This is a genomic window from Anabaenopsis sp. FSS-46 (genome assembly GCF_029891665.1).
Taxonomy (GTDB): Bacteria; Cyanobacteriota; Cyanobacteriia; order Cyanobacteriales; family Nostocaceae; genus Anabaenopsis; species Anabaenopsis arnoldii.
On the sequence record NZ_JANQDG010000136.1, the window covers coordinates 1 to 57671 of the forward strand.

A 57671-nucleotide genomic window follows, 5' to 3' on the forward strand; every position below is an offset into this window, starting at 1 on the left:
AAATATAATTAGCAATTGGTATGAAGTACAGAGGAATCTATTTACTTCTGTTGTCCGTGAGCATATTTTTGCTAATCTTAATAGCGATCGCATGATCTAGCCATCATAGATCATGTTTTTTGTCAATGCGTAAGTCCTAAATTAGATAAATATTTATCAAGATTGAATCTAGATACAGGATGGTTAATCATATTTGACCGTCGCCCCAACTTACCCCCCATCAGCGATCGCACCACCACCGAAATAGCCCAGAGTCCCCAAGGGAGAAATATCACAGTAATTAGGGGATAGCTGGGTAATCTATCCCAGTCAACCGTCAACAGTCAACAGTCAACCTAAACTTTTATGACTAAATGGTTTAACACCGCAGGCCCTTGTAAGCCAGATATCCACTATACCCTACCCACCACCGAACGATTACCCCAATTAAAACGCCTGATTGACCAACAGAATTACTTTGTCATCCATGCACCCAGACAAACCGGTAAAACCACTGCCATGCTCACCCTAGCACAGGAATTAACAGCCAGTGGTAAATATACTGCTGTCATGGTATCTGTAGAGGTAGGCTCTGCCTTTCCCAATCAGCCGGAACTGGCAGAAACAAGAATTTTAGATGCTTGGCAAGATGCTATTGACTGTTGGCTACCAACAGAATTACAACCACCTTTCTTAACTAATGGTAATCCACCTCAACGTATTGGCTCTTTCCTCAAATCCTGGGCAGAAACTTCTAAGCGCCCCCTAGTGGTGTTTATTGATGAAATTGACTCCCTGCAAAATCAAACTTTAATTAATGTATTAAGACAGTTAAGGGATGGTTTTCCCCGTCGCCCCCAGAGCTTCCCTCAATGTGTGGCGTTAATCGGGATGCGGGATGTACGTGATTATAAGGTAGCTTCTGGTGGTACTGATAGGTTAAATACCTCTAGCCCCTTTAATATTAAGGTGCGCTCACTGACTTTAAGTAATTTCACATTAGAAGATGTTAAAAGCTTATACGCACAACACACCGCAGACACGGGGCAAATCTTTACACCCGAAGCTATTAACCAAGCCTACTATTTAACCCAGGGTCAACCTTGGTTAGTCAATGCTTTAGCTAAGGAAGTTACAGAATACTTAGCAGAAGACGTAAATATCTCCATCACAGTAGACTTAATCAATCAAGCCAAAGATATCTTAATTCAAAGGCAAGACACCCATCTAGATAGTTTAGCAGAGCGACTGCGCGAAGATAGAGTTAAGGCAATTATTCAACCCATGTTAGCCGGTGACGAACTAGGCAATGTTCCTGATGATGATTTACGCTATGTCCTAGATTTAGGTTTATGTAAACGGGATAGGGGTGGTGGTCTGGAAATTGCTAATCCTATTTACAGAGAAGTTTTTCCTAAAACTTTAGCCAATGTCACAATTGCTTCCTTAACATCTGTTCAACCCACCTGGTTAACACCCACTGGCAAACTCGATGCCATAGCATTGTTAGAATCGTTTCTAGACTTTTGGCGACAACACGGAGAACCATTATTTAAAAGCACTCCCTACCCAGAAATAGCTCCCCACTTAGTATTAATGGCATTTTTACACCGTGTCGTTAATGGTGGCGGTAGCTTAGAGCGGGAATACGCCATAGGCTCCGGGAGAATGGATATATGTTTAAGGTATGGGGATGTGGTCTTAGGGATGGAATTAAAAGTATGGAAACAGGGTAAAGCAGACCCCTTACCCAAAGGCTTGATACAATTAGATAAATATTTATCAGGATTGAATCTAGATACAGGATGGTTAATCATATTTGACCGTCGCCCCAACTTACCCCCCATCAGCGATCGCACCACCACCGAAATAGCCCTGAGTCCTCAAGGCAGAAATATTACAGTTATTCGCGGATAGGTTTGGATTTGTTGACTGTTGACTGGGGGTAAGCTCCCCGACTTCTTAAATAATTGGCATAATCTCATATAACTTGTCCAGAAGTCGGGGATCTGTGTGACAGGGGTTTCTCACCCCTGGTTGGCTGCTGTGGGTGTTGACTGCGGGTGTTGACTGTGCTGGGCAATATCCCCGACTTCTACCAAAATTTATCACTACCGGACAAGATTATAGTCAGAAGTCGGGGATATAAGTAACGGTCAACAGTCATCTATATTACGGTGCTGAACTGAGTTAAATGTGCTTGTATCTGGGTTAAATCCCTGGTAGCATCAGGCGATATCGCACCTTCAATTAATTTCTCACCGGGGAAAGCATTAGAACCAAACAGATGGCGCACTATCATAATCCCATCGGAAAGTGCATTGATTCGACCATCCCCATCAATATCTAGGTGTTTGTCGTCTACTCCTTTTTGTAAGTAGGCTTGAATCTCTGCCAGGTTGCGGGTAGCATTAGGCGATATCGCACCTTCAATTAATTTCTCACCGGGGAAAGCATTAGAACCAAACAGATAACGCACTATCATAATCCCATCGGAAAGTGCATTGATTCGACCATCCCCATCAATATCTAGATTCCATGCTTGCTTCCCGACAAAAATGGAATCGCTTTCTAGGCTATAACCAGGGGCTAAATTATCGGAAGTCACATTAAGTTGAGTTCCTTCAAAATCCCTACTGGTGGTAAAGTTAAAGTCTCCTAATTTTAAGGGTAGGGGTTGGTTAGGCCAGTTACCGAAGAAGTCAGCATACCCAAATTCGATAAATTTGTCAGTATTGGGGTCGTTATCAAAGTCACTACTATCAGCTTGGTCTCCTGGGGGTACGAATAGATTGTTATTGAACAGGTTGTCTGCATTTTGGAAGTTGAGTTCATTAGAGTTATAATGCAGCCGTAGACTAATACCAGTCAGAGTATTATCACCTGTGGAGGTATTATAGAACAGGGGAATAGATACGTTACCGCCAGCAGCAGCAGTTAAATTGTCTAATGATGTGATTTGTTGGCGATCGCTCCCCGCTGGTGGTGAATCATTATTGTTGATGTCGGTAACATTAACGATAACTGTCTGGGTAGCCATTAAGCCAGCGGTGTCTGTGGCAGTTATCGTCACGCCATAGGTGTTGGCGACTGCTTCACTACCTGGAGTTTCAAAGTCGGGGGCTGTTTTGAAGTTCAAAACACGAGTTATGGGATTAAAGTCGAATTTATCAGCATCTACCCCCGACAGGCTGTAGGTGAGTATGTCTTCGGGATCATGGTCTATGGCTGCTTCGATTGTTCCCACTGTGGTCGTGTTTTTAGCAGTAGAGAAGATTGCTGTAGGGTTGACAAAAACTGGACGAAAGAGGTTCGCAATTTGAGCTGTGGCAATTTGGGCTTCCAAGTTGACTCCAGTATGTTGAGTTAACACAGCGTCAATGGTTGTAGGGTTTTGTCCTACTCCTTGTAGAGCGATCGCCACTTCCCCTTGAGAGATCCGCTGAATGCGGACAGTCTCTTGCAAAAAGGTTACAGGGTCAAGACTGTTCAGAGCTGCAATCTGCTGTTGACCAGCAGCAATAATAGTGGCTACTTGATCAAGCACCTGGATTTGCTCAGGAGACAATTCTATCTCAGCCAAGCTAGCTGTTGCGGTGATCAGGTGAGCGAGGGAATTGGCTTGGGTCAGGGAGAAATCTGCGTTTGTTAGTTGCTGGGCGATCGCATCAAATGCAAACAGGCTCAACTGGGCTAAAGACTGCCCCGAAGCACCCTTGAGAAAATTGACAATTTGGGTAACCGCATTTTGTACACTGGCATCCCCTGCATAAACTCTCATAGCTAGGGTATCCCCTTGACCTGCCCTCTGTATTGAATCGTAGCTAAGTAGGTCAATATTGGCATCAATTCTAAAGAAGGTTTTGACCCCAGTTTCAGCTTCCTCTATTGAACTCCCGGCTTTTTGAAGCTTGGCGACTATCGTTGTAAGAGGAGTGACAACCGTCGCGTTACTGGGCGCAGTTAATAAAGTCTGAAAATTTAAGCCCGTTGCAAGGTCAATAGTATTTTGATTACTCAACAGCACTAATGTCGGTAGCGCAGTTGCATTCACTAAAGCTGCAAGTTGAGTCTCATCAAACAATAATGGGGGAAACTCAGCAGAAATTGATGAGGATGAAGCTTCATTATCATCCAATTGACGATTTCCATTGACGTCTAAGAAAAGAATTGCATTATCAATATAGCCATCAATGGCTATTTTCCTCCTGACCCGCTGAAAATAACCCTCTTCTGGCCTAATGATAATTGTACCTGGTAGTCCATAAAATGATTGAAATTCTAATTTATATGATGTTCTTCCATTATCTCGAACATAAAGAATTCCCTCGTCACTGTCATTGTAGGCATTTTCTTCGAGAAATAAGGGAATACCACCGATAGCTACAGTTTCAATTCGTTGGCTATCATCTAGTGAAAATTTTTGATCGATTTTATTGTTAGTTGAACTAATCAGTTCAGTATATACTCTTGTTATATTACTATGATTTTGTACAGCCCCCATCTGATCAAATCTAACTTGAAAACTTTCATGAGCAGTGGCTGCTCTGTTTTGATTTCCTGTTCCGTCTCCTCTAGTTATACTTATGCCTCCCCAAAAAGCTCTAGAAAAATTCGCAACCTCACGAAAATCATAAGGTTTAGTGCTTGCTGCACCATCATTATTAGAAATGTCATAACTAAAGTTAAAGTTGACTGAGGCTGCTGGATCTAGGGCAATCAGACGGTTGATGCGAGTCGTCCCATCCTTTTGAACAGGTCTATCATCCCCTTCCCTCCCACCGGATGTAATACCAGCAAAAATTCCACCAATCTCAGCGGATAGGTAGGAGCCTAAACTATGACCAATCAAATTAAGGTCAGATGCTGTGATGTCCCACACAATTCCAAGAGCATCGGCAGCAAATGTAGCAACATCTTGAATCCAAACCGCGGCTTGTCCGGGAAGAATAGCACTACTAGGAAATGCCGCTGGAACACTCCAATCTATCAGTAAAGCTTGATAGCCCTGTCTATTAACTTCTTTTGCTAATTCGGTAAAGTTTGGGTCATCTGGCTTTCCATTCCAGCCATGGGAAATAAGCCAAATCCCATTCTCAAAATTTAAGGGATTATTCTCGAAACTTCTGATGGCTATGGGTTTTGTTACCGGAATATGCCTACGATCATCGATTACAAGCGCACCAATACCTGTTAATGCAGTATTCCACCGATAAGTTATGGGTTTCTGTGAATTTTCAGGAGCGGTAATTTGGTAGTAATACGTCCCAGGCTGAAAGGGGCTAACAACGTTTTGGTCGTTAAACCCAGATACTGATATTGGATTTCGATTAGCATCTAAAAGACTAAAACCAATATCAAAGTCTGAATCATCGTCCCAGTAGTTAATATTCAGCTCGAAAGGATGAAAGTTTCCATCAGAAGTGGTTAAAGGTTGATATTTCCCTGGTTGTCCTGGCAAAGTAGGGAGGTCAAATCGATAGTAACGAACTTCTCCTGGGTTTAGAGTCCCTGTTCTTTCTATCCAGCGGACTAAAGTGCCAACGTCTCTAACAGTCTCACTATGTGAAAGTTTGGTAATAAAAGTATTAGATACCTGGGTATTAGATACCTGGGTATACACAGGAACATAAGTACTCAACAACGATAATAGTGGAAAACCTAAAAAAGGAACATACGAACTCTCATAATTCGTTTGCAAACTTATAGTCCAACCGCCAACATATACAGAGCCATCAATCCCTGTGGTCAGGGCATTAGCAAAGTCATTACGACTATTTCCCAAAAGCTTTGTCCATTCTTTAGTACCATCAGGCTTGTATTTAGTAACAAAGGCATCATTTGACCCACTATTAATTTGCCCATCTAGGTTGCCATTGGTCGTACCAGCAACATAGACAGAGCCATCCAACCCTGTGGTCAGGGCAGAGGCTGAGTCCCAACCACCAGTTCCCAACAGTTTTGTCCATACCTTAGTGCCATCGGGGTTATACTTAGTGATGAAGGCATCAGTTCCTCCATTATTAGTTTGCCCATCTAGGTTACCTTGGGTCTCACCAGCAACATAGACAGAGCCATCCAACCCTATGGTCAGGGCACGGGCAGAGTCATCACTACTAGTTCCTAACAGTCTTGTCCATACCTTAGTGCCATCGGGGTTGTACTTGGTGATAAAGGCATCATTTGACCCACTATTAGTTTCCCCATCTAGGTTGCCATCAGTATGACCAGCAACATAGACAGAGCCATCCAACCCCGTGGTCAGGGCACGGGCTTCGTCCCTACTACTAGTTCCTAACAGTCGTGTCCATGCCTTAGTGGCATCGGGGTTATACTTAGTGATGAAGGCATCATTTGACCCACTATTAGTTTCCCCATCTAGGTTGCCATCAGTATGACCAGCAACATAGACAGAGCCATCCAACCCTGTCGTCAGGGCAGAGGCTGAGTCCCAACCACCAGTTCCCAACAGTTTTGTCCATGCCCTAGTGCCATCGGGGTTGTACTTGGTGATAAAGGCATCACGATCCCCACTATTAGTTTGCCCATCTAGGTTGCCATCGGTTCTACCAGCAACGTAGACAGACCCATCCAACCCTGTCGTCAGGGCACTGGCATAGTCCCAACCACTAGTTCCTAAAAGCCTTGTCCATGCCTTAGTGCCATCGGGGTTGTACTTGGTAATAAAGATATCATCCCGCCCACGATTAATTTGCCCATCTAGGTTGCCACCAGTATAACCAGCAACGTAGATAGAGCCATCCACCCCCGTGGTTAAGGCATGGGCAGAGTCCCAATCACTGCTTCCTAACAATCTTATCCATTCTATCCGCGCCATAATTCCCCCTCACCTTATACTGTTAATCCCAAAAGCTTTAAATATTCTCTGAACAATTACCCGTATGCTGTGAATAAATCTGGTATTCCATAATCCTTTAACAACGCTTCCCAAATCTTTTGGGAACACCAGACTAGTTTAAGTTACTTATAATCAACATTGCGCCATAGATAACTAAAAAACTCGGCTTGTAACTGAGGCTGACTAGAGAAACACTGCTAAAGTTTGCACTCAGCTTGGAAGTGCAAGCTAAAAAGTCCCCCAACTGGATATATAAATTTTTAATATTGGTGAATACTCGTGACTGGCACAATATACTCACGGGTTGTTTGATAACTTTTCAACGGGTAAGTGTAGGGAACACGAAAGCTAAGAGGTTGTTTCAAAAGTTTTTTATTGTCATCAATGACACTGATTTATCCCCCCAACCCCCCTTAAAAAGGGGGGCTAAATTCTTTAAAGTCCTCCTTGAAAAGGTTGATTTAGGGGGATCTGAAAATATTTGATACATCATGAGAGACTTTTAAAACATCCTCTAAAAAATAAAGTTCCCTCTCCTTCCTATAGGATAGTTGGCTTGAGGTAAACCCCTATTGGATACAGCGTTTATAAATTTTAAAACATCCTTCCCCCTGGCTTTAAATATTGATTCAATCACAATCTAAAAATACCACAATTAACTTACCTTTACTTTAAAAGTGCATTTTTTTATCTTGTTGTACCAATGATACTATTTAGGTAATTTTGTCATCTATCTAAAGATAGATTTTTTAGGAAGCCAGGGAATAAATTAAGAGTCTCATAGTTAAAGCCCACTTCGGTGGACTAGTGGGTTACCTAGAATATTCTAGTTAATGATTAAACTATATTATGTGAGAATTAACACTTAGTCGGATTTATCCGACTATGGCTAACGCCACGCTATCGCTATCAGACAGGGGTTTTTAACCCCTATGGTAGGCGTTGGCTCTGGGCGATCGCTGTTCACCCCATTTGTGGTCAGAAGTCGGGGAGATTATCCAGGTGCTCACAGGTGATCAGAGGCGATCGCAATATCCCCGACTGCTATAAAAATTGATGGTGAGAAGTCGGGGACATTGGTCACGAATAAAAGCGATCGCTTTAAGCAGTGCGTAGCGATCGCACTGGCGTTTTGTCAGTCAACAGTCAACAGTCATCACAGTTATAATCAAATCAACCTATACCTAAACTTTTATGACTAAATGGTTTAACACCGCAGGGCCTTGTAAGCCAAATATCCACTATACCCTACCCACCAGTGAACGGTTACCCCAATTAAAACGCCTGATTGAGCAAGAGAATTACTTTGTCATCCATGCACCCAGACAAACAGGTAAAACTACTGCCATGTTGACCTTAGCACAGGAATTAACAGCCAGTGGTAAATATACCGCCGTCTTACTATCCTTAGAAGTGGGTGCAGTATTCCCCCATGAGCCGGGTACTGCTGAAAGAGCAATTTTAGATGAGTGGAAACAGTCGGTTAAATTTCGCCTACCAGCTAACCTACAGCCCACTACATGGCCAGAAGTGGGTACTGGCTCCCTTGGTACATTTTTAAGTACTTGGGCGGCTGAATCTCCCCTCCCCCTGGTAGTATTCTTAGATGAAATTGATGCCTTAAGTGATAAAACCTTAATTTCTGTATTGCGCCAATTACGCTCCGGTTATCCCAATCGCCCCCAAGGTTTCCCCCAATGTGTAGCCTTAATTGGGATGCGGGATGTACGTGATTATAAAGTAGCTTCTGGCGGTAGTGATAGGTTAAATACTTCTAGCCCTTTTAATATCAAGGTGCGATCTCTGACTTTAAGTAATTTCACCTTAAAAGAGGTAAAAAGTCTGTATGAACAACACACCCAAGCCACAGGACAAATATTTACCCCCGAAGCCATTAATCACGCCTACTATTTAACCCAGGGTCAACCTTGGTTAGTTAATGCTTTAGCTAAGGAAGTTACAGAGTATTTAGCAGAAGATGTGAATATCCCCATCACAGTAGACTTAATCAATCAAGCCAAAGATATCTTAATTCAAAGACAAGACACCCACTTAGATAGTTTAGCAGAGCGACTGCGCGAAGATAGAGTTAAGGCAATTATTCAACCCATGTTAGCTGGGGAAGAGTTAGGCAATGTTCCTGATGATGATTTACGCTATGTCCTAGATTTAGGTTTATGTAAACGGGATAGGGGTGGTGGTCTGGAAATTGCTAATCCTATCTATAGAGAGGTATTCCCCAAAACTTTAGCCAATGTCACAATTGCTTCCTTAACATCTGTTCAACCCACCTGGTTAACACCTACTGGCAAACTCGATGCAATAGCATTGTTAGAATCGTTTCTAGACTTTTGGCGACAACACGGAGAACCATTATTTAAAAGCACCCCCTACCCAGAAATAGCTCCCCACTTAGTATTAATGGCATTTTTACACCGTGTCGTTAATGGTGGTGGTAGTTTAGAGCGGGAATACGCCATCGGCTCCGGGAGGATGGATATATGTCTGCGTTATGGGGATGTAGTCTTAGGGATGGAATTAAAGGTATGGAAACAGGGTAAAGCCGACCCCTTACCCAAAGGATTAATACAATTAGATAAATATTTATCAGGTTTAAATTTAGATACAGGATGGTTAATCATATTTGACCGTCGCCCCAACTTACCCCCCATCAGCGATCGCACCACCACGGAAATAGCCCAGAGTCCCCAAGGGAGAAATATCACAGTAATTAGGGGATAGCTGGGTAATCTATCCCAGTCAACCGTCAACAGTCAACCGTCAACAGCCATTAGCCGGGGAATAAATTACCCGTCTGATAATGATTGTTAACCCTATTGATAAAGTTATATTTAACACCCAGTCGGATTTATCCGACTTTAGCTATCAGACAGGGGTTTCTAACCCCAGGCTCCCGGTTGTCGTAGCTCTTAAAAAGCCTGACCCGTCAACCCTCAACAAAATCTTGAATATAGAGGAAATACCTTTTCTAGCTGGAGAAATTCAAAACCCGCCGGTGTGCTGATAATTTTTCCCAGATTTTTTGATACTCCTGTTTAACCTCATCAGCTAAATTCTGGGGGGTTAAAATCTCAGCATTTACCCCATATTTCAAAATACGCTGACGAAACCAAAACCAATAATCTATAGTGGCTTCAATGTCAGAGTATTTCCCATCAGGGTCACGGTAAACAATTTCTTCATCTTTGCGTCGGGGTTGATAATTAGATAATTGTCCGCTGGTACGATAGCGAATTTTTAACGTGGGAAAGTCGCAGGATAGCCAATGAGTAGTAGATGCAGGACCAATATTCATAATCTTATCTAACCGAAAAATCAGATTTTGGTCAATATTCGGCCAATAGTCAAATCGGTAAGAACGCCAATCAGGTATAAACGCAAATAGGTAGAGAATACCATCATTTCGCGGGATTGAAACCGTCACTATCTATTTTTTGCATTTCTTTTTCAGCCAACTTTCAAATTAATGAATCCCGTTCGCGGGATTGAAACGCAAATCTTTCGCACGCGATCGCAAATCTGCATTACTTTCAAATTAATGAATCCCGTTCGCGGGATTGAAACACGCAGAGACGGGGGAAACTGAACGCAACGCAGACTTTCAAATTAATGAATCCTGTTCGCGGGATTGAAACCTTAAAAGAGAACGAGCAGAACGCTAGGCCATCGCCCTACTTTTAAATTAATCATTCCCTTCCCAGGATTCAAACTTAACAAATCTTAATATTAATTTTTGTAAATATAGCTGTCAAATTAATCAATATATCAATTTTTGTAAACATAATTTTTAAATTAATCAATCCCCTTCGCGAGATTCAAACTTAACAAATCTTAACATTAATTTTTGTAAATATAGCTGTCAAATTAATCAACCCCCTTCAGAGAATTAAAATGAGTTAAAATTCTTCATTTTCACCTTCATTCTGATATATTTTCACTTTATTTTCACACTAATTTCCGCGATTAAAACCTGTTCAAACCGGCGTTATTTTCAGTAAATATTTATACATCCAAATTAATCATCCCCTTCGCAAAATTGAAACAAAAACAGTGCAAGTATGCGCTCACTTATCATTCTGCTTTCAAATTAATCATCCCCTTCGCAAAATTAAAATTACCCATTTTCACCTTCACTCTGATATATTTTCCCCTCATTTTCACACCAATTCCCACCATTAAAACCTGTTCAAACCGACACTATTAGCAGTAAATATTTATACCTTCAAACCAATCATCCCCTTCCCCAGATTAAAACCAATTGTATAAATATTAACAATAGTCTCAAACAATACTTTCAAATTAATCAATCCCCTTCACCGGATTAAAACCTTTAACTTTACCCTCAACCCTCAACAGTCAACCCTCAACCCTCAACCGTCAACCGTCAACCGTCAACCCTCAACCGTCAACCGTCAACAGTCAACAGTCAACAGTCAACAGTCAACAGTCAACAGTCAACAGTCAACCATCAACCGTCAACAGTCAACCCTCAACCGTCAACCGTCAACCCTCAACCAATAATCATCACTCAAATACCACCGTCCTATTAGAATAGACCAACACCCGATTTTGCAGATGTAACCGTACCGCTCTAGCTAAAACCACCCTTTCTAAATCTTTACCCTTCCTAATTAAATCCTCAACCTCATCCCGGTGACTAACTCGCACCACATCCTGCTCAATAATCGGACCCGCATCCAAATCAGGTGTAGCATAGTGAGCAGTAGCACCAATAATTTTTACCCCACGTTCAAAAGCTCGGTGATAGGGATTTGCACCCACAAAAGCCGGTAAAAATGAATGATGAATATTGATAATTTGGGGAAACCCAGCCACAAAATCAGCACTAACAATCTGCATATATTTAGCTAAAACTACCAAATCAATCTTATATTTCTGTAGTAGTTCTAGCTGTTGGGCTTCCTGTTCCGCCTTATTATCTTTAGTAATAGGAATGTGATAAAAATCAATACCAAATTGCTCTGCTACTTCCTTAAGTTGACCATGGTTACTAATAATTAAGGGAACCTCAGCAGCGAACTCCTTAGCTCTTTGTCGCCAAATTAAATCAAATAAACAATGGTCTTGCCGACTCACCCATATAGCAATACGTGGTATAGTATCAGAAAAATGTAATTGCCATTTAGCATTTAAAGGTTGAGCGATCGCATTAAATGCAGGGCCAATCAGGTCTCGTGGTAAATTAAATCCCTCCAACTGCCATTCTATCCGGGTCAGAAATAATCCAGCCGAAAAGTCTGTATGTTGGTCTGCATGGATAATATTACCACCATTAGCATAGATAAAGTTGGCAAATTTCGCAACTAGTCCTCTTTGGTCAGGACAGGAAATAAGTAAAGTGGCCGTGGGTTGGGTCATGTACTAGGTTGATGTTTAATTTTTCTGTCGCTGCTTTTTTAATGTGGCGATCGCCTAATTTTTAATAAGTTCATCTTCTGAGTTTGTTTGAGCCTCACTATTATATTTTGGTTCTTGCCATTCTGAAAGTTCCCGATTTACAGCATTTTGAAAATCTGTGGACACAAGTATGACATTTATCTTACCATTTTCTTCTTGATTATCCTCAGTTTGAGCATATAAAAAACGACTCTTAAAGTCAGGGTCACCTAAAATTAGTTGGTGTGTCTTCTGGTTTTTCAACTTAATATTAATCCTGGCCAAGGGTTGACTAAAACCAAATTCCTCTAATTCATTAGGTGTAACTTCTAATGTGCGATCGCTTTCACCATTAACTAATAAATTCGTTAAGTAAGCAACGATCGCATCATTAGCTGGTTCGATGGAAGGAGATGTTAACAACCATTGCGGTTGTGTTGATGGGGTGTGGCGTTCTAAACTGACGGTGACATCTTGTTTCTGAATGGTCAAAGATTCTATATCATCTCGTGTAAAGGTAAAAATTTGCTGCTTTTGCGCCTGTAATTGTTCTCCCTGCGTTGTACCTTTAATTTCATAGAAATAGACAAAACCACCCAAACCCAGAGCCAGAAACATTAAAACTAAAGTTGTGCGTGGTAATTTCATATGTCTTGATTATCTCCGCTTCCACCAAATAATAGCCGCCGTTACCAACCCCAATAATGGTAATAGTAACAAAGATGAGAGTGCTAACAGATTAGCTTGGAAAACGCTCAAGTTAATCCGGCGGTTTCTGGGTTCCTTCGGACGAATAGAAAGGGGTTGTTGGTCCTGTTGACTTAACCAAGTCACCGAGTTAAGAAACACATCCCCATTTAGTTGCTGTTCAAATAAGCCATCAGTAGCAAATTCCGAATCTCCAATCACTACTAACCGGGATTCCATCCTCCGTGCTGGGGGTTTTTCTTCCCCTTCAGTGGGTGTGGTTGGTATTGTTTTAGTCAAAGCCACACCTAAAGTCAGAGGTCCGGGGATATCTGTTTCGGGGTTAAACTCTAATTTTTCGCTTTCCTGGTCGCTTTCAGCCCAACTGTCAGGATAGGGTTTAGTTTGTAGTAAAATAGTTGATTTAATTCCAGCTACAGGGTTAATTTCTAAAGGTCTTGCTAATCGATAAAAGGAAATACCATTACCAAACTCTTGTGTAATAGGATGTTGTCCATAATCAGTGACAATCGGAACAGCTGGGCCTAGTCCTACCGCAGATCCGGAAACATCCACAGCTAAACGGTTGTCTAAAATAACACCCCATTCTTTAAGTAAACCCTCAAGATTAGTCTTAGTATTGGGGTCAATCATTAATAGGACATTTCCACCGCCATTCAGATAATCTTGTAGGGCCTTGACTTCCCTATCAAATAATTCTCGTTTAGCACCAGCTACGACTACAACAGATACATCTTTTGGAACTTGAGATTTTTCTCCTAAATTCAGTGGTGAACCACTATAATTTATATTGCTTAATCCCTGAATAGCTTGTGAAATTCCCCCTTGACCTGATGTTAAGGAATGTTCGCCATGACCTTGCACAAAGTAAACTGGAGTTGTGCTTATACTGTTAACTTGTTGCAGACGATTTGTTAATCTAATTTCTGACAACCGTTCATTGATATTTAGTTTTTGGACTAATTGGCGGTTATCTCCCGATTCTAGGTACACTTCCCCATAATCTTGAACACCAAATTTATTTGCTAGAGTTGGTCTAGCTTGGGGGTCTAAATACTCAAATTCAAACTTGGAACTTTCTCGCCGATAGTTTTCTAGTAGTTCCTTGTCTAGGGGATTTCTGTTAACATCAAATATCCATACTTTAACTGGTTTTTCTAACCTCCTGACTAATTCTTGAGATTGAGGTGCTAGGCTAAATAATTGGGTTTCTGTTAAGTCTTGACGCAGGTAATAACGAGTGCCCAAAAAGTTAAGTAACCCCACAATTGCGAATACAGCTACAATGACAATCAGAGCATTAGCACCTGCTTGAGTGGAACGACTATTCCACCATTGATATTGCTGAGTTTGCAATACTATCCACAAACTAAGGGTAATAGTTCCTGCAATCAGGAATATCAGGGGGATGATTCCCCAGGTTTCCCCTACTATTCCAGATGTTAACCCGACAGCAAGTAAAAATAATCCTAAAAAAAATAAGTATTTTACCGGTTGGTTTTTTTTGATAATTTTCATTTGTAATTACTGATTAGTCATTGTTTCCCTAATTACCGCCGCCCAAAGCGCAGTGCATCAATTGACTGGGCCGTGAGAAAAATACCCAAGAATATATAACTACTGAATAAAATCACGGCGCTGCTATCGAAAATACCTTGAATCAGGGTATTGTAATGTTTTAATAATGAGAAATGACCTAGTATTTCTCCCATAGTTCCACCGATCCCCTTAGCAATCACATCAACAAACAATAATAATAAAATTACCGCGAAGGTGAGGACAGCAGATAAAATAGTGCTGTCGGTCAGGGAGGAAATAAACATTCCTAATGATAATATTGCCGCAGCTAGTAAGATTAAGCCCAAATTCCCTAGTAAGGTAATTGTGGGCGACATAGGTGGGTTAGATGCACTGATGGCGATCGCCTGCAAGATAAATAAGGGTACAATCAGGGTGGTAAAGAATGTGAGTACACCTAATAATTTACCTACTGCTACCGCCCAGTTAGTCACTGGTGAGGTGGCTAACAGTTCCAAAGTACCCAGCTTGCGTTCTGACCCATACAATCCCATAGAAAGTGTAGGTAAAATAAATAACAGCAACCACCCCAATCTATCCAGGAATGCACGGATAAATTCATAGGGGACATCTATAGGTGGGATTGGTATATTTAGCTGTTGTCCTTGGAGGTCTACTTGGGCAACAGTTGGTAAAATCCCATCAGGCCCTACTAAAATTGTTACAAAGAATAACCCCGCTATCAACCAAAATACACTGGCGATCGCATAGGCAAAGGGAGAGATAAAATAACTCTGTAACTCTCGGCGATAAATAGCAATAATATTACTCAGCACTATACCCATTAAAGCTCCTTAGTTTGGTGAATCTGAATCTAGATTTTTTTCTGCTGTAGTCAATTGCAAAAATACATCTTCTAGGGTAGCGCTAACACGTCGCATTTCATGTAATCCCCAACCCGCAGTGACCAATGTTGCAGCAATATCTTTTCCCGCTTCCATTCCAGGTTGGGAAATTACCCGCAAGTGAGCGCGGTTGTCATCACATGGATGATTACTAGAAACAGATTCTACCAGACTTACACCGGGGATATTTTGCAAAGTTTGTGTTGCTAAATCACCATCTCCCTCAATTTCTATTTCATATGCTGACCCACCTGATAACTGGGTCATCAGGTTTTCTGGTGTATTCGTGGCCACAATTTTACCCCCGTTGATAATAGCGACACGGCTACAAGTCATACTCACCTCCGGCAAAATGTGGGTAGACAGAATAATGGTGTGAGTACCAGCGAGACTTTTAATTAAATTGCGGACTTCAATAATTTGTCGGGGGTCAAGTCCCACAGTGGGTTCATCTAAAATAATTGCTGGTGGGTCGTGGACGATCGCCTGAGCAATACCGACTCTTTGGCGGTATCCTTTAGATAGTTTGCGGATAATTACTTGGCGCTTATCTTCTAAGTTACAGCGTTTAATCGCTGCTGTTACCTTCTGGGGGCGATCGCCCGGGGGAACACCTTTAATTCTGGCGACAAAATCTAAGAATCCCTCCACGGTCATTTCTGGATATAACGGCGGTGTTTCCGGTAAATAACCAATGCGTTGGCGAACTGCGAGGGAATTTTCATGAACATCAAAGCCAGCAATTGCGGCTTTACCCTTGGTAGCTGGTAAATAACCCGCTAAAATCCGCATGGTTGTAGTTTTACCCGCACCATTGGGGCCGAGAAATCCTAAAATTTCCCCAGGTTCAACCCTAAAGGTAACATCATCAATAGCTGGGGTAGAACCGTAAGTTTTACACAGATGTTCGACTTCAATCATCGTTCTGCTCGCAAGAAAATAAAATAGAGAATACCCAACAATCTTAGATCACTTGGGGAATTGTCCTCATCTCAGGTACTGGGACTGGAAATTAAGTAACATACAACAAAAGGTTTCTCACCTCACCTCGCTTCTGACCTATATCAAATTCTCCCTTCTCCTTGCTCAGGAGAGGGGTTGGGGGTAAGGTTGTATACTTTATCAAATCCGCACTATGTCCAACCAACGCAAAATTCAAACTATATACACCGATGGCGCTTGCACTGGTAACCCTGGTCCTGGGGGTTGGGGTGTAGTAGCTTATTTCACTGATGGCGCAGTTCATGAAATGGGTGATGTTGCCAATTATACGACTAATAATAAGATGGAGATGACAGCGGCGATCTCAGCTTTAAAATTCTTCCATGAATATCGACAAAGTGAACCCATTATCCTGTATACCGATAGTGAATATCTGATTAACTGTATCACCAAGTGGTTACCAGGATGGAAAAAAAAAGGCTGGAAAAAGGCTGATGGTAAACCCGTCCAAAACCAAGACCTATTAGAAATTCTCGATCAACTGAATACTCCACAAATAAATTGGCAGCACGTGCGCGGGCATTCTGGTAACATAGGTAACGAGCGCTGTGATGTGATTGCTCGCTCATTTGCCAGCGGTCAAATCCCATCTCTACAAGAACTATCTCCTACTGATTCCTATAAATCTTTACATTCTTTAGGTGAAGGCGACTGGGAAAAGGTAGCCTGTTATGAATCTAAATCTACAATAGTTCACAAAAGTACACAAGAACACAGTACTTTTATGTCAGATATAAATGCCATGGAACCATCCACTGTAACAGATGCGGCCACAAATGAAGAACAACTATCGACAACAAGGGTCAAACAACTGAGAAACTTGGTGGAGACTCTGCGTATAGCTGACGAGATTGCCGAAAAAGGCTATTTAATTACCAGTTCCGAACTAGCAGACTTGATGGATGTCCACGCCAGCGCCGTCACCAGTCGGGGAGACGAGTGGCGCTGGCGCAACTGGATTGTGTCACGGGTCAGACGAGAAGGAAATCAAATTCTCTGGGAGTTAGAACGAGGCGATCGCCTAGAAACGGAAAATGAAATATAACTAAGCAATCAGTTATACTTCCTCCCCCGCCATTCCCTGGGGGTGCGCAATGCTGAGAGGAAGATTCGCAATACAGCTAGAGGGTCAGCTAAGGGAGAAAGCCAAAATAACCAACCACCTTGAGCAGTTTTGCGGTCGTAAGAAGGTGCGATCGCAAAAACCAGAGCAAAACGGATGACCAACAGAAATATATTTAACCCCAATAAGAGGGGTGGGGAGGAAACTAACAAGCAAGTAGAGACAAGCAACAGAGGTAAACCTTGCACTGCAAAGAGTAACCATAAATCACCCCACACTTGACCAGGTAGAGATGCGTCTTTTAAATCCAGACTGCGACCCCATTCCTTCCAAGTTTCCCTTGCTCCCTCATACATCCGCACTTTCAGCACCCGGGAGCCATCCAGGAAGCCCACTTTAAACCCTTGCTGTGCAATATGTCGCGCCAAGGTAACATCATCACAAAAAGAACTACTAGCACTAGTATAACCACTGACGGCAGCCAAAACAGCACGGCGACACAAAAAGCATTGACCATTAGCCATCACCCTTTCCGGCTGGGTCGTGGTAATTCCCGCCGGGTCGAAGCGATAAAGCAAAGTCATTAATAATGCCGGTTGCAGCCAGCATTCACCGGGATACTTGAGAATGAACTGGGGTGAGAGGGAAATTAAATCATATCCCTGGGCTTCTGCAGTTTTCACCAAACTAGCAACTAGTCCCGGATGTGGTTGGGTATCAGCATCCATCCCCAGAAACCACTCACTTGCTTCGGAACTATACAAAAATCCGTTATGTAAAGCCCAGGGACGACCCACCCAATTAGGCGGTAAGGGGTCATCTGTGATTAACCGAAAGCGCGGATCTTGCTGCTGTGCAGTTTTCACTAAATCCGGGGTTCCATCTTGGGAATTACTATCTACGACAATAATTTCCCGCACTTCGTAACTTTGGCGGCTTAAGCCAGATAACAGCGGACTAATACGCAGGGCTTCGTTAAGGGTGGGAACTACAACGCTCACACTACCGAGAAGTTCCGGTGTTGGCTGTTGGGGTGTAATGGGGGGATACCTTCTTGGCCCCTTCAACAGACGGGAAAGTAAAATCGCCGTTGCTGGTATTTGAATAAGTAGCAATAGAAAAGTTATGACGCTTTCTACTGTTAAAGCGTTTTCCACAATAAAAATATCTAGCAATGAAAATGGTGATTACACAAAAAATTGGGCAGGAGACATGAGTTTTTCCTTGTCTTCGGTAGTCTTCCTGTCCCCTAATTTTATTTCAAGGCAACTTCGATGTTTGCCACTGAAATTTGGTTGGTGGTTGATTGGGTATCAGTTTGGTTAGATACTGCTGACCCTTTTAACCACAGTGCTAGCGCTGGACCTACTCCTAGGAAACAGCCCAATACTACCGGGATGGAGAATCCCGCCGCTAAACTCATGACTGTAGCAAAGCCAAAGTTGGCTAAATATACTACTAAGGGTAAATTCAGCTGCGATCGCTCAAATTTGATGGGGTTGTTTTTCCATAGTAAGGCGGAGACGGTCATAAACACCGCACCAGTACCCCACCAACCCGCAAAGTTTTGATAAGGCATTCCAAAGAAAGCCCCCGGTTGATGCCAATACCAGAAGGGTAGAGAAGTTTGGCTCATGGCAGGATCAAGCACAAAATCCCAGGAAGTCAACAGCAAGGAACCTAAAGCAATAGCAACAATATGTCGCCACCAACTGGGTTTTGTGTCCACTTCTAACCCAGCACGGGCTAGTAGGTAAGAAACGCATCCCAAATAAAACCATGATAGGGGAATTGTGAAGGGCACTAAACCAGAAATTTTATAGCCCAAGCCGCTCAAATAGCTATAGTGACCGAAAGGAAATCCTGTACTGGTTCCCAGTAGTTCACTGGTCAGGGAAATCAATATTGCTGGCAGCATAAATGCCAAAATTCTCCCTAACCCTAAGGTGCGCAAACCATACAAAAATACAGCTGCGGTTCCCAAGATCATATAGACTACACCACCTCCAGCCATACTCCACTGCATGGCAGTTTGTCCAATTTCAGAGAAATGGAAAATTACTTCGGCATTCGGCACTACTATTAGTATGCCTACCAATCCAAAGACCATTGACACGATGTGGCCAATTAGGCCTACGCGCTCCGCGATTACAAGTTGTTTCATGATCAGTCCTTAACAAGATGTGACGTGTGGCTGCTGGGCTGTTAATAGTTTACAAATATTTACGCAAATATTTAACTAGTTTGTACCATTATTCCCCTGGAAGTTGTTAATTTTTCTGAGTAAGTGCATCATAACCTATTGAACTTATACTGTTAGCAGCCAATTACGGCAATCATGGCGGGTGAGAGGATGATTGTTTTGCTCACTGGTGACGACCAACACGCGATTCACGAACAGATCAAGCAATACAAAGCAAAGATTGATTTTCAATCTCAAACCCCTTAGTTGTTTAAGTCAGTCAAGGAAAGTTGGTTAATTCCTCAATTAGATGAATCAATTTTTACTTTGAGTTTGTATGCTTGCATGATCTTCTGAATAAAAATCTGTTTTTATCTTATAGCCTTTGTCAGTCTAGTGAGGTACAGTAACAACAATGGGTAAACCAATTATAAATATCCCATCGTTGTAATGTCTTGACTGACACCCCAATTTTCTTTGCCAACTCATGAGGTTTAAACATAAATACACTTATAGGTTTGTAGATAAGTGTATAGGTTTGTCAATTTAATTTTCAACTAGGCTACTACTCTTTGGGTCTCTTTTTCTGAGGCGTGCAATGTTTTTTTTTAGGCTAATTTCCATCTTCTGTAACATCCGGTCTACTGTAGATATACCAATTGTTATTCCTGTTCTTTCTTGAAGAATTAAGCGAATTTCTCCCAAGGTGGCATCATTCTTGGCTTCAACTATTTCTTGGAGAATATTAAGTTGTTGAGAATTTAGCTTTGTAGGAGTTTGTTTTATCCTCCGTTTAGGAGCAATACTTTGTGTTTCTCTATATTGCTTTAGTAATTTCTCCACAAAACTTAAACTTACACAGAATCTTTTTGCTAATTGACGTTGTGATATTCCACTTTCCAAGTATGTATCAAATATTTTTTGGCGAAAGTCGAGAGAATATGCTTTCATTTTTACCATTAAGTAGATGGACAGCCTTATCTTAATCAGTGTACCTCATTAGACTGGGAACCGCTATATAGCAACCGCCAAGGAGGTTAAAACCCAAAAAGCAAGACATCCTCAATCGCATCTCGTGCGGATTCGACTTTTTAACCAAGACCAACATTTTTCAATGGGTTGTCCATTCCTGACTCATCGAGGTATACAATCTTCTCCACAGGTAACTTAGACAACTGCGTTACGAAAGCCTGTCGTTTGACCTCATCGCGCTCACGGTAGCCATAAGTGTTTTTTTTCGCCTAAAACCAATTTTTTTCAAAGCTCTTGAGATTGTGCGATCGCTAATTTCTTCAGGCCAAAGTCAGGCCATCTCTACTTGGGTTTTATCGCCATGTACCGAAGCGAACTCACGAAATTTTTCCCATCGGTTTTTCGCTTCAACCATAGGGTGATGGTGTTGCGACTAATATTAAACATTTGACTGGCTTGAGTTTTCTTCAAGCCATCGAGTTCAATCCCTTGGATTACTTTTTGACGAAGGTCGTAACTGTAAGGCTTGGGCATATACCTGTAGCAAGCGATCGCTTCACATGAAAAGGGACTACTTATAGTTTATGCTTAAATTACCTTGGCGGTTGCTATATTTGCGGATATCGCACTGGAGAACATAACGACTGGAACGAGCAAATTCAAGGATGTTTGTATGGATTTAATCACCGAATTAATCATTCTATAATGGCTAGGCCAACCCGTCTTAGATTGAATGTTAGTTTGAAAACACTACCTTGGATTTCTTTAGTACTCGTCTCACTGAGTTACAGTACATTGGGTTGGGTGTTATCAGATAATAATGCCCCTCTTTATCTGTGGATATTACTTATATTAGCTATTTTAGTTTTAGTGGCGAGCTTAACTGTTTCTGTGTCGGTAATCTCAAAATATTCTAGTCTATTAGTTAGCTCAAATCTCAGGTCTTTTACTGTTGCCACTCTAGGCGCTTTATTGTTTTTTATGATGCTAGCTTGGTTCGGTATATTTCTGGATATGTTGCTGATTATTTGTGCGGGTATCTTGGCGAGAATTGACTGTCAAACCGCTGGTTTCACACAATTACAAGCTTTTTTAATTATCTTGCTCTTTTCATTAGGGGGTTTAGGTTGCGGTCACTTACTATACTTGGTATCTTCAGGGTATGTGTAGTGGTTGGAGAGGGTGGGGATTACCCACCCAAGCACATCTAAACTGTAGCTGTCTCCCCTGGGGTTGCAACTGGATAAACACTAACTTTTTTGCGGGCTTTACCTTTTCTCTCAAAGGCTACTAAACCATCAATTAAGGCAAACAAGGTGTCATCGCTACCAATACCAACATTGTTACCGGGGTGAAATTTGGTTCCCCGTTGACGTACGAGAATGTTTCCCGCTAGTACGGTTTGACCACCGTAGCGCTTGACTCCCAAGCGTTGAGCATTAGAGTCGCGTCCGTTACGAGTACTACCTGTTCCTTTCTTATGAGCCATAATTACCTCTTGTGTTTTCTTTCTTTATTATTCAGCTACAGCTTCTACAGGGGAATTATCAGTATTCGTATCGGCTGATACCTCTTCTGGAGCAGTAAATACCGCACCATTCAGGGTGATGGAATCAATCATCAGTCTAGTAATTTCTTGCCGATGTCCGCGTTTTTTGCGGGTTTTCTTTTTCGGCTTCATTTTATAAACTATGACTTTGCGGCCTCTCAGATTCCTGAGAATTGTTCCTTCTACCGTCGCCCCTGTTACTAACGGCTGTCCTATGGTGACTTCGCCGTCATGCTGCACTAGTAATACTGAATCTATTGTAACTTTTTCGTCGGCTTCGATATGGAGCAGTTCAATATCGTAAAAGCGACCAGGTTCAACTTTTAGTTGCTTGCCGCCAGTTTCAATAATTGCGTAGGTCATGAAATTGTCCTTGAAGTTGCCGTACAGGTAGCTGGCTTTAAAGGCGATCGCTCGCTGTTGCTAGCTTTTGTGTATGTCTACCTGATCCGAGCAGGAATAAGACAAACAATCCATAACTATACTTATATTAATCTGCTTATGTCAACTGTGATTGAGGGGTTTAGTTGAGTTTTAAATATTACTATAAGGTGTTGAGTTTTGAACAACCAGTTCAAAACTCAACAGGGGAATTTGTTAATTTCTCGCCCCTAACTTTTGACCGACACCATTTTTTTGTGCTGGGTCGTCTGCGGGTAATTCCACACCAAAGACCCGCCCAAAAGCCTTTTCTACTTTGTAGCCAGAATCAATGGACTCTAAGGGGTCTTTGCGGAGTCTATGACGCAGACATAAAGTAATTACACGTTTGATATCATCAAGAGTGACTTCGGTCCGACCTTCAAAAGCGGTTAATGCTTTGGCTGCGCGGTTGGTAACAATATCACCACGCAAACCATCAACATCTAGTTCTGAACAAATTTCGGAAATTTTCACCCGCTGCTCGTAGTCAAGTGTGACTTGGGGCAACAAATTCTGAGCATTGACAATTTTTTCTTGTAATGCTTCCTGTTCAGATTGATATTTTTGCAGAAATTCAGCCGGATTTTGGTCAAATTCCGCCCTTTGTTCCACAATCTGCACCCTTAAAGCAGGTTCTTTGACGGTGTGAATTTCTGCGTGCATCCCAAAGCGGTCTAACAGTTGGGGGCGTAATTCACCTTCCTCGGGGTTCCCAGAACCTACCAGCACAAACCGGGCTGGGTGGCGAATAGAAATTCCTTCCCGTTCTACAGTGTTCCACCCACTAGCAGCAGAGTCGAGTAATACGTCTACTAGGTGGTCATCTAGCAAATTGACTTCATCCACATAGAGAATACCTCGGTTAGCCTTGGCTAGCAATCCCGGTTCAAAGGCTTTCACACCTTCAGATAAAGCTTTCTCAATGTCGATGGTACCACAAACTCGGTCTTCTGTAGCTCCCAATGGTAGGTCTACCATTTGAACTTTTTTATGAGTCACGGGTATTTCCGCCCCCTGTTCCACCATCTGGCGAACTTCATCGCTCATCACGTCGGGGTCTTTGGGGTCACTATTGAAGGGGTCATTGGCCACAACTGGGATTTCTGGCAATAAATCCGCCAGGGCCCGGATAGTCGTGGATTTACCGGTGCCGCGATCGCCCATAATCATTACACCACCGATTTTGGGATCAATCACGTTCAACAGCAGCGCCAGTTTCATTTCTTCCTGGCCCACAATTGCTGTAAATGGGAATACCACGCGACGCGCACTGGCCGTGGATTGAGCAGTTGGAGTCACTAAATTACCTTAACAATATTTTTCTTATTACCGTTCTCTATTGTGCCACAGTTAGGAGGTGAAGAAGCGACTACAGCAGGTTGGTAATTTCAAATCAGCCTCTGAGGTAGTGACACTGCATGGAAATTTAACTCAAATTTATTTAGATGTGAGTTCACAGTCGAGCGCGTTAATTTAAGTACATAGTTAATTTAATTTAAATAGCCCCGGTCGATGAATCAAAACCTTAATTTAACTTCCAGCCAAGAGTTCCCCACTCATAAAAATCACAGTTTTTCCCCACTACAGCTATCTGTGAAGCCATTGATTATCTTTACTCTAGAGCTGCTACTAGCAATACCCCTGGGTTTAGTCTTAGTCAAATTACACGTGGGCGGAATTGCTTGGATATTTGGGGGACTAGCCTCGGGTGCTATAGTTTTACAAATATGTCGGATTGTATATCAGTATGATCCCAGTCCTAATCGCCGGGCCCGCAAGGTGGGAATGGCACTTGTAGGCTTAACTGTGGGTGCATCCAGTAGTGGTAGCGATTTAACGGGTTTGGCTTCTGGGATTCCTGTATTTATTTTTCTGACTTTGTTCTTAATAGTTTGTGGTATCTGCATTGGCTACATCTACTCTCGCTTGAGTCAAACCAATTTATTAACCTCTATGTTGGCGACGGTTCCCGGTGGTGTGGGAGTTATGTCATCTATTGCTGCGGATTATAATCGTAATGTCACCCTTGTAGCTTTGGTTCAGGCTATTCGTGTTACATCTGTTGTATTACTGATTCCATTCATTGCACGGTCATCTGTTGCTGATGTTCTCCAGGCTGAAACTTTACCTGTGACAAATACAGTAGTAAATTTTGACCCGTCTCAATTAGGCTTCCTCTGTTTGGCGCTGCTAATTACGGCGTTGGTAGTTTATCTGGCTGGATTATGTAAACTCCCCGCTGCTGAGTTTTTTGGTGCATTATTAGTTGGTCTGGGGTTTAATCCTTTGCTCCACTGCATACCTGTTTTGGCTGATGTGACTTTTAATCCCCCCGGGTTGATAAAATTATTAGGCCAAATGCTTCTGGGAATTACCATTGGTGAATATTGGGGAAAGAAACCTAATATTGGCACAAGAGCCATTAGTTACGGTTTTATGTCTGTGGCTATGACTCTAGCTGCTGGTGCGATCGCTGCTATGCTGGCCATGCAGTTAACTTCTTGGGACTGGTTAACTTGTCTACTGGTTACCGCACCAGGAGGAGCGCCAGAAATGATCCTGGTGTCACTGACATTAAATCATGATGTCGAAATTGTCACCACTGGTCATTTAATCCGACTGATTGCTATTAATAGTTCCCTACCCCTGTGGATCTTTTTGTTTCGCCGTCTTGATACCCAACTTTCTGAGTCAGTTTAATCCCCCAATGTTTCCATGACTAATCACCAAGAATTAGATGCTCATCAATGGGTCAAAACTCGTTCATCCGATCCAAAAAAGCTAACTAATGCTAACAAAAGTTGGCTTTTTCTTCGGTGTTTCACCCTAGCAGTGTCGGCACTATCTAGTCCACAGGCTAACACGATCAATCTGACCGCTTCTTTTTTTTAAATTAATCGCCGCGTTTAAATCTCTATCACTTTCAAAGCCACAACTATCACATTTAAACACTCTTTGAGATAATGACAGTGATGATTTCTTTTCTCCACAACTTGAGCAAGTCTTACTACTGGGATAAAATCTATCCACAATTACTAACTTACTGCCATACAGTTGTGTTTTATATTCCAACTGCCTTCTAAATTCATAAAAGCCCATAAAATAATCGGGTGCAGGGAAAATTTCAAGGTAAATTTCCCGCGCAAGTTGAGGGAGATACTACAACTTTTGTTTTTGATATTTTTCCTACCTATCCTAATCCCTTGGGCGCAAATCCCAAGTTTGCTGAATATAGCCCATATCCCATTTATCAGGCTTCGGAACTATTTAAGTTGGCTGTAAGGTCACTGATTTTACACACTTACCCTGCTTACTTCAGGATGAAATTAATACCCGTGTTCCTCTGTACAAGGAAGCCCCAAAGGCTGTTTTAGATGCTGAGGATATGACCTCGTGGCTATACTTCCAAAAACACTTTCAGGCTTACCTCGCTGGTGCAATTTTCCCCTTACCCGAAGCCGAAAGGTTATAATCGTTAAAATTTCTGCATATTGTGGCTCTTGGGGTCAAAGCCCCTAGAAAACCGCGTGCTGTCATCATAGCAAGCCCCAGTTAAATCAGCTCCATACAACTTGGTTAAATTCAATTTCGCCCCCCGGAGATTCGCCTGGGTCAGTTTCACTCCAGATAAGTTAGCCCTGGTTAAGTTGGCTCGCGCTAAATTGGCTTGACTCAGGTCTGCTCCCCACAGTTTGGCTTGGGCTAGGTTGGCTTGACTCAGATCTGCTCCCCACAAGTTAATTCCCGGTAGGTAGGCGGCTATGAGCTTGACTCTACTTAAGTGGGCAGCGGGGAAATACCTCTGGCCTGCGTTATAAAGTCTGATTAGTTCGTTAGCATCCATGAGTTTCTTGTGTGAAATCTCTATTTCTAGGATAGTCTGCAATGGTTTTTAACGCAGAGGGGCGCAAAGGTACGCAAAGGTACGCAAAGGTTATTTTTTCAGGGAGATTACTTCAAAATCAAAGGCACCAATTAGGCGGTTATCAATGTAAACCTGTATTTGATGCTGACCACCAGGATCTCCAGGAACCATTGTCCAAAAGTTATCAATAGTACCGTCAGTAGTATACACTGTCCGGGTTGTTACAGCTTGCATACTATCAGCTGATAAGGACAAGCTTTCACCATCCTCTGTAGCCCATGTTTCTGGAGGTTTTGGCAATCGCAGCACTTCTCTCCATGTCACCTGACCTCGGTAATTCTTTAGTTGAATCCTCCATCCGTATTTACCACCTTGGTATAATAATACTCTGGTTGTCGGAGTAAAGTTACTTTGACCTTGGGGGTCAACTCTGAGTACTCCAAACTCTGCTTTACTGGGGGTAATCAGTTGCCTGCTGCTGGAGTGATGGGACTCTCTACCATTATCTGCTAAAGAAGGCAAGGCTGTAGACGCTATGAACCCACATATCAAGATGGAAGATGTTATTACAATCCTCCCAGCCCAATTTCTATTTACCACAGCAAATCTTTTTGGTCGGTTACTGCTATATATTCATCTATTCTACTTGGTTTCCGGGGTCATTACCACAATAATTCCGAATCAAGGCGACAGGTGTATTTCCAAAATGACTATGTACAGAAATTTTTGTAACCATTCTGTACCAGGGAACACCGGAATACAAAAATATTCTGTATAGGGGTTTATAAATGGTTTACATAAATTACATGACATTGCCGTTATGAACATTACTATATATGGATAAGTTGCCGGAAGTATTTTCTCAATAAATAGTTATCATCAGTAATGGTCTATCTATTGTTAGTGTGAGTTGGCAACATATAATTTTACTTATATGACCTATCTAATATTTATTTAATAATTACCTGTTGCCCACCACAAGTGTTGAATGTTAAGAAAGAGGTGATAAAAATAGCCCAAAATATGGTAAATTTTGGGCGAAGGATTAAAATAAATTAATTGATAATGATTATAAATTCATTTCCCAAGATTGTCAAAGACATCCTCAGACCGTTGCCAAAAATGGAAGACCCCGAATACTATAAACTGCGTAACTATGCCCTAGATTTTCTCTTTAACAGATTTGCTCACGATGATGTGGGTTAATTTTGTTCAAAGTTGTGTTTCTGATTGTTGCACCTGTTCACCAGGACTAGGGAAGCAAACTGGATCAAGGGATGGACTAGGCGAATTTAACTGCGGTTGTTGCGATGACGCTTCCATATTGCTATCACTGAAGTATGAGCCGACAATCTTGTCATAGTTAGAAGCAACTGCTAAAAATACGCCACCTAAAATATAAATGGGTAAGGGAAGGTTGAATTTTTTTAACCAGTCAAACAGTTCTGCTACAGCAAATAACAATAAAAAACAAGCCAGCCAAACCCTCATTTTTCTCTCCCCTGTGTACAACTGTATTTTTAGGGTGAGGGCAAATACTCACCCTGATTTATTGGTTAAATATATCACGTTGTTTTTAAGCCGGTTTATGAGCAATAAAATACTTGCTCATAAAGTGCACCTGGGTGGAAATATTCTCAAAACCAGCTTGCTCTAAACGTCCTACTAGGTCATCATGTGTATAATCCCGATAGTAAGGTTCATGGAACAGTAGGGGGAAAGATTCCATGTTTACAGTAAACTCAGGTGAGTCACTCATTTGAATGGAATCGCAAATGACGAACACTCCCCCCGGTTTTGTGACTCGGAAACATTGTTCAATCACTGTTTGACGCACTTTTGCTGGTAACTCATGGAAGAGGAAGACGGAAGTTACCCCATGAAAGTAGTTGTTTAAGTAGGGTAACTCTTCAGCGTTAGCTTGTAAGAGTTGGGGTAACTCTCCAGGAATTTCCGAGAGTTGTTGATTGGCTTTGCGTAAATATGCTGGTGATAAGTCCACACCATACAAGGATGCTTGAGGTAGAGACCCCCGGAGCATCCTTAATGTTCTTCCAGTCCCACAAGCTACGTCTAAAATACGTATTTGTTTTGCTGGTAGGGAATTAAAGGCTTTTAACCCCTGCTTTAAAGGGGACAGTATCCGCCTTCGCATGGGGTCAGCTGTGCCACTAAACAGGATTTCTACCTGTAAATCATATAGGTTGGCGGAATTGTCGCTTAAATAGCCGTTGGTTTGGTTATGGAAGTTCTGCACATAGTAGCTGGGGTAACCATCTGTTTCTATTTCTGGGGAAAATTCTTGATGTTTCTTTTGTTCGGACCGCTCCCAGATTTGCGGTAGCTCTAGGCATACCATGGGATAGTAACGGAAAAAATCTGACCATGGTTGGTCAAATAGCAGGCTTTCGGGATATACCCCTTTTTCTGTATCTTGCCAATCTGTTTCTAGTAACTGATTTATTCTTTGCTGTAGTTTGAATAAAACCTCCTCAGTCATGGGTTTCCCCCTTTGTCCTAGGGTGGGATGAATCAGATTCATCAGCCTTGAACTTAAAGTTTTGTGAATTACACCAAAATAAGTTTTACCTTGTTGAAAGGCTTGATAACTCAGCTTAGTTAAAGTCTCAGACATGAAAATACTCGGGTATTGAAGGGGATTTATTACTTTTCTCAATTATATGTAAAAAATTGTAACGAACAAAACTCTCTGTGTGAGATCATGGCTAACTGGACAAAATGTAAATTTTTGTAAATAAATTCCAATTCTGTAACTTTGGTTACAGAATTGTTGTTAATATAGTGGGGTAGTAAATGACCATTGATTACGAGAACCATAAGGGAGACTGTGTTATGTCTATTCAAGATAGAAGTCGGATGTTGGCCATGCGTCAATATCAGCAGGTGAAAAACCGTCAGCAGTCGATGCTAATGCGTGCGGCACAAGAACTCGGTCTTCCTGAAGAATTATCGGACTACTGGAGTCCCATTCAAGGGAAAATTGACCCCACCACGCGCTTAATTTATGAAAGTAGCCATGTTGCTATGAGCTAGTCTCAAGATGATTAAAGTTCCTGTCTACCAAATTTTTGACTGTGATTAGTAAAAAAAAGCCACCCCAGCAGGGTGGCTAAATATTCACTGCTAAATTAAGTTAGCAGTCGTAATAGAGGTAAAACTCATAGGGGTGAGGACGTAGCTGCATCTGCTTAACGTCATTAGCTAGTTTGTAGTCAATCCAGTTTTGGATGAAGTCTTCTGAGAAAACGCCTGTTTCTGTCAAGAAAGCATGATCATTTTCTAATGCTTCCAATGCTAATTCTAGGGAACCCGGAGTTGAGGGAACTTTCGCCAGTTCTTCTGGAGAGAGTTCATAGATGTTTTTATCTAAGGGTTCACCGGGATGAATTTTGTTTTTGATACCATCTATACCGGCGCAGAGCATGGCCGCAAATGCTAGGTAGGGGTTAGAAGTAGCATCAGGACAACGGAATTCTAAGCGCTTGGCTTTGGGGTTGTCGCCAGCTAAGGGAATCCGTACGGAGGCAGAACGGTTACCTTGAGAGTAAGCTAGGTTAACTGGTGCTTCATAACCAGGTACTAGGCGCTTGTAAGAATTAGTTGTGGGGTTGGTGATGGCTAAAAGTGCGGGTGCGTGCTTGAGGATACCACCAATGTAGTACAGGCCCATTTCACTCAAACCAGCATACTTGTCACCAGCAAATAGAGGTTTGCCATCTTTCCAAATGGATTGGTGACAGTGCATACCAGAACCATTATCGCCAAAAATTGGCTTGGGCATGAAGGTTATGGTTTTGCCGTATTTCTTGGCAACGTTTTTGATGACGTATTTATAAGTCATCAACCAGTCAGCTGCTTGTATTAGGGTACCAAAGCGGAAACCTAGTTCGCACTGACCACCGGTGGCGACTTCATGGTGTTGTTTCTCAATGGGTACGCCACAATCTCTCATGGTCAGTAGCATTTCGGTACGGATGTCTTGGAAGCTATCCGCGGGTGATACTGGGAAGTAACCTTCTTTGAAGCGTGTTTTGTAACCCAAGTTGGGGCTTTCTTTTCTCCCAGTATTCCAAGCACCTTCTACTGAGTCTACATGGTAGTAGCCTTCATGGGCGTTTTGGTCAAAACGGACATCATCAAAGATAAAGAATTCTGCTTCAGGCCCAAAGAATGCTGTATCACCAAGCCCGGTAGAAACTAAGTAGTCGATCGCCTTTTGAGCAATCACACGGGGACAACGGTTGTACCATTCCCCTGTCCGCGGTTCTTTAATACTACAAACTATACTTAATGTTGGCTCTGTCATGAAGGGGTCGATCCAAGCTGTGTTGGAGTCGAGTACCATCATCATGTCTGATTCGTTGATGCTTTTCCAACCCCGAATACTGGAACCGTCAAAGGGTACGCCATCTGAGAAGGAACTTTCATCGATTTGGTCATGGTAGACAGTTAAATGTTGCCAAGTACCTAGTGTATCGATGAATTTCAGATCAATCATCTGAATTTTTTGGTCTTGAATCATCTTCAAGACTTCTTTTGGGGTTGTCATTTTTACTCCTTCTCTACCAATTTTCTAAAGTAAAACTAGAATCTTCCAAAGCATCCTCACCCAGATGATCTGAATTAAGTTGTTGATGACACACTTGGAATATCATAAATCCTGGACATTAAAGAATTTTGTATTTTTTGTTACAGCTTATCTGGATTACAGGTTATATTAACCTTTTCCGGAACATCTGTACAAAACTTAAACTTCATCTCATCAGGGGTCAACTTTGGCATAGAATCCTTAATTAGCGGGTAATCTGTTTTTGTGCGGCATTTTATTTTAAATACAATGGCACAAAAATTTACCGGTGCATGACTGCAACCAAATTAATATCAAAAGATAGCATTTATTGGGAGAAGAAAGAATGCGCGATGCAGTAACAACCTTGATTAAGAATTATGACGTTGCTGGAAGGTATTTTGACCGGAATGCGATCGACAGTTTAAAATCTTACTTTGAAAGTGGTACGGCACGGGTACAAGCTGCTGCTGCGATCAACTCTAATGCGGCGGCGTTGGTTAAACAAGCTGGTTCTAAGTTGTTTGAAGAACAACCAGAGTTGATCCGTCCCGGCGGAAATGCTTATACAACCCGTCGTTATGCGGCTTGTCTGCGGGATATGGATTATTATCTGCGCTATGCTACTTATGCCCTGGTTGCAGGTAACATGAATGTTTTAGATGAGCGGGTACTCCAAGGACTGCGGGAAACTTATAATTCTTTGGGTGTACCTATTAGCCCTACGGTTTTTGGTATCCAGATTCTCAAGGGTTTGGTTAAGGAACAAGTTGCAGCTGCTGGTATTACTGATACTAGCTTTGTTGATGAACCTTTTGATTATATGACTCGTGAGTTGAGCGAGCAGGATGTTTAGAAATTAATTTTTGAATCAGGGATAATATAATCACCGCACTTTGGCTTTTTTGACAAGGTGCGTTTATTGTTTTTAATGTGACATGAGAACCCAAATTTACAATGATTTAGGAGAGTTAATTTAATTGGTGAAGCAGCGACTTGATACGCTATTAGTAGAGTTAAATTTATGTAGTTCCCGCGCTTTAGCACAGCGCTTAATTCAAGCAGGGGAAGTAACGGTTAATCAGCAGGTGGTGGATAAACCAGGGACGGAGGTTGATACTACTGCGGAAATTAAGGTAAAACAGCGATCGCGTTTTGTGTCTCGCGGTGGGGAAAAACTGGCTAAAGCTTTAGAATTATTTACAATCCCCGTGGAGGGTCGCATCTGTTTAGATGGGGGTATTTCTACCGGTGGTTTTACTGATTGTTTACTCCAAGCTGGGGCGAAAAAAGTTTACGGTATAGATGTGGGTTATGGTCAAGTTGACTGGGGTTTAAGAAATGACCCGCGGGTGATATTAAAAGAACGTACTAATTTACGTCATCTTACACCCGCAGAGTTATATACTGATGAGCAAATACCTGATCTGGCGGTGGTGGATGTATCGTTTATCTCCCTAACCAAGGTTTTACCAGCTTTGTGGAAATTAACCCAATGTCCCCGGGATGTAGTATTACTAGTTAAGCCACAGTTCGAGGTGGGAAAATCCCGTGTAGGTAAAAAGGGTGTTGTCAGGAACCCTGATGACCAAGCTGATGCTGTTTTCCAGGTGTTACAAGTGGGTTCTCAATTGGGATGGAAGTATCAGGGCTTAACTTGGTCGCCTATTACCGGCCCAGCTGGTAATATTGAGTATCTTCTCTGGTTAGGAATGGATGGGGAAACACCACCGCCTGATTTAGATATAATTCAGCAAATGACAAAATCAGCCATGGTAGATTTTCGGAGAGTTTAAACGTCGTAAATAAGACACTCTAGTGCGTCTGGATGTTTTTCACAGTAGGTTTCTAGAGCAGTTTTGCGGTGTCGTTGAGCTTGTTGCTGATGGGCTTTTTCTGCTTGTAGTTCTTCGACGATATCCCACGCTACAGCACAGCTGGCGGAATTGTCTCCTTGAGTTTCGCAGGTTTGACGAGCTTCCACAATAGATTCTAGGATAGCTTCATCTAGGGTTTTATTGCCGGAGTTAACAGCAGATTGAACAGCTTCTAGGGATGTTGTCATGATATTTTCACCTTGATTGATGAATATTGACTGTTAGCTTTATAGGACTTCAAAAGCTTATATTTCTAGTGTAGATAAGCTGATGAAAATGGTTTGGTAGTGAATCCCCGTCTGGAGGTAAAAAGCCAAAAATATCAAAAGAAATTTTGACGATGGCTCTAGTTTTTTTGCCTTCGTTTTTATTTCTGTTGTTTCCTCAATTTTGCACCCAAAATTCTCAAGTCAAGAATCACCGATAGCGTAGGGTGGCGTAAGCCATACTTTTAGGTGGGTGAGTATGTCAATATTTTGTTGCTAGTTCTTGTTGTAGGCGGTAGAGAATTGTATTGTGGTCAACCTGAGATAGAATTTCTTCAATTACTGTGCTAGCTCCTAATTCTCCCCAAGTACAACCTTTTTCTAAGTAGACTTGAGCGGCTTTACCTACTGTGTATGCACCATAACCCGCAATACCAGATTGAGCGATCGCAGTTCCAGCATAAGCTGTAATATTGAGGGGATTTTCACCACTAGCGATCGCCGCTGTGGTTTTACCTAAACCCACCATCATACTACTGGCGATTTCTCCTAACAGCAACCCACCGGAACTTAAGAAAATGGTCTTTAAGATTTTGCTGGCTTCGTAGCTAGTCATGGGTAAGCCATACAACCTTGCTAGAGAACGAATTAAAACTAAATCAGCGATCGCACCACAGATAACATCCAAAACTGGTACAGGATTTAATCCTACTGCCAAAGCCTTATATTTAGTGAATTTCCAAATAATATCTTCAGCTTCTTGGTTGCGGAATTCCATAGTTTTTTCAGCCATGGTTGCTGATGCATCCCGAGCTTGAATCAGTGCATTTAGAGCTAGAAGCGATCGCCCTTCCCGATTGAGAATAGATAAAATTGTCTGTTGTAGTTCCTCCACCAGGGGGGGTGGTGTTTCCCACTCATAGGTCACCCGACCATCTGGCCATTCTACCCGCACTTCTAGGGGTGCTGGTTCCGCGGACACCATAACAATTTCATCTGGTAGTAAAGGCGGTGCTTGGGGGTATCCTGCGCCTAGCTGTTGCAAATTGTGATAGATTGCTGTGCGGTCTGTTTCTGGATATAAATCTATTTTATTAAATACTAAAATCAGGGGTTTTTGTGCTTGTCTTAGCTCTAACAATGCGCGATACTCAAGGCGCGTAATATCACCTGAAACCACAAACAAAATTAAATCAGCTTGTTTGCTTACTTCTCGCGCCATTGTTTCCCGTGCTTCCCCCGCAATTTCATTGATTCCAGGCGTATCAATTAACTCAACTAATACCTTACCTCCCGGTTGCCAACGCACAGAACGCGGCCACTGAGTTACACCGTTGATCGGTCCTGTTTGCAGGATTTTCGCCCCCAGTAAAGCGTTTAATACTGCTGACTTACCCCGACTCACCAAACCAAAGGCTGCAATTCTAATCACATTCGAGTCTAGTTTGCTCAGGGTAGAGTTTAAGGTTTCTAATTCTGGTTTGAGCAACCCCAGTAATTCTGGGTGGGAGCTAAACTTTCCCGACTGGCGATAGCTTCCGTGGCGTAGCCCTAGATGTCCATACCAAGATAGTGCTTGTCTAAGACTAGCACGGGCGCGGTTTAAGTGAGTTTCTTGGAGATTACGCACAAGGTAAGCTTAGGTATGGGAAATGGGGGCAAAAAGCTAGATTCTATCTACCATTTTACCATTGAAAATAGGGAGAGATTGAAAATAGGTTAATGATATTTTTATTGTAAATTTTAACAACACCATGATATGGTGAGAGCAAATAAATCAAAGTCCTTTCAATTGTTCAGTAGTCAGCAGGTCGGAGTAATCTCCCAGGTCGCAATCTCTATAGCTACGCCACGCAAGCTATCGGTAGCCTTAAATATCTGGCATTGTCCACCCTAAAATTTAGCTTTAGCCTTTGGGTAATTAGAAGTATTTCAAGCTAGTTACAGCAGAAAACCAAAGTAACTGTAATTCCTTTTGGATGTAGGACTCAATGAATTAAGCCTGGAGATTTGGCTTTTTGTGAGTTGATCTGAGCTATTTACCAGGTCAGGATTCCCCCACAGAGGTAGATTAGTGGGAGTGCGCCAAAATACTGGTAATTTATTTGATATGAATAACAACCCTAGGAGGAAATTTGAAGGTATCAATTTTGCGGCGAGAGTGGTTTTCTAACACTCGACAGGATATCATGGCGGGGGCTGTTGTGGGACTAGCTTTGATTCCAGAAGCGATCGCCTTTTCCATTATCGCCGGGGTTGATCCCAAAGTCGGGCTTTACACCTCATTTATTATTGCCGTGATCACCGCCTTTTTAGGAGGTAGACCGGGGTCAATTTCCGCGGCCACGGGCGCAATGGCGCTATTAATGATTGATTTAGTCAAAGATCATGGCTTACAGTATTTATTCGCCGCCACCCTCTTAACCGGGGTGTTTCAAGTTGTGTTTGGCGTGCTCAAACTGGGTCGCCAAATGAAATTTGTACCCAGAGCGGTAATGATTGGCTATATTAACGCCTTAGCGGTGTTAATTTTCCTGGCCCAGTTACCCCAACTCACCAACGTTCCCCCCACAGTATATATATTAACCCTCCTGTCTTTGGTAATTATTTACATTTTACCCCGCTTTACCAAAGCAGTACCCTCCCCCTTAGTAGCTTTAGCAGTGATGACGATCGCCGCCATGGCGCTAAAACTAGAAGTTCCCACAGTGGGGGATATGGGAGAACTACCCAAGAGTTTACCCTTGTTTGCTTTACCCCAAGTCCCCTGGAACCTGGAAACCTTAAAGATTATTTTGCCCTATTCCCTCACCTTAGCGATCGTGGGTTTATTAGCTTCCTTCCTGACTGCTGCTTTAGTGGATGAACTCACAGATACACCCAGCGATAAAAACCAAGAAGCTAAAGGACAAGGTATTGCTAATATCGTCACTGCCTTCTTTGGCGGCATGGCAGGATGTGGGATGATTGGACAATCGGTAATTAATGTCCAGTCTGGTGGTAGGGGGAGACTCTCCACCCTTGCGGCCGGAGTTTTCCTATTAATTGCTATTTTATTTTTACAGGATTGGGTCAGACAAATGCCCATGGCTGCATTGGTAGCCGTAATGATTATGGTGTCTATTGGTACGTTTCGCTGGTCATCCTTTCAGAATATTCGCCGCATCCCCACCACGGAAACTGCGGTCATGTTAACCACAATGTTTGTGACTATTTTTACCCGAAACTTTGCCCTGGGGGTAGTTACCGGTATCGTCATGAGTACTTTATTCTTCTCTAACAAAATTGCTCAGTTAGTGTTTGTGGATAAAGTGCTGAGTGAGGACGGTTCCCATTGCACATATAAGGTAGCTGGTCAAATTTTCTTTTTATCACGAGATGAATTTCTCGCTGCTTTTGATTTTACCGAACTAGTGGAGCGGGTGACTATTGATCTGACTCATGCTCACCTGTGGGACCAAGGAGCAGTGGAGGTACTTGATAGAGCAGTGCTGAAATTTCGCCGTAATGGTGCAGATGTGGAAGTCCTAGGACTAAATGAAGCTAGTGCAACCTTGCTGAATAAATTGGCTATGTATCCTAAAGCCGATGGTTTGAACAAACAATAGTATTTTAACAGCATCATGAAAAATATTTTACTTTGTACCGATGGCTCGTTTTTTGCAGAAAATGTTTATAAATATGGTGCTTGGTTTGCTCTCAAGTTTGGTTGTCACATTAATGTTTTATTTGTGACTGATATCCGTAGCCAACAAGTAGCTTCTACTGGTAACCTCAGTGGTACTATTGGACTAGGGAGCGCTGAAAACTTATTGCATGAGCTGGTCAATTTAGAACATCAAAAAGCCAAGCTGAATAATCAACGCGCTAGATTGATTTTACAAAATGCTGCGGCAATTCTCAAAGCTGAAGGTGTCACAGATGTCCAGTTAACCAATAAAACGGGGTTTTTGGTAGATTGTTTTGATGAGTTTGAGAAAGATGCAGATTTGATTGTTTTGGGGAAACGGGGAGAAGGTGCAGAATTTGCTTCGGGTCATTTAGGGGCTAATATAGATCGCATTGTGCGCAGTAGTACTAAACCATGCTTAGTTACACCGCAGGAATTTAAACCAATTTCCCGCCTGTTAGTGGCTTATGATGGTAGTGTTACGGGTAACAATATTCTCCAATTTTTAGCCGCTTATCCTGTATTGAAAGATTTAGAAATTCATTTGCTGACTGTGGCTAAAACTGGGAAGCTGGAAACGGCAACTCAAACACAACATCAAGGTAAGCTATATTTGCAAACCGTTGGATATGAGCCAGTTTGTAGTGTTTTAGAGGGTGACCCAGAAACGGTTATCACTAATTATATTCACCAAGCAGATATTAGTTTTTTGCTCATGGGCGCTTACGGTCACAGTCGCATTCGCCATTTAGTCATTGGGAGTACCACCGCTCAACTGCTCAGAAGTACCAAGATTCCTCTATTGTTATTCCGTTAGCTGACTGCGCTGTATTCCCACGCTTCTAAGCGTGGGTTGTTTGACTATCTCAAAAAAAGCTTTAATTTCAGGCTTTCTCGGTTGTGGGAGGGAGCGCAATGGGACTTAATTCTAGTTCTGGGTGGTCTCCCTTAACTTGGTCTAGGTTCCACTGGTTTTTAAACAACAGTACGGGACGCTCCCAACGGTCTTTCACCACAAAGGTGTTAAATAAACGCCCGACTTTATCCAAAATATCCCAACCTCCAGTTACCCAACGCGCTACTGAATAAGGTAAAGCTTCTAAGTAGGTCTCCACTCCGTACTCATTGACTAGACGAAACTGCACTACTTCAAACTGCAGTTGACCAACGGCTGCTAAAATGGGGTTACGTTTGCTTTCATCTGTGGAGTGTAAAATTTGTACGGCTCCCTCTTCTTGTAGTTCTGTTACTCCTTTATTAAAATTCTTATATTTCGTTGGGTCGGCATTCCTCAAGTAAGCAAATAGTTCTGGGGAGAAGGAGGGTATACTGGGATAAATCAACTTTTCGCCCATGTAAACAGTGTCTCCAATGGCAAATGTCCCCGGGTTATTTAAACCTACTACGTCCCCTGGATATGCTACCTCTACTGTGTCTCTTTCTTGGGCGAATAACTTCTGAGGGTGGGAAAGGCGCACTGTTTTACCTGTGCGCGCATGGTTAACTACCATATCTTTTTCAAATTTACCAGAACACACCCTTAAAAAGGCAATGCGATCGCGGTGTTTGGGGTCCATGTTAGCTTGTAATTTGAAGACAAAGCCAGAAAACTCTGGATATGTCGGGTCAATTTTACCTTTGTTACTTTCATGGGGGGTGGGTCTGAGTCCATATTCTAAAAAGGACTTGAGAAACAATTCTACCCCAAAGTTATTCATCGCACTGCCAAAAAACACCGGGGTCATTTGACCTCGATGCACTGCTTCTAGGTCTAGGGTTGGTCCCAAACTATCCAAAATTTCTAATTCTTCTTGCAGTTGGTGATACAAATTTTCACCTACAAGGGACTCAATTCTGGGGTCATTGGCGGCGATAATAGTATCTGTGGCTTTTTTTGTACCATGGTCGCCACTCTTTTGAAACAGATGTACTTGCTGGTGTTGACGGTCAAAAATCCCTTGAAATTGGTCTCCTGTGCCAATTGGCCAATTAATTACATAGGTTGACAGTCCCAATTCCCGCTCAATTTCATCAATGAGTTCTAAAGGCGACATACTGGGACGGTCTAGTTTATTAATAAATGTAAAGATAGGTAGGGAACGCAGTCGGCAAACTTCAAATAATTTGCGGGTTTGGGTTTCTAGCCCCTTGGCTGCATCAATGAGCATGACTGCATTATCCGCAGCTGCCAAGGTTCTGTAAGTATCTTCACTGAAATCTTGGTGTCCTGGTGTGTCTAAAAGATTGAGAAGAGAATTTTGATACTCAAATTGTAATACTGTGGAGGTGATGGAAATCCCTCTTTGTTGCTCCATGGCCATCCAGTCTGAGGTGGCGTGGCGTTGGGAACGACGAGCTTTGACCGAGCCAGCTTGTTGAATTGCTCCCCCGTAGAGTAGGAGTTTCTCGGTGAGTGTGGTTTTACCCGCGTCTGGGTGAGAGATAATCGCAAAGTTGCGCCGGCGTTCTATTTCTTGCGGGGCGATCGCATCCCGTAATTCTGTTTGCATAAGTTGAAAATTTTCACCAACTGCTCTATTGTCAAACCGATGTAGTCTATCTTCAGACAAGCTGTATGATCATGCAAGACAAGCAATCATTAGAGCAGTCCTATGGTGGCCACTGATCACCAATTTTGATGCTAAATAACCTAATTTTTTTCAAGCTACAAAGCTGCACGGCTGAAAGACAAAAAGTTTTTACATTTTCCTTTTCTAATTATACAACTAAATCCACTGTTTTCACTTCCCCAGTCCCAGGAAGAAACTACCACCAAATGCGATCGCCATGTTCATCTAGCCTTGCTGCGCGAATCACATCAGAAATTTCTTCTGCGTCTTTGACATGGTGGAGTGCTTTCTTTGTGCCATCAGGATACTCTACCACAAAGTACGTTGGGACTGTAATCTGGTCGCCTGTGATATCTGGCACATTTACGGCTATCTGTTGGGCTTTTTCCTCTAGGGTTTTAGACTCGTCTATAACATCCCCTGGGTTGGCGGTTAAGTTTCTTTCTTTGACTGTTGCTGCTGCGTCTTGATCGTCGTCACTGACTGGCTGATCTAGATTGTTGAGTTTCTTAGTCATGATGTTTTACCTTGGGGAAAATTTATACATCTACTAAGAACAATCTAAAAAATTATCCCTGTGATGAGTTCCTTCTCTAGAGGGAGAAAAACACAAAAAACAGGTTATTCGGCGCAGTTGACAATTAAGTGTGTGAGGGCATCAATCAGGCGATCGCCTTCCATGGGTATAATGTCTTTACCATGCATAATTTCTTGAGTAGTCACGAAGTGGACTAAGGAGCCAATGAGAATTCTGGCTGTGGCTTCGGGGTCAGGTATTTTTAATTCCGGGTGAGCTGCTAAATATTTACTGATGGTCTCTATGGCTGGTTTAGCGATGCTGTAAATAAAAACTTGGGCTAACTCGGGAAACCGCGCCGACTCCCCCATTAACAGCCGCTCAAATGACTGATATTCTTTATCTTTGACCATCTGCTCTAAGGCGGTCACTGCTAACCGCCGTAGGACAACATAGGGTTCTCCATGTAAGGGTTGTGACCCCAATATGGAGTAAAACCTTTTTCTGGCTAATTTCTCAATTAATGCTTTAAATAATCCTTTTTTATCTTGAAAGTAACTGTATACTGTTGCTTTAGAAACTCCTGCTGCTTCTGCTACCCTATCCATACTCGCTGCTGCATACCCACGAGCTAAAAATTCTTGCATCGCCCCTTGCAAAATTTTTTCCATTTTCTCTACTGAGTTCGAGCGGTCAGTTTCTCCACCTTTTGGGCGTATCATGTGCCAATAGTCCTTAACATTATCAATATTTTCACACTTTTGTTAGTAATCCCTTGACTAAACTACTCGGTTTAGTATAATTCTATTATAGAACTAAACCGTTTAGTTTTGTATTTTGGAGTTCATTCTGGGGATTATGTAACCATAGCAGCGATTCCTAGTCTACAGAGGAAAAATGTAGGTAATGACCACAAAGAAACTATCTATCTCTCGTGTACAGACTAATACCTCAGTGAAAATTTTGAGTTAGTGGAGTGGAAAGCCATGATTATGTCCAAAATTCACCGGACAGTATCACATCTATTTTCTCTGGTGAGTGATAAAAGAGAGTTAGGCGGGACATTTACCAAAATAGGATTTTTTCTGATTTGAATCAGCGTATTTGGAATTGCTTAAAAGGTATGCTATTGTGCAAAACTCAAAGCTAGATCGAGCTATATCATCATCCCCATCGATTTTACGTCCGCCCCTTGTTATAGCCATTATTGTATGTTTAACTGTAATTGGTACTAGTGTTTATACGGTATTTAAATTTCAGGATAAATTAAATCAAAATGAGTCCAGCCCAGCAGCAATAATCCCTGAGTTAACAACCGTAACAGCACTAGGACGCATCGAACCAAAAGGACAAGTGATTAAAATTTCTGCTACCATGTTGCCGGAAGGAAGTCGGGTAGAAGAACTTTTAGTCACACAAGGCGACTGGGTAAAAGCAGGGCAGGTGATAGCGATTTTAGACAGCCGCGATCGCCTGTTGGCGGCCTTGCAAGAGGCTGAGGAACAAGTGAAAGTAGAACAGGCGAACTTAAAGCGCATCAAAGCAGGTGCTAGACGTGGAGAAATTTTAGCACAACAAGCGATAATTGCCGGCTTAGAGGCAGAACGCCAAGGTGATATTGCAGCCCAAGAAACCACTGTAGCCCGATGGCTGGCGGAAGTGGGGAATGCGGCGATAGAAAACCAAAGATATGAAGAACTGTATAAACAAGGGGCAATATCAGCCTCCCAAAGAGACAGCAAGAGCTTAAAACTGGAAACAGCCCAGAAAAATTTACAAGCAGCACAAACACAGTTAACTCGCACTCAGTTAACTAGCCAGGAAAAAATTAACGCAGCTAGAGCAACACTTAATAGCATAACTGAAGTGCCACAGGTGGATATCGAAGCAGCTCAAGCCGAAGTGAATCGGGCTATAGCAGTTATGAAGCGGGCCCAAATCAATCTCCAGCAGGCTTATGTGCGATCGCCTCAAGATGCACAAATATTAGAGATCCATTCCCGTCCGGGAGAATTAATTTCAAGTAATGGTATTGCTGACATTGGGCAAACCAGCCAGATGTATGTAGTTGCGGAGGTTTACGAAAGCGATATCAATAAAGTTCATCCAGGGCAGAAAGTAGAGGTATTTGGTAATTTTGTACCTATTGAACTGCAAGGGGTAGTAGATCGGATTGGCTTACAAGTGCGGCGGCAAAATCTCATTAATACAGACCCCACAAGTAATATTGATAACAGAGTCCTTGAGGTTTATATCCGACTTGATGAAACTTCCAGTCAGAAGGCTGCCAAGTTAACAAATATGCAAGTTAAGGCAGTGATTCAACTGACTAATTCGTAATTAGTTACACCAATCAGCAATGGACAGGGGGCTTAACTATGTCAATTTTCCGATTAACCCTACTCAGCACGACCTATGATGGGACTAATCCAACAACTGCGACGACGCACGCCCCTAGGATGGCTGCAACTGAGTCACGAAAAAAGCCGCCTGCTGGTAGCACTCTCAGGGATTGCTTTTGCGGATGTTTTGATGTTCATGCAGATGGGCTTTCAGACGGCGCTATATGACAGTAACACTAGACTACATCGCAGTTTACAGGCAGATATTCTTTTAACCAGTCCCCAAGCCCGTAGTATGCAAAATATGCCGACATTTTCTCGGCGGCGGCTTTATCAGGCTATGGATATACCGGGGGTGAACTCAGCAGAAGCAATGTATGTGAATAACATCATTTGGAAGAATCCCCAAACCCACCGCCAGACATCGGTACAAGTCATTGGTTTTAATCCAGATCAGCCAGTTTTTGATTTACCGGAAGTGAATCGGCAGTTACAGTCTATCAAACTACCTGATACTGTGTTATTTGACCGCAATGCCCGGGGTGATTACCAACAGGCGATCGCCAAAATTAATCAAGGTGAAAAAGTCACTACTGAAATAGAGGGGCGGACTATTACCATTAGTGGTTTATACACCGTCGGGGCTTCCTTTGGTTCTGATGGTAGCTTAATCACCAGTGATCAAAACTTTTTACGGTTGTTTTCTAGACGCCCAGCCAGCAATATCAGTTTAGGTTTGCTCAAGGTCAAACCCGGTTATGACCCGAAAAAGGTAGCAAAGGCTTTACAAGCCTACCTCACAGATGATGTTAGGGTGATGACCCACCCAGAGTTTATTGAATTTGAAAACAATTTCTGGCGCACCAACTCCCCCATTGGCTTTATTTTTAGTTTGGGTGTATCCATGGGGTTTGCTGTGGGGGTGATTCTGGTTTATCAAGTTCTTTCCACCGATGTCAATGCCCATGTCAGGGAATATGCGACTTTTAAGGCTTTGGGATATCGCAATTACTACTTTTTAAGTGTAGTGTTTGAACAAGCTTTGATTTTAGGAGCATTGGGGTTTATTCCAGGGGTAGCAGTGTCTTTGGGACTTTACCAAATGACTCGCACCGCTACAAATCTACCTATGTATATGACCGCTGCCCGGGCTTTACAGGTGCTGGTTTTAACTATCATTATGTGTTCAATTTCTGGGGCGATCGCCACTCGTAAACTACGCTCTGCTGACCCGGCGGATATGTTTTAGATGGAACTATATAGCATTTACCCGGCTCGTAGGGAACAGGGAACACCGGAACAGGGAATAGGGAATAGGGAACAGGGAACACCGGAACAGGGAACAGGGGATAGGGAATAGGGGATAGGGGATAAGGGAACTTGGTGTGTACTTCATAAGCATGAAAAAGGCTTGAAAAGGTAAAATTTAAAACTGCTATGCTTCCAGTCATTTCCATCCGCAATCTCGATCACTACTTTGGACAAGGTTCATTGCGTAAGCAAGTTTTATTTAATATTCATCTAGAGATTCGACGTGGTGAAATTATTATTTTGACTGGACCCTCTGGTTCGGGTAAAACTACCCTCCTGACTTTAGTGGGTGGGTTGCGTTCTCCCCAGTTTGGTAGTTTGCAGGTGTTAAACAGGGAACTTTGCGGTGCTAGTGGGGCAGAATTAGTGCGATCGCGACAGCATAACGGTTATATTTTTCAAGGGCACAATCTGCACCGTAGTTTGACAGCACTGCAAAATGTCAGAATGGGTTTGGAACTGCACAAGCATATTGGACTTGGACAGATGCAAAGCCGTTCGGCTCTGATGTTGGAGCAGGTAGGTTTAGGAAATCACCTGAATTATTATCCTGACCAATTATCGGGAGGACAGAAACAACGAGTAGCCATCGCCCGGGCTTTGGTCAGCCATCCCCCTCTAGTTTTAGCGGATGAACCGACTGCAGCTCTTGACAGTCAGTCTGGTCGGGATGTGGTCAACCTGATGCACAAACTGGCCAAGGAACAGGCTTGTACAATCCTCATGGTGACCCACGACAATCGCATTCTGGATATTGCTGATCGTATTGTGCAGATGGAAGATGGTAAACTAGTTGATACCTCTGCTGTGAAGGTAAAAATTTAACCAGATTCGCGTAATTCCCCCCTTATTTCCTGAGTGTGAGCGAATATGTATCGGTTGTCCTATTTGAGTCTTAAAAGGTGGAAACCCAACCGCCACATCATCTTGATTGGCATCTTTACATCTGCTTTAGTTGTCATCTTGGCTTTACCTCTACTTGCTTTGCAAGTACAACAGGTAACTCCCAGCAATCCTCAGCTGGGTGATACTTTATCTGTGGTAATTAACGTCACTAATCCAGAGATTGTTAGTAATCCCACTGTGTTATTAGGTAATAATTCTTATCCAGCTTTTCCCATCGACTCTGATAAATATCGGGCTTTAATTCCTACAACTCCGCTAGATCAAGCCGGCAGGATAACACTCAAGGTTACCGGGGATGGTCAAGAGCGAAACTTGGCAGTAAATTTGCGTCATCGCACCTTCCCTACACAACGGATTAATTTACCACCGGGAAGGGCCGGGGTCAAGGCCACAGAACATGAACTAGAGCGGGTAGCAGCTTTCAAAGCACTACAAACCCCTCAAAAGCATTGGAATGGCCCCCTGGTGAAACCCAATGCCGGTAGGATTACTACCATTTATGGTGTCCGGCGTTACTATAATGGTGAATTTGCCGCAGATTACTACCATCGTGGGATAGACTACGCTAGTCCTACGGGTTCGCCAGTAGTGGCGCCGGCGGATGGAACAGTTGCTTTGGTAGGTACGGTATCGGCAGGGTTCCGAGTTCATGGCAACACCGTTGGTATTGACCATGGACAGGGAGTAACTAGTATTTTACTACACCTCAATAGTATTAAGGTTAAAGAGGGTGATTTTGTGACCGCTGGTCAAGTAGTTGGGACAGTGGGGTCTACCGGCGCTTCCACCGGTCCACATTTGCACTGGGGTTTATATGTCAACGGCAAATCTGTTGATCCTGTCCCTTGGCGATTTGGTGCTATTAATTAAGATAGGTAAAAAGTCAAGGCACCACGGAAACAAGGGTGCCGACTGTTAGTTTATTATATAATGAACGAACATCCTCATTACGCATTCTTAAGCAGCCATGAGAGATCGCAAGTCCCAATAAGTGTATATCTGGGGTGCCATGAAAACCAATTTCATTGCGTCCATCTGACCAAAAACCAATCCATCGGTCTCCCAAAGGACTATCGGGACCTGATGGAAATATTTTATCAGTGATGGGGTGCTGCCAAATCGGATATTTTTGCATATCCCTCACCCGGAAGGAACCTGTAGGGGTCTCCCAACCCTCTTTACCTATGGCAATGGGGTAACTGGCTATGACTTCACCTGTATGGTAAACATAGGTACGGCGATCGCTTAATTTCACCACTACTTCTATATCAGATGATTTGAGTGTAGATAACCCCTGAGAATTGGGGCTTTCTCCAGGAAGCACTGATGGTCTTTTCAGGAATGACTCATTATTTTGGGTGGTATTGCTGAGTGTATCTGATATCTCACTCACCCCGCTATTCTCGACCACCGGTTGCTGAGTGGATTTATTCCCCAGCGCCAATTCCCTCAGTATAGTGTCATTCATAATACTTCCATAGGCAGGTTCCATGGGGCTGTGAATTTTTGTTAGCCGCCAATGGACAGCCAGTGATAAAATGGCAGTGCCAAAACACATAAACATAACTATACGCGCCACAGATTCATTTCTTACCATTGCCATCGCTTATTGTTTATCTTGAACATCTTCAGGGGAATAAATGGTTTTTGAGTATGTCTCAAATTATCAATAATTTATCAGCACTTATCTGTTCTGTTTTGACATACTTATTATGTTTGTCAAGGTTTTGATAGCATTTCCCATGCTCGTTCAGTAAACATCCCAAAAATTGTGCTAAAAAGTCAGGTTTTTCGTACATTTGACCATATTAACAGAACTGAGCTTCAATATATTTTTCAATATATTTACACAAAGCCTCAAAATTTTGGCTAAAAACAGACCTTGACTTGATCTGTTGATGTCCTAATTTGAGATACTACCATGTACCAGTTAGAGATCCGTCACTGTTTCCCGGAACATTGCGCCCATTAGCTTGTCTAATAGGTAGGGATGATTTAAAGTTCAGTACGATCTATGAGCCAATCGATTAGTGTATCCTGGTCAACTGTGGATGCCAGATACCCGGAAGCATCGGTGCTTGACAAACTCTCTAATCACGATCTAATTTTACGCTGTCAAACTGGACTGCGTCCAGATCGGGCTGCATTTGCAGAGCTATTGAAGCGCTATCAAAGTCAAGTTGAGCGAACTTTATACCACCTGGCTCCAGATTGGACTGACAGGGCTGATTTGGCTCAAGAAGTGTGGATTCGAGTCTATCGAAATATTAGCCGATTACAAGACCCCGTGAAGTTTCGGGGCTGGTTAAGTCGGATTGCTACGAACTTGTTTTATGACGAGTTGCGTAAACGGAAGCGGGTAACTACTCCGTTGTCATTGGATGCTCCCCGTATACTGGACGATGGCCAGATGGATTGGGAAATTCCAGGTGATACCCCAGGACCTGAGGAAGTCCTGACAACTAGGGAGTTTTACGAGCAACTGCGAGAGGCGATCGCGGATTTACCAGAGGTATTTCGGACGACTATTATTCTCAGAGAAATCGAAGGGATGACCTATGAAGAAATTGCCGAAATCACCGGTGTTTCTTTGGGTACTGTTAAATCCAGAATCGCTAGAGCTAGATCCAGATTACAAACTCAGTTGCAAAATTATCTAGATGCTTAATTTACAAGACATCCTCTTAGGGACTTGTCAATAAATGTGTTTCTCGGCTAATGGCAAAGTTTAAACAGTCCCCCTCACATGAGGCCTAAGATGAATTAATTCGGATTTTTCTCTGCTTTTGCCCGCATATGAATGGGTCATAATGCTACAATGAAAACTAATTCTTCATTTGATGACCGTGACCTGTGGCTCAATCTTCAAGATGTGTCAGATGGGACAGGTCACCGTACTAACGAATCAACGGGTGCTATGGATATGGTGGAGCGCGATCGCTTCGAGTTATTGAGTGCTTACCTCGATGGAGAGGTAACAGCTGCCGAAAGTAGGCAAGTGGAAGAATGGCTGGAAAACGATGCCTCTGTCCAATGCCTGTATACCCGGTTACTAAATCTCCGGCAAGGTCTGCGGAGTATACCAGTACCAGCAGTTCAGCAATCATCAGAAGTCACAGCTCACCAAGTGTTAAAGCGTGTGCAGCACCGGCGTTTGCGTCTAATTCTGGGGATGGGAGGAACTGCTGTGGCGGCTTGTCTACTCTCTGCTGTATCAACCTTGCTACCCGGTGGTAAACTGAACACACCACAACTGGCGCAAAAACTACCAGCAGGGTCTACACAAGACACTATGGAGTCTCTAGTGGCTATTTCCCCCCTGATGGTGGCGTTAAATAACCCAGTCATCGAAATTCCCAAAGCTGCAATGGCTTCCCCAGAAAACTCTCTGAATTTCGAGCCTCCTCTGGGGGAAAAATAACCAGAGATTAATTCATCCAACCGCGTTATCAACTATCATGGCTAAATGAGAGCCAGAATTGAAAATACAATCCTCCTGATTCACCACGATGACTTACCAGCCTTTAAAAAAGGTGGTTCTGTGGTGAGGAATTCTTACTTTTGGTCTACATTAATTTAATGAATTTATAGTCATTTATGTACATTTGTAGTATAATATTATGAGTGTACGATCATTAAATGAATCAAACTATCTGATTATGCAAAAAAGGTAGGGATAAGTTATAGAACTGCGTGGCGTTGGTACAAATCCGGCGTAATCACAGGTTATCAACAACCTACAGGAACCATAATTATTAACCTACCTGAAACTAACCAAAACCCTAACAAATCAGATTGATACTTTGGTGATTGGTAACAACAAACAGTGGAAGCAAGATATTAATATTGGTAAGCGTAACAATCAAAATGTTGTTCAGATACCCCACTATAAATTTATCCAGCAGTTGGTTTATAAAGCTAACTTAGCTGGCGTTAAAGTTATTATCAACGAAGAAAGTTATACCTTTAAGGCTAGTTTTCTTGACCTTGATAATATCCCCGAGTACCAAAAAGGGGCAGAACGTGTATTTAGTGGTAGAAGAGTAGCTCGTGGGTTGTATAAAGCTTCTAATGGAAGGTTAATAAACGCTGATTTAAATGGGGCGTACAATATATTAAGAAAAGCAGTCCTGAACGCTTTTGCAGACGGGATAGAGGGGTTAGGAGTAACTCCAATCAGGTTTACCCCTGGTAAAGTGACTTTGTAGATTTGTCTATAATTTCACAAACTCTTTAGGTAATTATTTACAGATCATTCAGCAGGATTTAGGTTTTTAATCTTTTGAATAATGCCAGAGTTACTATGTATCAACCATATTTATCTCCCGATGATTTGCCATCCCCAAAAACAATGCAAATGAGCGGCATTTGGCTAAGTCAACTAGAAGAAGCCACCAAAAAAAGCTTTTTCTTGGCTTGTAAGCCTACAGTACGCATTTTGTTATCCAGCTGTCACTGGTATTTCAAGGTCAATAGCGGCATTCTCATGTTAATTTTGGTCTGTCATGATATTAAAAGTTATCAGCACATCATGACTACTATTCCTTATTTAGCCAACCAGTTAAAACGATTTGCCAACCAAGCTAAAATTAGCGTTAGTTCTCCAGTCAATGAAGGTATACCCTGGATGACTCACATCAATGAAGTATGGACTGGGGAAGAATTTATCTAGTATTGAAACACTTCCTACCCCATATCTCCCATGTGTAGCAGTTTGATAACTGCTACATCTTTCAAAGTTTCACATAATTCACATAATATTTAATGGATCTACATCTATAGTTAAACTCACAGCATCAGGACAAAGCGATCGCACTGACTCCCAGTCAGGTAATTTTGGTAGCACATCTGGGGCAAACTTGAGTAATATTTGCCAGCGATAACGGTTAGCTACCCGCATGACACTAGCCGGTGCTGGTCCAAGGATATCAAATCCTGGCTGAGAACTTAAAGCTGTAGCGATAATTTGCGCCGTATTCTGGACTTGAATCACATTTAAACTACTCAAGCGCAATAAAATCAATCTCCCATAGGGAGGATAATTAAGTGCTTGGCGTTGCTCTAATTCAGTTTGGCAAAAACACTGATAATCATGTTGTTGTACCGCCCCAATTACCGGATGCTCTGGGGTGTAAGTTTGCACAATCACCCTACCCACATCATCCCCCCTACCCGCACGGCCTGCTACTTGGGTTAGAGTTTGAAATGCGCGTTCACTGGCGCGATAATCTGATAAATGCAGCAAACCATCAGCAGAAACCACACCCACCAGTGTCACTTGGGGTAAATCTAAACCCTTGGTAATCATTTGTGTTCCTACTAATAAATGGGCTTCACCCTTAGCAAATCGAGTTAGTAGGGTACGGTGTGCGCCTTTATTACGGGTGGTATCGCTATCAAAACGAATATAACTTAACTGCGGAAACTGTCTTGCTAATTCTTGGGCGACACGTTGAGTACCGCTACCAAAGAATTTCAGATAAGGTGAACCACATTCAGGGCATTGTTGCGGATGCAATCGCGTATAGTTACAGTAATGACAGCGTAGTAACTGCGGCGCTCCCTCTTCAGTCTGGTGATAGGACAGCGACACATCACAATGGGGACATTCCATCACATAACCACAACTGCGACAAGACACAAAAGTACTGTGTCCCCGGCGATGGATAAATAAAATTCCCTGTTGTTGCTTCTCTTCTAGCTGATGTAAAGCTGATTGTAGCGACCTACTAAATATAGAACGATTTCCCATCTGTAACTCTAGCCGCATATCCACCAATTCCACCGGTGGTAATGGGCGAGAATTAATCCGTTCGGGAAGGGAGAGGTAATAACTAGGAATTGGTGTAGAGGGGTTTGTCAGACCGACCCAACTTTCTAACGAAGGGGTAGCAGAACCTAAAACTAAGGGACAATTTTCTAATTCCCCTCGCCATTGGGCGACGGTGCGCGCATGGTAGGTAGGAATGGGAGAATCTTGTTTAAAGCTGCTGTCGTGTTCTTCGTCTAGGATGATTAAACCTAAATTTGGCAAAGGCGCAAAAATGGCGCTACGAGTCCCGATGACTATTTGGGGTTCCCCGGTGAGCATTTGTCGCCAGGTGTCATAACGTTCCCCTTCCGAAAGACCACTATGATAAACGCTAACTTTAGCTCCGAAACGAGCGCGAAAACGGTCTGTTAGTTGGGGTGTAAGTCCAATTTCTGGAACTAATACCAGGGCGGATTTTCCTTGCTTTAGTAGAGGTGCGATCGCTTGTAAATATACCTCTGTTTTCCCAGAACCTGTAATCCCATGTAACAAGACTTGAGCAAAACCATTCAAACCTTGAATATTTTTTAATGCATTTGCTTGGTGAGGATTTAAGGTTTTGGGGTGATCTGGTGCTAGTGCTAGTCCCTGTTCTGTTCGCAGCACTTCTTTTTCTTCGATGACAATGTAACCTTTTTGTACCATGGTCTTCAGGATCGAAGAACTAGCATTACAAGTTTGTAATAGTTCACTCTGCCACAATTCCCCCCCACGCCGCCGTAATACTTCCAGAATTTCTTGTTGACGCTCGGTTAAATTATCATCAATGGTGCCAATCAAGGTAACAGCTTTCTGTAGTTTTGGGCGATTGAGTCGCGGTGCTTCTAAATAACTTTCTACTATCCCAAATCGCAACAACTCCCGCACACCTTTGTACGCTGTTCTGACTTTTTGTTGCAAGTAGACTAGGCTATAGTCTCCTGCTGATTGACCTTGTAAAAGGTTGAAAATTTGTTGGGCTGGGGGACTAAGGAAAGTTAAATCTGAGGAGATTTGTCTTTTTATTTCTGCATCCCCAACTAGGCGGAGCCGACGTTGCGATCGCCCTAGTAATCCCGGTGGTAACGCTACCCGGATCACCTGAATTAAAGGCGTATAGTAATATGCAGCTACTCGATTTAATAATTCCCAATAACTTTTGGGGAAGAACCCTTCGCTGACTATCTCTTCTACATCCTTGATTTTTTCTGGTGGTAGATCAATATTTAGTTCTGCCAATAAACGAATGGCGATCGCTCCTACTTTTTGAGTACCAAATGGTACACTTAAAATATCACCTGGTTTTACTTTTAACTCCCTCGGCAATCTATAAGTAAAAAGTCCCGTAGTTCCTGGACAGTCTACCAACACTTCAATCCATCGATTCACATTTGCTGATTGGTAAGTTTCTCCAGGTTCAGCCACCAGTAAATGCAGCGATTTTATTTGATTTTTATACATAATTCTGCTAGTTTGTCAACAATTTTATGTCTGATTTCTACCTAATTGTTTGGGCGGCACACAGATTTATCAAAGATTTTTATTTCTCAGAGGTAAAATGTATTTGATCATACTTTTCTCTCCATAATACTTGATGATTTCCCAGTTATGTAATGTACCAGACAATTTTGTCTTAACAATTCGTGGCATAAATATTTAAAATCCTCTATAAAAAATCCAATTATCTTTCCAGGGATTCCGGAAATGGTCTGACTAACTACTAAATAGGATATAGTGTTTTTCATCCCCTTGATAGATATTCAACCCTTGGTACATATGAGATGCTTTTATACAAATAAACTATTTCCCAAAATTAGACTAGTCAAACCATGTCCTTTAGGAAGCTCGATGAAATCAGCACCGAACCCAAAGCCAGATGATGATTTATGTAGTAAATTCTCACCGATGAAGCAGAAAAAGTTATGTAACTTATAAAAGATTAACGCTAGGGGGTATTTACCTGAGTTTTTGATATTTGTTAAGGTGGATAAAGGTTGAGGGCATTTGACAGATTCGGGGATTGAGAAAAACTCAGGAATATCTGTGTTGGAACCTGAGAAGATAGTTTCTGGGGGACAAAACCAGTACTTCTTAGAGGTTCTATCAAACAGGAACCAAGAAAAAGCGGGTAGGGGCTGATTTTCACTAATGAATAAGCAATTAGCTTTCCGTGTATATTTTTCTGACAAAGGGGTGCATTTGTTGGTTAGGGAAAACTACCAAGCTTGAAGCAGCGTGTCATGAAATTATGTACCAAACAAAGCAAAAATCCCTAAAGGAAACTATGAACATTGCTGAATTGGGAACAATGGAAATACTAGAAACCACTGTCGAACATGAAGAAAACTCACTGGAACTTTTAGAATCAATGGTAGAGTCAGAACCCCCAATCATCGAAAATCTGGAATCAGAGGAACGTGATGGGGATGACATGGCTGCAGCCAGGCCTTCAGGATACAACAAAACTGAGCATGATGATGCTGTAGGCGCGTTTTTTAAAGAAATGGCGCGTTATCCCCTGTTAAAACCCGAAGAAGAGGTAGAGTTAGCCCGGCGAGTTAGGTTTATCGAGGAAGTAAGGGAGATCCAAGCTGCATTGGAATTAGAACTGGGACAGTCAACCAGTAAGGTACAAGTAGCCTCCCGGCTAGAAATGACAGAAAAGCAACTAGAAAGCCGCTTATACCAAGGTCGAGTAGCGAAACGTAAAATGATTCGCTCCAACCTGAGATTAGTGGTGTCCATTGCTAAACGATACCTGAATCGCGGTGTCCCGTTTCTGGATTTAATCCAGGAGGGTGCCATGGGTCTAAATCGTGCTACAGAAAAATTTGACCCAGACAAAGGTTATAAATTTTCCACTTACGCCTACTGGTGGATTAGACAAGCAATTACCCGCGCGATCGCCAATGATGCGCGAACCATCCGTTTACCCATTCACATTGTTGAGAAACTCAACAAGCTCAAAAAAGCCCAAAGAGAACTCAAGCAAAAACTCTCTCGGAATCCCAACGAAGCCGAAATGGCCCAAGCGTTGGAAATTAGTGTCCAACAACTGCGCCAATTGCAACAATTAAGGCGACAAGCACTTTCTCTCAATCACCGTGTAGGTAAAGAGGAAGACACAGAACTAATGGACTTGCTCGAAGACGAAGATAACCTGTCTCCAGAAGCAAAAATGAATGAAAACATGATGCGTCAGGAGATTTGGGATGTCTTGGGTGATGTCCTAACCCCCAGAGAGAAAGACGTAATATCTTTACGCTACGGTTTGACAACCAGCGAACCCTGTACCTTAGAAGAAGTTGGTAATATGTTCAATTTGTCCCGTGAACGAGTACGACAAATTCAAAGTAAAGCCATGCGCAAGTTACGCCGTCCTCATATCGCCAAGCGCTTAAAGGGATGGTTAATTTAATTCCTAATCGATAATTATAAATAAGGTAAGCAAAAAACCTCACCACCAACAGCAGTGTATTTGCCAATTTCTCACTATATGGCTAGTCCACACCAGCTACCAGGCCAGGGGTGAAAGCCAACTCATCTGTTTACCCGTGAGTCATCAGGTCAGGATAACCAACATCTCAAACCCTATGTCCCCTAACGGCGAACATAGTACCTAACAATTAAATCTTGCATTCTTGTTAAGCTGGGCTTTCTGTCTGTTTCTACTTTGGTTCCTTTTGAGTTGCTCATATATTTAGGTATTTAGGCGCATCTTATCCAAAATTGTTATCAGCACCGGATTAACCCAACTAATCAAAAAATTCGTTATAGACTATGGACTATGGACTATACATGATAAATTAATGACTTGTTCTGAGAATTTGATTTTACGTTTTGCTGAACCCTCTGATACCAAAGTACTATTTAATTTAATTCAGGGGCTAGCTGAGTACGAAAAATTATCTCACGCTGTCACTGGTAATGCTTCGGCTCTTGAGGAGCATCTATTTGGCTCTCCAAAGTACATTGAGGCAATACTCGCCGAATATACAGGGAAAGTGGTTGGTTTTGCGCTTTTCCTTCACAATTATTCCACCTTCTTGACCAAGCCGGGAATTTACTTAGAAGATTTGTTTGTTTTACCAGAATACCGCCGTCAAGGTGTTGGTAAGGCTCTTTTGTCTAAAGTAGCGCAAATAGCTGTAGAGCGCAATTGTGGACGATTGGAATGGAGTGTACTGGATTGGAATGAGTCGGCGCAAGCATTCTACCGCAGTATGGGGGCGGCTATTTTGGATGATTGGCGCATTTGTCGGGTCACAGAAGATGCGATGCAAAAGTTAGCCCATCGAGGTTGAAGGTAGGAATGAAAACATCTTTCATAGATTTTCTTCACAATCAAGTTTGACAGATTGTCTTTTGACGCGGGCAATTGATTGAACTCACAATAATTGTGAAAGGTCTTGTCCGCAATTAACCGTTCTTCAGGAGAACACAAGATGAAAAAAATTATTTCTCTGATACTTCTAAGCATAACTATCTTCACCTTTGCCTTTAGTAGTCCAGCTTTAGCAGCAGATACTATTAGTGGAGCTAAAATATTCGGTGCTAATTGTGCTGCTTGTCATGCTGGTGGGAGAAATTTGGTTCAAGCTAATAAAAGTTTGAAAAAGGGTGATTTAGAAAAATACGGTATCTACTCCCAAGAGGCGATTATTAGTCAAGTTACAAATGGCAAAGCTGCTATGCCAGCTTTTAAGGGTCGTTTAAAACCAGAACAAATTTCTGATGTATCTGCTTATGTCCTAGAACAAGCAGATAAAGGTTGGTAGTTATTTCTTCATTGTGTGACCATGAGTAATGGTTTTATCTGTATCAAAACATAGTGGGAGCGTCATAACCCCTACGCTAAAGCCCAGGGATGAAAGGTGACTCAACAGGATTACACGTTAAATCAAGCAAAGCCTTTTGTGAGCCGGTATCTTACCTGCTCCCCTATGATTATGATATTGATAGCCACATCAGTATTATGAGTAACTTCGTGAACAGACTATTGATATTGTCAATAACCACAATATTCCTGTTAATAAATAATTTTACCCTGCCAGCCATGGCAGCAGACATCAATCATGGTGCAGAAATTTTTAGTATTCATTGTGCCGGATGTCATATCAACGGCGGTAACATTATCCGACGGGGAAAAAACTTGAAAAAGCCCGCCCTAGAAAAATATGGTATGAACACCATAGAAGCAGTCACATCTATAGTCACCAACGGCAAAAATAATATGTCAGCCTACCAAGACCGTCTCACCCCAGAGGAAATACAAGCAGTAGGGTACTATGTACTCCAACAAGCCGAAACCGGTTGGCGTTAAACACCCACAACTGATATCTCAAGTTTGTATAAAAATCAAAGATTAAAAATATGCTATTACCACCACAAAGCCGACTGCAATTCACCCCCGACCTAAATATTTGTCGCATTTTAAATGGGATGTGGCAAGTTTCCGGCGGACACGGACGCATTCACCCCAAAACCGCAATAGACACCATGTTTCAATACGTGGATGCAGGTTTTACCACTTGGGACTTAGCAGACCATTATGGCCCGGCGGAAGATTTTATTGGTGAGTTTCGCCGTCAAGTCATTAAAACCCGTGGTGAACAGGCTTTAGCTCAGATCCAAGCCTTCACTAAATGGGTACCCCGTCCGGGAAAAATGACCAAAAAGCTCGTAGAGGAAAATATCAACATCTCCCTCAAAAGGATGGATGTAGGATCTTTAGACCTAATGCAGTTTCATTGGTGGGAATATCGAGATACAAATTATCTAGATGCCCTTAAGTATATGGCAGAATTGCAAACAGAGGGTAAGATTAAGCATTTAGCCTTAACTAACTTTGATACCGAACACCTGAAAATTATTGTCGATGCAGGGATTAAAATAGTTTCTAATCAAGTACAATTTTCTCTAGTTGACCGCCGCCCCTTAGTGCATATGGTTAACTTTTGTCAAGACCATGATATCAAACTCTTTACTTACGGTTCTCTGTGCGGTGGTTTGTTATCAGAGAAATATTTGGGTAAATCAGAACCGCGAGGAAGTGAATTAGCTACAGTTAGCTTAAGAAAGTATAAAAATATGGTAGATGCTTGGGGTAATTGGCAGTTATTTCAAGAGCTGCTATCTACACTCAAGCAAATTGCTCAGGCTCATAATGTCAGTATTTCTAACGTAGCCACACGTTATATTTTAGATCAGCCATCTGTAGGAGGTGTGATCATTGGCGCAAGATTAGGTATATCTGAACACATAGAAGACAATGGAAAAATATTTAGTTTTACCCTAGATACACAGGAAAGCGATCGCATTAATTCTATTTGCAGCCAGTCACGGGATTTATATCAATTAATTGGCGACTGCGGCGACGAGTATCGGCGATAACTATAACCAACAGGAGCAGTTTCTAGTATGCAGCCTAGCACTACCGCCAAACCCAGCCTTATAGGCGGGAATCTCCGTTCTATCCATCATATTGCCCTCAATGTCCAGGATATGCAAGCTTCTCGGTACTTTTACGGTACTATCTTAGGTTTACATGAACTCACAGGGGAGGAAGTACCAGCCACCTTAGTAGAACTGGTGAATACAGGGAAAGTCGCTAACTTTATCACCCCCGATGGGACAATTTTAGATTTATTCTGGACACCGGAATTATCACCACCAGATCCCAATCCAGAAAAAACCTTTACCAGAGCATACCATCTCGCCTTTGACCATAAAACGAGACCTGAGCCAATGGCTTTTAGACATGGGGATAAGTCGATAGCGACTTTAGTCGCATTAGAACGATTGACTGGCTTTAGCCACAGTCGTATAATGGTAAAAGGGAGTAAGAACAACCATCTACGTGAAGAAACATCCTAGTGCGGAGAAATCCCGGCAACGGACATATCCAACTTGATTTGGAATAGTTAAAGGGCAAATAATGGCAGGATGTTGAGCGTACCTAACTGGCATTGCGATGGACTCACCAAAGCAAAAAAAAAGTAAGCGCAATTGCAATACCTTTTGTCCTGGTAGTTGTTTTGAGCGTGTAGGGTGTTTTTGCCAGCACCATTGAAGGTCAGTTTGTGGACTCTTCAAGAATCCCCCGGCTTTAGACGTGGGGAGTGTCAAATAGATCCGCAATTATTTGAGTCAGCTCTCACAGTCCTCAGAGAAAATCACATTGCGATCGCCCATGGACCTGTGACTCGTCCTACAGGTAAAGGTGTATACTTTTATGATCCCGACGGGTTTATGTTAGAAATTCGCTGCAATCCTACATCAGGTTGAAAATATCAACTAGTCTGGTGGGTACACCCTGCTGAAGCAAAACTCGCAGGGTAGCATCTTAACTAACCAAAAGTTGAGTTGTTCCAACCCCACATTGTAGCCTTAACATCCACAAATTCTATATAAATCCGATTTTCCGGGACACCTAAATAATGGTGAATCT

At 42.4% G+C, this 57671-nt stretch carries 53 protein-coding genes and 4 pseudogenes (1 of these 57 running past the window's edge); 29 read left to right on the plus strand and 28 right to left on the minus strand.

Features of this window, described 5'->3' with window-relative positions; all coding sequences use genetic code 11:
* Positions 1-162: 162 nt before the first annotated feature.
* Complete coding sequence (locus NWP21_RS16750; protein ID WP_280793553.1) at positions 163-291, plus strand: hypothetical protein; 129 nt, start codon at positions 163-165, stop codon at positions 289-291.
* Between the two features lie 54 nt (positions 292-345).
* Positions 346-1896: an ATP-binding protein gene (locus NWP21_RS16755; RefSeq protein WP_280793554.1), complete on the plus strand. Its 1551-nt coding sequence runs from the start codon at positions 346-348 to the stop codon at positions 1894-1896.
* A gap of 250 nt (positions 1897-2146) precedes the next feature.
* On the opposite strand, the gene NWP21_RS16760 is transcribed toward NWP21_RS16755, so the two are convergent.
* Positions 2147-6817, minus strand: coding sequence for an SBBP repeat-containing protein (locus tag NWP21_RS16760; RefSeq protein ID WP_280793555.1), 4671 nt, complete (start codon positions 6815-6817; stop codon positions 2147-2149).
* Between the two features lie 1097 nt (positions 6818-7914).
* On the opposite strand from NWP21_RS16760, the gene NWP21_RS16765 reads away from it, so the two are divergent.
* A complete protein-coding gene (locus NWP21_RS16765; protein ID WP_280793556.1) occupies positions 7915-8040 on the plus strand; it encodes a hypothetical protein in 126 nt (41 codons plus the stop codon).
* Positions 8033-9580 (plus strand): ATP-binding protein, encoded by a 1548-nt coding sequence (locus NWP21_RS16770; RefSeq protein WP_280793557.1) that lies wholly within the window; start codon positions 8033-8035, stop codon positions 9578-9580. The genes NWP21_RS16765 and NWP21_RS16770 overlap by 8 nt, the downstream gene beginning before the upstream one ends.
* Positions 9581-9827: 247 nt before the next feature.
* On the opposite strand, the gene NWP21_RS16775 is transcribed toward NWP21_RS16770, so the two are convergent.
* The 6 genes from NWP21_RS16775 to NWP21_RS16800 form a co-directional block, all read right to left on the minus strand.
* Entirely contained in the window at positions 9828-10283 is a 456-nt protein-coding gene (locus NWP21_RS16775) for a WYL domain-containing protein (protein ID WP_280793558.1), read from the minus strand.
* Between the two features lie 1100 nt (positions 10284-11383).
* Positions 11384-12238, minus strand: coding sequence for a formyltetrahydrofolate deformylase (purU, locus tag NWP21_RS16780; RefSeq protein WP_280793559.1), 855 nt, complete (start codon positions 12236-12238; stop codon positions 11384-11386).
* Positions 12239-12292: 54 nt separating this feature from the next.
* A complete protein-coding gene (locus NWP21_RS16785; RefSeq protein ID WP_280793560.1) occupies positions 12293-12904 on the minus strand; it encodes a DUF4340 domain-containing protein in 612 nt (203 codons plus the stop codon).
* Positions 12905-12913: 9 nt separating this feature from the next.
* Positions 12914-14482, minus strand: a complete 1569-nt coding sequence (locus NWP21_RS16790; RefSeq protein WP_280793561.1) for a Gldg family protein — start codon at positions 14480-14482, stop codon at positions 12914-12916.
* A gap of 32 nt (positions 14483-14514) precedes the next feature.
* Entirely contained in the window at positions 14515-15327 is an 813-nt protein-coding gene (locus NWP21_RS16795) for an ABC transporter permease (RefSeq protein ID WP_280793562.1), read from the minus strand.
* Positions 15328-15336: 9 nt separating this feature from the next.
* The gene (locus tag NWP21_RS16800; protein ID WP_280793563.1) at positions 15337-16308 is read right to left on the minus strand and encodes an ABC transporter ATP-binding protein; all 972 of its coding nucleotides are present in this window, start codon (positions 16306-16308) and stop codon (positions 15337-15339) included.
* 214 nt (positions 16309-16522) lie between these two features.
* On the opposite strand from NWP21_RS16800, the gene rnhA reads away from it, so the two are divergent.
* On the plus strand, positions 16523-17434 hold the full coding sequence (gene rnhA, locus NWP21_RS16805; RefSeq protein WP_280793564.1) for a ribonuclease HI: 912 nt from the start codon (positions 16523-16525) through the stop codon (positions 17432-17434).
* A gap of 8 nt (positions 17435-17442) precedes the next feature.
* Here rnhA and cruG read toward each other — a convergent pair whose 3' ends face one another.
* From cruG to NWP21_RS16825, 4 genes and pseudogenes are all read right to left on the minus strand, one after another.
* Complete coding sequence (gene cruG / locus NWP21_RS16810) at positions 17443-18609, minus strand: 2'-O-glycosyltransferase CruG (RefSeq protein WP_280793595.1); 1167 nt, start codon at positions 18607-18609, stop codon at positions 17443-17445.
* A gap of 98 nt (positions 18610-18707) precedes the next feature.
* Positions 18708-19616, minus strand: coding sequence for a gamma-carotene 1'-hydroxylase CruF (gene cruF / locus NWP21_RS16815; protein ID WP_280793565.1), 909 nt, complete (start codon positions 19614-19616; stop codon positions 18708-18710).
* A gap of 564 nt (positions 19617-20180) precedes the next feature.
* Positions 20181-20585, minus strand: coding sequence for a transposase (locus NWP21_RS16820; protein WP_280793566.1), 405 nt, complete (start codon positions 20583-20585; stop codon positions 20181-20183).
* A gap of 167 nt (positions 20586-20752) precedes the next feature.
* Positions 20753-21140: pseudogene (locus NWP21_RS16825) on the minus strand (IS630 transposase-related protein); the annotation flags it as partial.
* 171 nt (positions 21141-21311) lie between these two features.
* Here NWP21_RS16825 and NWP21_RS16830 point away from each other — a divergent pair.
* Positions 21312-21776, plus strand: coding sequence for a hypothetical protein (locus NWP21_RS16830; RefSeq protein ID WP_280793567.1), 465 nt, complete (start codon positions 21312-21314; stop codon positions 21774-21776).
* 37 nt (positions 21777-21813) lie between these two features.
* Here the strand turns inward: NWP21_RS16830 and rpmA are convergent, their stop codons facing one another.
* The 3 genes from rpmA to bchI form a co-directional block, all read right to left on the minus strand.
* Entirely contained in the window at positions 21814-22095 is a 282-nt protein-coding gene (rpmA, locus tag NWP21_RS16835) for a 50S ribosomal protein L27 (RefSeq protein ID WP_271730906.1), read from the minus strand.
* A 27-nt stretch (positions 22096-22122) separates the two neighbouring features.
* Complete coding sequence (gene rplU, locus NWP21_RS16840; RefSeq protein ID WP_280793568.1) at positions 22123-22518, minus strand: 50S ribosomal protein L21; 396 nt, start codon at positions 22516-22518, stop codon at positions 22123-22125.
* A gap of 234 nt (positions 22519-22752) precedes the next feature.
* Positions 22753-23877 (minus strand): magnesium chelatase ATPase subunit I, encoded by a 1125-nt coding sequence (bchI, locus tag NWP21_RS16845; RefSeq protein ID WP_280793569.1) that lies wholly within the window; start codon positions 23875-23877, stop codon positions 22753-22755.
* 213 nt (positions 23878-24090) lie between these two features.
* Between bchI and NWP21_RS16850 the strand changes: the two genes are divergently transcribed.
* A complete protein-coding gene (locus tag NWP21_RS16850) occupies positions 24091-25278 on the plus strand; it encodes an AbrB family transcriptional regulator (protein ID WP_280793570.1) in 1188 nt (395 codons plus the stop codon).
* Positions 25279-25419: 141 nt separating this feature from the next.
* On the opposite strand, the gene NWP21_RS16855 is transcribed toward NWP21_RS16850, so the two are convergent.
* Positions 25420-25650 carry a transposase gene (locus tag NWP21_RS16855; protein ID WP_280793571.1) on the minus strand — a complete coding sequence of 77 codons (231 nt, stop codon included), beginning with the start codon at positions 25648-25650 and terminating at the stop codon, positions 25420-25422.
* Between the two features lie 11 nt (positions 25651-25661).
* Here NWP21_RS16855 and NWP21_RS16860 point away from each other — a divergent pair.
* A pseudogene (locus NWP21_RS16860) lies at positions 25662-26050 on the plus strand (DUF1838 family protein); the annotation flags it as partial.
* Positions 26051-26053: 3 nt separating this feature from the next.
* Here the strand turns inward: NWP21_RS16860 and NWP21_RS16865 are convergent.
* Positions 26054-26422 carry a pentapeptide repeat-containing protein gene (locus NWP21_RS16865; RefSeq protein WP_280793572.1) on the minus strand — a complete coding sequence of 123 codons (369 nt, stop codon included), beginning with the start codon at positions 26420-26422 and terminating at the stop codon, positions 26054-26056.
* 90 nt (positions 26423-26512) lie between these two features.
* Positions 26513-27043: a hypothetical protein gene (locus NWP21_RS16870; RefSeq protein WP_271734753.1), complete on the minus strand. Its 531-nt coding sequence runs from the start codon at positions 27041-27043 to the stop codon at positions 26513-26515.
* Between the two features lie 447 nt (positions 27044-27490).
* Here NWP21_RS16870 and NWP21_RS16875 point away from each other — a divergent pair.
* Positions 27491-27649: pseudogene (locus tag NWP21_RS16875) on the plus strand (bacitracin ABC transporter ATP-binding protein); the annotation flags it as partial.
* 6 nt (positions 27650-27655) lie between these two features.
* On the opposite strand, the gene NWP21_RS16880 reads toward NWP21_RS16875, so the two are convergent.
* A complete protein-coding gene (locus NWP21_RS16880) occupies positions 27656-27934 on the minus strand; it encodes a hypothetical protein (protein WP_280793573.1) in 279 nt (92 codons plus the stop codon).
* 85 nt (positions 27935-28019) lie between these two features.
* Positions 28020-29078 (minus strand): class I SAM-dependent methyltransferase, encoded by a 1059-nt coding sequence (locus NWP21_RS16885; RefSeq protein ID WP_280793574.1) that lies wholly within the window; start codon positions 29076-29078, stop codon positions 28020-28022.
* A 218-nt stretch (positions 29079-29296) separates the two neighbouring features.
* On the opposite strand from NWP21_RS16885, the gene NWP21_RS16890 reads away from it, so the two are divergent.
* Entirely contained in the window at positions 29297-29497 is a 201-nt protein-coding gene (locus NWP21_RS16890; protein ID WP_280793575.1) for a hypothetical protein, read from the plus strand.
* Between the two features lie 100 nt (positions 29498-29597).
* On the opposite strand, the gene glnA is transcribed toward NWP21_RS16890, so the two are convergent.
* Positions 29598-31013 carry a type I glutamate--ammonia ligase gene (gene glnA / locus NWP21_RS16895; protein ID WP_280793576.1) on the minus strand — a complete coding sequence of 472 codons (1416 nt, stop codon included), beginning with the start codon at positions 31011-31013 and terminating at the stop codon, positions 29598-29600.
* 364 nt (positions 31014-31377) lie between these two features.
* On the opposite strand from glnA, the gene apcB reads away from it, so the two are divergent.
* Both apcB and NWP21_RS16905 read left to right on the plus strand, forming a co-directional pair.
* Positions 31378-31887: an allophycocyanin subunit beta gene (apcB, locus tag NWP21_RS16900; RefSeq protein ID WP_271763448.1), complete on the plus strand. Its 510-nt coding sequence runs from the start codon at positions 31378-31380 to the stop codon at positions 31885-31887.
* A 124-nt stretch (positions 31888-32011) separates the two neighbouring features.
* On the plus strand, positions 32012-32827 hold the full coding sequence (locus NWP21_RS16905) for a TlyA family RNA methyltransferase (RefSeq protein WP_280793577.1): 816 nt from the start codon (positions 32012-32014) through the stop codon (positions 32825-32827).
* On the opposite strand, the gene NWP21_RS16910 is transcribed toward NWP21_RS16905, so the two are convergent.
* Positions 32824-33096, minus strand: coding sequence for a Calvin cycle protein CP12 (locus NWP21_RS16910; protein WP_271734759.1), 273 nt, complete (start codon positions 33094-33096; stop codon positions 32824-32826). The two genes, NWP21_RS16905 and NWP21_RS16910, sit on opposite strands and share 4 nt — an antisense overlap.
* A gap of 280 nt (positions 33097-33376) precedes the next feature.
* A complete protein-coding gene (locus tag NWP21_RS16915) occupies positions 33377-34744 on the minus strand; it encodes a GTP-binding protein (protein WP_280793578.1) in 1368 nt (455 codons plus the stop codon).
* Between the two features lie 559 nt (positions 34745-35303).
* Between NWP21_RS16915 and NWP21_RS16920 the strand changes: the two genes are divergently transcribed.
* Positions 35304-36722, plus strand: a complete 1419-nt coding sequence (locus tag NWP21_RS16920; protein ID WP_334310774.1) for a SulP family inorganic anion transporter — start codon at positions 35304-35306, stop codon at positions 36720-36722.
* A 15-nt stretch (positions 36723-36737) separates the two neighbouring features.
* Positions 36738-37601, plus strand: a complete 864-nt coding sequence (locus tag NWP21_RS16925; protein WP_271734762.1) for a universal stress protein — start codon at positions 36738-36740, stop codon at positions 37599-37601.
* A gap of 67 nt (positions 37602-37668) precedes the next feature.
* Here NWP21_RS16925 and prfC read toward each other — a convergent pair whose 3' ends face one another.
* From prfC to NWP21_RS16940, 3 genes are all read right to left on the minus strand, one after another.
* On the minus strand, positions 37669-39294 hold the full coding sequence (prfC, locus tag NWP21_RS16930) for a peptide chain release factor 3 (protein ID WP_280793579.1): 1626 nt from the start codon (positions 39292-39294) through the stop codon (positions 37669-37671).
* Between the two features lie 256 nt (positions 39295-39550).
* Positions 39551-39871, minus strand: coding sequence for a hypothetical protein (locus NWP21_RS16935; RefSeq protein WP_271734764.1), 321 nt, complete (start codon positions 39869-39871; stop codon positions 39551-39553).
* A 104-nt stretch (positions 39872-39975) separates the two neighbouring features.
* Complete coding sequence (locus NWP21_RS16940) at positions 39976-40593, minus strand: TetR/AcrR family transcriptional regulator (protein ID WP_271734765.1); 618 nt, start codon at positions 40591-40593, stop codon at positions 39976-39978.
* Between the two features lie 409 nt (positions 40594-41002).
* On the opposite strand from NWP21_RS16940, the gene NWP21_RS16945 reads away from it, so the two are divergent.
* From NWP21_RS16945 to NWP21_RS16960, 4 genes are all read left to right on the plus strand, one after another.
* Positions 41003-42211 (plus strand): ABC exporter membrane fusion protein, encoded by a 1209-nt coding sequence (locus NWP21_RS16945; protein ID WP_280793580.1) that lies wholly within the window; start codon positions 41003-41005, stop codon positions 42209-42211.
* Between the two features lie 75 nt (positions 42212-42286).
* Positions 42287-43462, plus strand: a complete 1176-nt coding sequence (gene devC / locus NWP21_RS16950; RefSeq protein ID WP_280793581.1) for an ABC transporter permease DevC — start codon at positions 42287-42289, stop codon at positions 43460-43462.
* A gap of 188 nt (positions 43463-43650) precedes the next feature.
* A complete protein-coding gene (locus NWP21_RS16955) occupies positions 43651-44349 on the plus strand; it encodes a DevA family ABC transporter ATP-binding protein (protein WP_280793582.1) in 699 nt (232 codons plus the stop codon).
* A 45-nt stretch (positions 44350-44394) separates the two neighbouring features.
* On the plus strand, positions 44395-45300 hold the full coding sequence (locus tag NWP21_RS16960; RefSeq protein WP_280793583.1) for a M23 family metallopeptidase: 906 nt from the start codon (positions 44395-44397) through the stop codon (positions 45298-45300).
* A 13-nt stretch (positions 45301-45313) separates the two neighbouring features.
* Here NWP21_RS16960 and NWP21_RS16965 read toward each other — a convergent pair whose 3' ends face one another.
* The gene (locus tag NWP21_RS16965) at positions 45314-46033 is read right to left on the minus strand and encodes a L,D-transpeptidase (protein WP_271734770.1); all 720 of its coding nucleotides are present in this window, start codon (positions 46031-46033) and stop codon (positions 45314-45316) included.
* Positions 46034-46444: 411 nt separating this feature from the next.
* On the opposite strand from NWP21_RS16965, the gene NWP21_RS16970 reads away from it, so the two are divergent.
* The 4 genes from NWP21_RS16970 to NWP21_RS16985 all read left to right on the plus strand — a co-directional run bounded on the left by NWP21_RS16970 (position 46445) and on the right by NWP21_RS16985 (position 49102).
* Positions 46445-47098: a sigma-70 family RNA polymerase sigma factor gene (locus NWP21_RS16970; protein ID WP_271734772.1), complete on the plus strand. Its 654-nt coding sequence runs from the start codon at positions 46445-46447 to the stop codon at positions 47096-47098.
* Positions 47099-47248: 150 nt separating this feature from the next.
* Positions 47249-47851 carry a transcriptional regulator gene (locus NWP21_RS16975; RefSeq protein WP_280793584.1) on the plus strand — a complete coding sequence of 201 codons (603 nt, stop codon included), beginning with the start codon at positions 47249-47251 and terminating at the stop codon, positions 47849-47851.
* A gap of 343 nt (positions 47852-48194) precedes the next feature.
* Positions 48195-48638, plus strand: coding sequence for an IS200/IS605 family accessory protein TnpB-related protein (locus NWP21_RS16980; protein WP_280793596.1), 444 nt, complete (start codon positions 48195-48197; stop codon positions 48636-48638).
* A 95-nt stretch (positions 48639-48733) separates the two neighbouring features.
* Entirely contained in the window at positions 48734-49102 is a 369-nt protein-coding gene (locus NWP21_RS16985) for a hypothetical protein (RefSeq protein WP_271763934.1), read from the plus strand.
* 78 nt (positions 49103-49180) lie between these two features.
* On the opposite strand, the gene priA is transcribed toward NWP21_RS16985, so the two are convergent.
* Positions 49181-51682, minus strand: a complete 2502-nt coding sequence (gene priA / locus NWP21_RS16990) for a primosomal protein N' (RefSeq protein ID WP_280793585.1) — start codon at positions 51680-51682, stop codon at positions 49181-49183.
* Between the two features lie 787 nt (positions 51683-52469).
* Between priA and NWP21_RS16995 the strand changes: the two genes are divergently transcribed.
* The 7 genes and pseudogenes from NWP21_RS16995 to NWP21_RS17025 all read left to right on the plus strand — a co-directional run.
* Positions 52470-53639, plus strand: a complete 1170-nt coding sequence (locus NWP21_RS16995; protein WP_280793586.1) for an RpoD/SigA family RNA polymerase sigma factor — start codon at positions 52470-52472, stop codon at positions 53637-53639.
* A gap of 391 nt (positions 53640-54030) precedes the next feature.
* Positions 54031-54525: a GNAT family N-acetyltransferase gene (locus NWP21_RS17000; protein ID WP_271732930.1), complete on the plus strand. Its 495-nt coding sequence runs from the start codon at positions 54031-54033 to the stop codon at positions 54523-54525.
* A 141-nt stretch (positions 54526-54666) separates the two neighbouring features.
* Positions 54667-54999, plus strand: a complete 333-nt coding sequence (gene petJ / locus NWP21_RS17005) for a cytochrome c6 PetJ (protein WP_280793587.1) — start codon at positions 54667-54669, stop codon at positions 54997-54999.
* 209 nt (positions 55000-55208) lie between these two features.
* Positions 55209-55544 (plus strand): cytochrome c6 PetJ, encoded by a 336-nt coding sequence (petJ, locus tag NWP21_RS17010; protein WP_280793588.1) that lies wholly within the window; start codon positions 55209-55211, stop codon positions 55542-55544.
* A 50-nt stretch (positions 55545-55594) separates the two neighbouring features.
* Complete coding sequence (locus NWP21_RS17015) at positions 55595-56614, plus strand: aldo/keto reductase (protein WP_271732923.1); 1020 nt, start codon at positions 55595-55597, stop codon at positions 56612-56614.
* 27 nt (positions 56615-56641) lie between these two features.
* Positions 56642-57097: a VOC family protein gene (locus NWP21_RS17020; RefSeq protein ID WP_280793589.1), complete on the plus strand. Its 456-nt coding sequence runs from the start codon at positions 56642-56644 to the stop codon at positions 57095-57097.
* Positions 57098-57349: 252 nt separating this feature from the next.
* Positions 57350-57508: pseudogene (locus NWP21_RS17025) on the plus strand (VOC family protein); the annotation flags it as partial.
* Positions 57509-57570: 62 nt separating this feature from the next.
* On the opposite strand, the gene NWP21_RS17030 reads toward NWP21_RS17025, so the two are convergent.
* Positions 57571-57671: the final stretch of a phenylpyruvate tautomerase MIF-related protein gene (locus NWP21_RS17030; protein ID WP_271732919.1), read on the minus strand. It continues 253 nt past the right edge of the window; only the last 101 of its 354 coding nucleotides appear in the window; the start codon falls outside the window, past its right edge — the gene reads right to left on this strand; its stop codon occupies positions 57571-57573.

Bases quoted from the DNA above. Each gene is read 5' to 3' on its own strand.
- NWP21_RS16755 (WP_280793554.1), top strand. From the start codon at position 346: ATGACTAAATGGTTTAACACCGCAGGCCCTTGTAAGCCAGATATCCAC.
- NWP21_RS16760 (WP_280793555.1), bottom strand. From the start codon at position 6,817: ATGGCGCGGATAGAATGGATAAGATTGTTAGGAAGCAGTGATTGGGAC.
- NWP21_RS16770 (WP_280793557.1), top strand. From the start codon at position 8,033: ATGACTAAATGGTTTAACACCGCAGGGCCTTGTAAGCCAAATATCCAC.
- purU (WP_280793559.1), bottom strand. From the start codon at position 12,238: ATGACCCAACCCACGGCCACTTTACTTATTTCCTGTCCTGACCAAAGA.
- NWP21_RS16785 (WP_280793560.1), bottom strand. From the start codon at position 12,904: ATGAAATTACCACGCACAACTTTAGTTTTAATGTTTCTGGCTCTGGGT.
- NWP21_RS16790 (WP_280793561.1), bottom strand. From the start codon at position 14,482: ATGAAAATTATCAAAAAAAACCAACCGGTAAAATACTTATTTTTTTTA.
- NWP21_RS16795 (WP_280793562.1), bottom strand. From the start codon at position 15,327: ATGGGTATAGTGCTGAGTAATATTATTGCTATTTATCGCCGAGAGTTA.
- NWP21_RS16800 (WP_280793563.1), bottom strand. From the start codon at position 16,308: ATGATTGAAGTCGAACATCTGTGTAAAACTTACGGTTCTACCCCAGCT.
- rnhA (WP_280793564.1), top strand. From the start codon at position 16,523: ATGTCCAACCAACGCAAAATTCAAACTATATACACCGATGGCGCTTGC.
- cruF (WP_280793565.1), bottom strand. From the start codon at position 19,616: ATGAAACAACTTGTAATCGCGGAGCGCGTAGGCCTAATTGGCCACATC.
- NWP21_RS16820 (WP_280793566.1), bottom strand. From the start codon at position 20,585: ATGAAAGCATATTCTCTCGACTTTCGCCAAAAAATATTTGATACATAC.
- NWP21_RS16830 (WP_280793567.1), top strand. From the start codon at position 21,312: ATGGCTAGGCCAACCCGTCTTAGATTGAATGTTAGTTTGAAAACACTA.
- rpmA (WP_271730906.1), bottom strand. From the start codon at position 22,095: ATGGCTCATAAGAAAGGAACAGGTAGTACTCGTAACGGACGCGACTCT.
- rplU (WP_280793568.1), bottom strand. From the start codon at position 22,518: ATGACCTACGCAATTATTGAAACTGGCGGCAAGCAACTAAAAGTTGAA.
- NWP21_RS16850 (WP_280793570.1), top strand. From the start codon at position 24,091: ATGAATCAAAACCTTAATTTAACTTCCAGCCAAGAGTTCCCCACTCAT.
- NWP21_RS16865 (WP_280793572.1), bottom strand. From the start codon at position 26,422: ATGGATGCTAACGAACTAATCAGACTTTATAACGCAGGCCAGAGGTAT.
- NWP21_RS16880 (WP_280793573.1), bottom strand. From the start codon at position 27,934: ATGAGGGTTTGGCTGGCTTGTTTTTTATTGTTATTTGCTGTAGCAGAA.
- NWP21_RS16885 (WP_280793574.1), bottom strand. From the start codon at position 29,078: ATGTCTGAGACTTTAACTAAGCTGAGTTATCAAGCCTTTCAACAAGGT.
- NWP21_RS16890 (WP_280793575.1), top strand. From the start codon at position 29,297: ATGTCTATTCAAGATAGAAGTCGGATGTTGGCCATGCGTCAATATCAG.
- glnA (WP_280793576.1), bottom strand. From the start codon at position 31,013: ATGACAACCCCAAAAGAAGTCTTGAAGATGATTCAAGACCAAAAAATT.
- apcB (WP_271763448.1), top strand. From the start codon at position 31,378: ATGCGCGATGCAGTAACAACCTTGATTAAGAATTATGACGTTGCTGGA.
- NWP21_RS16910 (WP_271734759.1), bottom strand. From the start codon at position 33,096: ATGACAACATCCCTAGAAGCTGTTCAATCTGCTGTTAACTCCGGCAAT.
- NWP21_RS16920 (WP_334310774.1), top strand. From the start codon at position 35,304: ATGGCGGGGGCTGTTGTGGGACTAGCTTTGATTCCAGAAGCGATCGCC.
- NWP21_RS16925 (WP_271734762.1), top strand. From the start codon at position 36,738: ATGAAAAATATTTTACTTTGTACCGATGGCTCGTTTTTTGCAGAAAAT.
- prfC (WP_280793579.1), bottom strand. From the start codon at position 39,294: ATGCAAACAGAATTACGGGATGCGATCGCCCCGCAAGAAATAGAACGC.
- NWP21_RS16935 (WP_271734764.1), bottom strand. From the start codon at position 39,871: ATGACTAAGAAACTCAACAATCTAGATCAGCCAGTCAGTGACGACGAT.
- NWP21_RS16940 (WP_271734765.1), bottom strand. From the start codon at position 40,593: ATGATACGCCCAAAAGGTGGAGAAACTGACCGCTCGAACTCAGTAGAG.
- devC (WP_280793581.1), top strand. From the start codon at position 42,287: ATGATGGGACTAATCCAACAACTGCGACGACGCACGCCCCTAGGATGG.
- NWP21_RS16955 (WP_280793582.1), top strand. From the start codon at position 43,651: ATGCTTCCAGTCATTTCCATCCGCAATCTCGATCACTACTTTGGACAA.
- NWP21_RS16960 (WP_280793583.1), top strand. From the start codon at position 44,395: ATGTATCGGTTGTCCTATTTGAGTCTTAAAAGGTGGAAACCCAACCGC.
- NWP21_RS16965 (WP_271734770.1), bottom strand. From the start codon at position 46,033: ATGGCAATGGTAAGAAATGAATCTGTGGCGCGTATAGTTATGTTTATG.
- NWP21_RS16970 (WP_271734772.1), top strand. From the start codon at position 46,445: ATGAGCCAATCGATTAGTGTATCCTGGTCAACTGTGGATGCCAGATAC.
- NWP21_RS16975 (WP_280793584.1), top strand. From the start codon at position 47,249: ATGAAAACTAATTCTTCATTTGATGACCGTGACCTGTGGCTCAATCTT.
- NWP21_RS16985 (WP_271763934.1), top strand. From the start codon at position 48,734: ATGTATCAACCATATTTATCTCCCGATGATTTGCCATCCCCAAAAACA.
- priA (WP_280793585.1), bottom strand. From the start codon at position 51,682: ATGTATAAAAATCAAATAAAATCGCTGCATTTACTGGTGGCTGAACCT.
- NWP21_RS16995 (WP_280793586.1), top strand. From the start codon at position 52,470: ATGTACCAAACAAAGCAAAAATCCCTAAAGGAAACTATGAACATTGCT.
- NWP21_RS17000 (WP_271732930.1), top strand. From the start codon at position 54,031: ATGACTTGTTCTGAGAATTTGATTTTACGTTTTGCTGAACCCTCTGAT.
- petJ (WP_280793587.1), top strand. From the start codon at position 54,667: ATGAAAAAAATTATTTCTCTGATACTTCTAAGCATAACTATCTTCACC.
- NWP21_RS17015 (WP_271732923.1), top strand. From the start codon at position 55,595: ATGCTATTACCACCACAAAGCCGACTGCAATTCACCCCCGACCTAAAT.
- NWP21_RS17020 (WP_280793589.1), top strand. From the start codon at position 56,642: ATGCAGCCTAGCACTACCGCCAAACCCAGCCTTATAGGCGGGAATCTC.